This is a genomic window from Streptomyces sp. NPDC016845 (genome assembly GCF_044332585.1).
GTDB lineage: Bacteria > Actinomycetota > Actinomycetes > Streptomycetales > Streptomycetaceae > Streptomyces.
This window is the reverse complement of record NZ_JBIRPI010000020.1, coordinates 113,604-171,217: the sequence shown is the minus strand read 5'-3', so window position 1 is coordinate 171,217 and position 57,614 is coordinate 113,604. Positions and strand designations below refer to the sequence as shown.

Below are 57,614 nucleotides of genomic sequence, written 5' to 3'. Positions count from 1 at the left end.
ACAGCCCCGCCCTGACCGACTTCGTGTTCATGGTCCGCGAGACCTCGCAGATGTTCATCACCGGGCCGGACGTGGTCAAGGCGGTCACCGGCGAGGAGATCTCCCAGAACGGTCTGGGCGGCGCCGACGTGCACGCCGAGACCTCGGGTGTGGCGCACTTCGCGTACGACGACGAGGAGACCTGCATCCAGGAGGTCCGCTACCTGCTCGCGCTGCTTCCGCAGAACAACCGTGAGAACCCGCCCCGCGTCGACTCCTACGACCAGCCGGACCGGCGCAGCGACGCGCTCCTGGACCTGGTGCCGCTCGACGGCTCACGGCCGTACGACATGACCAAGGTCGTCGAGGAGCTCGTCGACGACGGCGACTACCTGGAGGTCCACGAGCGCTGGGCCCGCAACATCATCTGCGCCCTGGCACGCCTCGACGGCCACGCCGTCGGCATCGTCGCCAACCAGCCCCAGACCCTCGCGGGGGTCCTGGACATCGAGGCGTCGGAGAAGGCCGCGCGCTTCGTGCAGATGTGCGACGCCTTCAACATCCCCATCGTGACCCTGCTGGACGTGCCGGGCTTCCTGCCGGGCGTCGCCCAGGAGCACGGCGGCATCATCCGCCACGGCGCCAAGCTCCTGTACGCGTACTGCAACGCCACCGTGCCGCGCATCTCGCTCATCCTGCGCAAGGCCTACGGCGGCGCCTACATCGTCATGGACTCCCAGTCCATCGGCGCCGACCTCACCTACGCGTGGCCGACCAACGAGATCGCCGTGATGGGCGCGGAGGGCGCTGCCAACGTCATCTTCCGCCGCCAGATCGCCGACGCCGAGGACCCCGAGGCCATGCGCCAGAAGATGGTCAAGGAGTACAAGGCCGAGCTGATGCACCCCTACTACGCGGCCGAGCGCGGACTGGTCCACGACGTCATCGACCCCGCCGCCACCCGCGAGGTGCTCGTCCGCTCCCTCGCGATGCTGCGCACCAAACACGCCGACCTGCCGTCCCGCAAGCACGGCAACCCCCCGCAGTAAGGCACGAGTAAAAGAGCCCGTCCGGTTCATTTCTGACAGCAGAGAAGGCGAACGAAATCGGTTGTAAAGACCGCTTTTGTTCGCCTTTTCCGTGCGTAACGGCCTTGGTGGACGGATGGTGCGGCGGTAGAGGGGCCGTTGACAAACCGCTCGTGCTGTTTTTTAATCGAGGTGCTTGCTACAGAAAAACTCGGGAGGCGGCGTGGACATCGAGGTTCTGGGTGCGTTGGAGGTGCGCGAGAACGGGGTGTCCATCACCCCGACCGCGCCCAAGCCGCGCAAAGTCCTGGCGCTGCTCGCTCTGCACATCGATCAAGTGGTACCCCTCTCGGTGATCATCGAGGAGCTGTGGGGCGGCTCACCGCCGCGCAGCGCCCGGACGACACTGCAGACCTACGTCCTTCAGCTGCGGGACCTCATCGCCGAGGCCCTTCTGAAGGACGGCGCGGACACACCGCCGCGCACCCCCAAGGACGTACTCGTGACGGCGCCGGGGGGCTACATGCTGGTCGGCGGCGAAGGCGTCAACGACGTGCGGCAGTTCGAGCGCCTGGCGGGCACGGGCTACCGGGCCATGGACGCCGGCGACTTCCCCGAAGCCGCCTCCGCGCTGCGCGAGGCGCTCGACCTGTGGACCGGGACCGCGTTCGCGGGCGTACAGCTCGGCTCGCAGCTGTCCATGGAGGTCAGGCGGCTCGAGGAGAGCCGGCTGTGCGCCCTGGACCAGCGCATCAAGGTGGACCTGCGCCTCGGCCGCCACCGCGAGCTGCTCGCCGAACTGACGGTCCTGGTCAGCCGCTACCGCACCCACGAGAACCTGCACGCCCAGTTCATGATCGCCCTCTACCGCTCCGGGCGGCGCGGCGAGGCGCTGGGCATCTACCGGCAGCTGCGCACCACCCTGGTACAGGAGCTGGGTCTGGAGCCGTCGGCCCGGCTGATCCGGCTGCACAAGTCCCTGCTGGCCGCCTCCGGCGAGGGCATGCACCTGACGGCCGAGGAGCCGGCGCTGTCGCAGGCCGCCCTGAGCGCCGTGCCGATCGGCTGACGGCTCCCGGGAGGGGACACCTGTGACGACCAGTGATCCGCGCGGCCACGGGCAGGGCCTGCCCACCACGGAACCCGAGGCACTCGCCGCCTGTACGACGGTCCTGGCCGAGATGCTGGAGCTCGCGCCGGAGGCCGTCGATCCCGAACGGCCCTTCCGGGCGCTCGGGATCGACTCCATGCTGAACGTCGCGTTCACGTCCGCGCTCAACCAGCGCTACGGCACCCGGATCGGCCCGGCCGACCTGCTGGAGCACACGACGCTGCGGGCGCTCGCGCGGTACGTGGCGGGGGAGGGGCACGCGGCCGCGCCCGCGGCGTCCCGGTCGGGCTCCGCCGTGGGCCGCACCCTCGTCCTCGGCGAACTGCGGCGCCAGCTCGCCGGGTTGCTGCACCACAAGCCCGAGGAGATCGACACGGAACGGGCCTTCGCCGAGCTCGGCCTCGACTCGGTGCTCGCCACCGAGTTCATCGCGGGCCTCAACCACACCTACGGACTGGCCGAACCGGCCTCCGTCCTCCACGACCACCGAAGTCTGGCCGCCCTGGCCGCCCATCTCGCCACCCTGGTGCCCGTCTCCCCGCGGACGCCAGGGGACCTCGAGACGCTGCTCGACGCGGTACGCGACGACGTACTCAGCGTCGAGGAGGCAGTGGCGCTGCTGGGGGCCCGCACCTGACGGGACGGAATCCCAGCATCATGGACAACCGGCAGATCCTCACCCACTTCAAGGACGGCACGCTCGAGCGCGAACACGCGCTGACGCTGCTGCGCGGAGCGCTGCTCTCGCCGCCCGGGCCCGCGCACCTCGCCGACGTGGCCGGGCCGGACCCCCTCCCCGGGGCCGCCCCGGTCCGCTCCGCCGAGCCGGCCGCGGAGCAGGGCTGGGCGGTCATCGGTGTCGCCGGGCGCTACCCGGGCGTCGCGGACGTGGACTCCTTCTGGCACGGGGTGCTCCAGGCCAGGGACACCGCGTCGCCGGGCCCCGGCCACCTCGTCGGGGACATCGACGCGTTCGACCCACAGCTCTTCGGCCTCACCGAGGAGGAGGCCGCCGCGGCCGATCCCCGCGAGCGCCTGCTCATCGAGGCCGCCTGGGACGTCCTGGAGCGATGCGGCCACACCGGCGCACGGCTGCAGCGGCTGGAGGCGGCCGACGGCGCGGGGCGCAGCCTCGGCGTGTACGTCGCGGCCGGCCGGGGCCTTGCCGCCGCCGACGCGGCAGCGGTGTCCCCGGCCGCACCCGGCAGGCCCTGGCGGATGGCCGACCGGCTCCCCGAACTCCTCGACCTGCGGGGCCCCAGCTGCACCGTCGACACCGCCGAGTCCTCCTTCCTGACCGCCGTGCACCAGGCGCTGACCGCCCTCGCCACCGGCGAGTGCGCGGCCGCCCTCGTCGCAGCCGCCGACCTGGGGCCCCGCCCCGCACTGCGGCCGGGACACGGCGAGGCGGTCTGCGCCGTCCTGCTCAAACCGCTCGCCGCGGCACGCGCGGACGGGGACCTGGTGCACGCCGTCATCCGCGCCGGTGCCGTCGCCCAGCGCGGCCGAGGCGACCGTGCCGCGGTCGAGGACCGGCTGCTGCGCGCCGCCACCCACCGCACCGGCATCACCCTGGACGACATCACCCTGTGGGAGACCCCGCAGTCGGTGGCCCGCTGTGTCGGGGACGCCGGCGCGGCCACCGGTGGCGCCGCCCTCACCCGGGCCGTGCTCCAGCTGCACCACGCCACCCTCGCGCCGAACCTGCCGGGGTCCGAGGCGGTGCCCTGGGCGCCGAGCGGGCCCGACGGCGCCCCGGTGTGCCGCAGAGCCGCGGTCACCGTGCACGGCAGCGGCGGGGTGTGCGGGCAACTGGTCCTCGAGGAGCCCGGCGAGGGCGGTGAGGGCGGCGCCGCGCAGGGCCTGCCGCCGCGCGCCGAGGGCGAGCAACTGGTGCTGCTCTCCGCCCCCTCCCCGGAACATCTCACCGCGACGGCACGGCAGTTGGCCCGGTGGGCGGCGGCGCCGCAGGACGCGGGCGCGCCCGGACCGACCGCCGCCTCGGTCGCCGCGGAGCTGCGCACCGGCCGGGCCGCGGGCCCCTGCCGGCTCGCCGTGACCGTCCGGGACCTCGCCCAACTCGGCTCGCTGCTCGCAGAGTTCGGCCATGACGGCCCGGATGCCGCGGGGCCCGGCACGGTCCGCCGGGCCGATCTGCGCGAGCGCGAGGACCGGCCGCCTCTGCTCGACGACGTCCCCGAGACCCGCGCCTATGTGCGCGCCCTGTGGCAGTCGGGTCGCAACGAACAGCTGGCCCGGCTCTGGCTGGCCGGGGTCGACGTGGGAGCCGAGGCCCCGCCGCCCCCGCGCGTGGTGCGGCTGCCCGGCACGGCCGTGCTGCGCCGGCTGCTCGGCTCCGCGAACGCCGGGAGCGACCGGTGACAGGCCTGCCGCCCGACACGGGTCCCGGCGCCTCCTCCACGGTGAAGCTGTGGCTGTGCGCCAACGACGACCTGCCGGACGCGATCGCCGGGGTGCTCGCCACGCACTGGCTGGACGGACCGGAGAAGGAGACCGCGGAGCGGTTCATGTTCGAGCGCGACCGGCGGCAGTACGTGGTGGCGCACACCATGGTGCGCCGGGCGCTGGCCATGGAGGCCGGCCTCGTCGAACCCGAGCTGATGATCTGGCGCTCGCCCAGGGGCAGACCCTCGCTGCAGTATCCGGCGGCCGGACTGCCGCGCGGCGGTCCGGAGCTGGACTTCAACCTGTCGCACGCGAGCGGCTACAACCTGCTCGGAGTGGTGCGCCACCAGCGCATCGGTGTCGACGTCGAACGCCTGGACCGGGACGCCGGTTCGCTCGGGACCATCGCGCGCGCGTACTCGGCCGGGGAGCAGAGCTGGATCGGACGGACCCGGGTCGCCTCGGAGGCGTGGAAGCGCCGGGTGCTGCGGCTGTGGACGCTGAAAGAGGCCTACAGCAAGGCGCGCGGCCTCGGCCTCGGACTCGACTTCGACTCCTTCGCCTTCACGCTCGCGGACGAACAGGGCGTGCTCGGCTTCCAGGCGCCCGCTGACGACACCGCGGGCGCCTGGACCTTCGTCGAGCTGGAACCGCTGCCCGGCGTCCTGGTGGCCGTCGCGGTGCAGGCCGACGGGGGGCGGCTGCCGGGGCTCCAGCTGTTCCACGGCTTCCCCTGGAAGCGCACCGAGCCGCAACTGCTCTCCCTGCCCGAGCCGGTGCGCGACAGCGGCAACGGCCTGCTCATCTCCTGACTGATCGCCGGTGTCCGGAAGACCCCTGATAAATAGGCGGATGCATTCCGCAAAAGCCGAAGATCGATAAAATTAGAAGCCCGCTACAGATCCACTGGAGAAAAGTGATCCGTTGGTTAGTGGTCCGATAGTTTTCAATTCTGCTAAATAATTCGGGCCGCGCAAGTGGCGGATCGACGGGGAAGGTGTTCGCGTGAAGATCCAGCTCTTGGGCCCGTTGGGTGCTGAGGTTAACGGTGAATCGATCGTGCCGTCGGCGGGAAAGCCGCGGCAGATCCTGGCGCTGATGGCGCTCTCGCCCGGGCGGGTGATCCCGGTCTCGACCCTGATGGAAGAGATCTGGTCGGTGAGCCCTCCGCAGAGCGCGCTCACCACGTTGCAGACCTACATTCTGCAGCTGCGCCGGCGCATCGGGGTCGCCATGGGGCCGGACGGCGCGGGCAGCGTGAAGGAGGTGCTCGCCACTCGGCACGGCGGATACCTGCTGCAGACCCCCGCCGCCGATATCGACGTGCGCCAGTACGAGACGCTGGCGCGTGAGGGGCAGGTCGCCTTCGAGGCCGGCGACAATCAGGTCGCCGCCGACCGTTTCCGTACCGCGCTCGATCTGTGGCGGGGACGCACCATGGTCGACGTACGCCTCGGGCCGGTCCTCGAGATCGAGGCGATGCGGCTGGAGGCGAGCCGTCTGGTCACCGTGGAGCGGCGGATCGACGCCGACCTCCGCCTCGGGCGCCACGCCGAACTCATCGCCGAACTCGTCGAACTGACGGCCCGGCACCCCCGGCACGAGGGCCTGCACTCCCAGGTCATGGTCGCGCTGTACCGTTCCGGGCGGCAGAGCTCGGCCATGGACGTCTACCGCAGACTGCGGGGCCGTCTCATCGAGGAGCTGGGCGTCGAGCCCTCTCCGCAACTGCAGCGCCTGCACCAGGCGATGCTGGCGGTCGACCCGCTGCTCGACGTGCTGGCGGGGCCGCCGCGAAAGTCCACGTTCGACCTGTTCGCGGCCTAGGCACGCAGGTTCCGAGCCGTCCTGCGGGGGACGGAGGGCGGCTCGGGAACCTCGTGTCCGGCGGTTCGCCTCGCCGGAGCTCCATGATGACCGGTCGTCTTAGGGCGGCACTCGAGCGCGACAGCACGCGACCCCTGAGACAAATGCCCGGGGCGGCCGGCCGGTCCGTGACCGAGCGGTGTGGTGCCGCTTCCCCGGTGCGCCCGGCTTCCCCGGTGCGCCCGGCTTCACAGGCGCGCCCGTGCGGATCTCGAGCGTTTCTCGACCGGGGGCCGTGAAGGTGGGGGTGGCCGGCGGCTCCGCCCGCCTGCCGCAGGTGCCCGTGCCGATGACTTGAGAAGGGGGCACGCCCCATGAACCCGATGACCCTCACCGCCGCCGGCCTGCCCGGTGCGTACGCCGCCGAGGGCGGAGCGTCGCTGCTGCCGGTTCCCCTGCCCGAGGAGAACCTGCCGCTGACCGGGGACCGGGTGCCGTCGGCCCCGGACGTGGCGCGCCCCGTCCCGGCCGGGACGGGCGACGTGCCGGCCGCGGCCTGACGCCCGCGCGGGGCGCCACGCCGTGGCACGGAAGCAGGGGTGTACTCCGCAGAAATGCACAGAAGGGGTCGGCATGACGGGGTCGACGACATTCGACGGGGAGTGGATACGCCGCTTCCATCCCTCCGAAGAAAGCACATTCCGGCTTGTCTGCTTCCCGCACGCGGGCGGTTCGGCCAGCTATTACTACGCTTTGTCAAAAGCCCTGGCGCCGGGGCTGGACATGCTCGCGCTGCAGTATCCGGGACGCCAGGACCGGGCGGCGGAGGGCTGTATCACCCGCCTCTCCGATCTCGCCGACCACGTCTACGCGGCACTTCGCGACGCCGAGGACGGCCGCCCCTACGTGTTCTTCGGACACAGCATGGGATCGGTCCTCGCCTTCGAGGTGGCCCGCCGCTATCAGGACCGGACGGGTACGCCGCCCTCCTGGCTGCTCGCGTCCGGATACCCGGCGCCGTCCCGGCTGCGCGGCGGAACCGTTCACCGGCGCGACGCGGCCGGGATCCTGGACGAGCTGCGCACCGTGGGCGGCACCGACCCGGCCTGGCTGGAGGACGCCGAGCTGCTGGCCGCCATCCTGCCGCCGGTCCGCGCCGACTACACCGCCGTCGAGACCCATCCACGCTCCGACGCCCGGCTGACCTGCCCGATCACCACGCTCACCGGCGACAACGACCCGCACACCACGGTCACCGAGGCCGAGGCCTGGGCGGACCACACCACCGACGACTTCACCTGCCGGGTCTTCAGCGGCGGTCACTTCTTCATCGACCAGCACGTCCAGGAGATCACCTCGGTCATCTCCGACGCCGTGCGGGACCTCTCCGCGGCCGTCCCGGAACTGCTGTGACAGCGGATCCGCCGCGAGGTGCGGAGCCCGGCACACCGGCCCGCCCGCAGGACGCTCCCCGACGAACCACCGGGGCCCGGACCCCGAAGAATCCGTGGACGAACACAAGGAGGCCCCCATGCCAATGATGACCGCCGAACCCAACGCCCTGCTGATCGGCATGCCGTACCAGCCGCGCGAGAAGGAGATCGTCACGTTCGTCCGGGACCACCACGAGACCTTCAAGCTCCGGGTCGAGAACCGCTACGACCATTTCTCCCCCACCGAGGAGTTCGTCCGGCGGGGAGACAGCGAACTGCGCGTGTTCCGCTACGCCCAGCACACCTGGGTCGCGGAATAGCCGCGCCGTGACCGACTGTCCGGATCAAGACCCCGTGCGGGAGCAGGACTTCTGCACGGGGCCGTTCGAGGTCTAGGGTCTGATCTTATGCCGCACGGGAAAGACGCGACACTCTGGGCCGTGAGCGACCTGCACGTCGCCTTCCCGGACAACCGGTCGTTCGTAGAAGGGATGCGTCCGCGCTCGGAGGACGACTGGCTGATCGTCGCCGGCGACTGCGCGGAGACGACCCCTGACATCGAATGGACCCTGCGCACGCTCAGCAGCCGCTACGCCAAGGTGCTGTGGACTCCGGGCAACCACGAGCTGTGGACCCCGCGCGGGGACCCGGTCCAGCTGCGCGGCACGGAACGCTACGCGCACCTGGTCGACATGTGCCGCTCCCTCGGCGTGCTCACCCCGCAGGACCCCTACCCCGTATGGACGGGGGAGGGCGGTCCGGTCGTCGTGGCGCCGCTGTTCCTGCTGTACGACTACACGTTCCGGGTGCCCGAGGCCCGGACCAAGCAGGAGTCCCTGGACCGGGCCTACGAGTCCGGCATCGTGTGCAGCGACGAGTTCATGCTCCACCCCGACCCGTACCCCACGCGCGAGGCATGGTGCCTGGACCGCGTGAAGGAGACGGACGCCCGGCTGACCGAGCTCGACCCGCAGCTGCCGCTCGTCCTCGCCAACCACTATCCGCTGACCCGGCATCCCACGCGGATCCTGCGCCACCCGCAGTTCGCCCAGTGGTGCGGTACGGAGCTGACGGCCGACTGGCACGTCCGCTTCCCGGTACGCGCCATGGTCTACGGGCATCTGCACATTCCGCGCACCACCTGGTACGACGGGGTCCGCTTCGAGGAGGTCTCGGTGGGTTACCCGCGCGAGTGGAAGAGCCCCGGCCACCCGGCGGTGGGCCCCCGCCAGATCCTGCCGGTGCCGCGCTGAGCGCTCCGCGGGAAGCGCCGCGACGTACTTCGCGCGCCCCGCTCGGACCGTGCCGCTCACCGTCGGGGTGAGGGGGCCGGCGCACCGGCCGCGTCGTCCTCGGCCCGCAGGCCCTCGGCCGCATCGCGCAGGGCCCGCAGGCCCTCGGCAGCGTCGTGCGGCGTCCGTGGGTGTCGGCGCCAGGCCCCGGCGCGTGGGCCGCGACGGCCGGCAGGTGGCCGGCGACCTCCGCAGCCGGGCAGCCGTCGGCCCGCCGTCGCACGTTCGCTGAACCCGTCGACCGGACTGCCGCGTCCGCAGCCGCTGGGGCCCTCGGCCGGCAGGGTCCGGCAGAGCCCCGCGAGGACCCTGTCCAGGGCGCTGTCGACCTCGTGCCCCCCATGGACGGCATGACGTCCCCCGTCAGCGGCCTGCCCGGCCTTGGGCGCTCACAGGGTGCGGAAGGCGGCTGCGAGGGCGGTCGAGCAGGGCCGGCGCGGGTGGCTGCCGCCCGGCGGGGACGAGGGGTACGCCGGCGCCGGAGCCCCGGCTGTAGCGCACCTCGAACGGTCCTTGACCCGCGGGCCCGACCATGGGTCCGTCGGCGCCCGGGGCGGGCGCTGTGAGAACGGGAGGTCCGGTCATGGCCCAGACACCGCACGACGCCGTGAGTGAGACGCTGGCGTCCCTGCTCGCCGACCGGACCTTGCAGGAGCGCAACAAGGAACTGGCGCGTGCCATGGTCGCCGACGCCTATCACGCCCCGGTCTGCGAATCGGTGCTCGCCGAGGGCGACCGCGTGATGGTGCGGACCACGCTCACCACGGGACGGGTGTCCCGCAGTCTGATCGCGGAGTTCCGCTTCGACGCGGCGGGCGACGTGGCCGAGTACCGCGACTTCCTGATCCCCAAAGAGGCCCTCGCCCCGTCGCACGCCGCCGCCTGAACAGGTCCCGGCCCGCACGGATCCCGGCCCGCACGGACTTCTGCCACCGCCGTGTCAACACCGCGGCGTGCCCGCTGACATGATGCGCACCGCCAGATAGGCGCGCGCCCTGCGGGCGAGCCGTACCGGCACCGGCGTCCGTGCCCCTCTGCCATCTATGCCCCCTCTGGTCCTTCTGGCCCCGCTGGTCCTTGTGGTCTCTCTGGCCCCGCTCGCCCACACGGCCTCACTGACCGCGCTGCGGCGCGGCCACCCGATGTCGTCCTCGTCGGACCGGACCGTACTGGCGACCGGCTCCAGCCGTGCGCGGACGGGCCGTGCGGCGTCGGCCACCGGCATGTGCGTAGGCATCGGATGATTCACGGCGACTCCTGGATGAGGACGCGCGTCCGGCATGATCACTCGAGATCCTCCCTCGGATCTCTCAAGAACCGCTTGAGAAGTGTTAGGGGGCAGGGCGAGCGCGGACGGAGCCCGGCGAGCGGTCCGTGGCAAACGTTTGCCCGGCTGTTGCCAGAGCCCTACGCTCGGATCTCCGGTAGACAGGATCGTCGTCACTGCAACCACTCCCGTACCGGCACGCGTCCACCCGACCACCGCACTGCCCTCCTGGAAGTGGCCTGATGCTGCGTCAACCCGCGTTCGGAAGCCGACTGAAGAAGTTCCGCCTGGCCAGAGGCCTGTCGCAGACCGCCCTCGCCGGTGACGGCATGTCCACCGGCTACCTCTCCCGGCTGGAGTCCGGCAACCGGCAGCCCACCGAGCGGGCGGTCACCTACCTCGCCGAGCGCCTCGGCATCGAGACGGCCGAGTTCGAGGAGCCCGCGGCCGGCTCCCTCGCGCACGCGCTCACCCTCGCCGCCTCGACCGGTGCGGACAACGCGATCGAGACCCTGCGCGAGGCGTACGCCGCCGAGTCGCACGAGTCGCCCGTGCTGCGCTGGCAGGCGCTGTGGCTCCTCGCCCGCTCCTGCAAGCTGGAGGGCGACCACTTCGGTGAGCGCCGGCACCTGGAGGAGCTGGTCCGCCTCGGCGACGAGGTCGCGCTGCCCGAACTGCGGGTGCGCGGACTGACCAACCTGGCGCGCTGCCTGCGCTCCCTCGGTGAGATCCCGGCCGCGCTGGAGGCGAGCGAGACCGCGCACCGGCTCGCTTCGGAGGCCGGCCTCGGCGTGGAGGACCGGGCCGGGGTGCTGCTCGCGCTCGTGTCGGTGAAGACCGAGGCGGGCCGGCTGCCCGACGCGCGGGCGCACGCCGACGAGTTGACGGCACTGGTCGAGGGCCGCAGCGACACCCTGTGGGCGGAGGCGAACTGGACCGCGGCCGCCGTCCGCATGCGGCAGGGGGACCACGCGGGTGCGCAGAAACGACTCGAGCTGGCCCTGGAGGGGTTCTCCAGCGCGGAGGACCTGACGTTGTGGGTGCGGCTGCGGCTCGCGGCCGGACGCCTGCACCTGCAGAAGATCCCCGCGGACCCGGCGGCGGCCGAGGCGTGCGTCACGCAGGCCGCCGCCGCGCTGGTCTACGTCGAGACCACGACGCTGCGCCAGGAACTCACGGCGCTCAAGGCCGACCTGGCGTTCCTGGTGGGCCGTTACGAAGAGGCGCGCGAGCTGCTCGGCTCGCTCGACCGCGACGAGTTGCTGATGACGTACCGGGAGCGGGCCAGGCTCGACATCCTCTCCCACCAGCTGCGGGTCCTGGCCGGTGACGAGAGCGGCGTCCAGGGGCTGCGGGAGCTCGCCGAAGAGGCCCAGCGCAGTGCCAACGTCGACCTGGCCGCGGAGATCTGGCGCATCCTCGCCGAGGCGCTCGTCCAGCTCCGGGTGCCCGCGCCCGCGGCGGCTCACGAGGACCGCGCCGCCGACCGCGCCTGACCGGACGCCGGCCGCGGGTACGGCACGGCGGTCAGCGCCGCCACCAGGTCATCGGCCAGCTCGCCCATCCACTCCTGTGACACGGCGTCCAGCTGGTACGAGGCGAGAAGAGTGAGCCCCGCACTCCTGCCCGCGGTGTCGTGCCGTTCGGTCAGGGTCAGGGAGAGCGTCGCGTTCTGCGCGGCGTGGACCGGCTGCTGCGGGGTGATGGACAGGTCCCCGGCGTGCAGCGTCCCGGGCAGTTCCTGAAGGACGGTCAGGGCGATGCCGCCGGGCGTCGCGAGCGGCGCGTCGGGCGTCCGGTAGGCGGCCAGGTGGGCGGCCTTGGTCCGCGACAGGAGATCGGCGAAGTCGCGGTGGCCCGCGGTGTCGACGGTCAGCGCGAGGACGCGGCTGTGCGGGGCGACCGCGTCGCGCAGCGCCGCCTGGCGCCGGGCCGGCACCGGGGCGGCCACGGTGACCGGGCCGGGTGCGCCGCGCTCGGCGACGAGCCGGATCAGCGCGGTGTGCACGAGCATGGACACGGTCACGCCGTGGGCCGTCGCGCAGCGGGTCACGTGCTGGTGGGCCGGCGCGGGCAACTCGTGTGCCAGTACGCGCCGTTCCTCGTGCCGGTCGTGCGGGGTGCTGCCGGGCACGGGGGTGGGGGCCTGGTCGCCCTCGCGTACGTGGGGTGCGGTCTCGGGGGTGCAAGGGGCGCTGTGCGGGAGGCTGCCGGTGACCCGTGCCCGGTAGGCCCGGGCCAGTTCCGAGGCGAGCGGCCGGATCGACCAGGGGTCGATCATGTCGGCCGGCAGAGCCAGTTCCAGGAGCCGGTCGTCGGTGCCCAGCGTGCACAGCCGTGTCCCGGCGTTGCCGATGCGGCTGTTGCGCAGCGCCTCGTGACGGCGTCCCAGATCGGCCAGGGCGTGGTCGAGCGCTGTCATGTCGAGGGGGCCCTGCAGGCGCAGCGGGAGCAGGGTGCTGTGTCCCGGGCGCGTTCGCGGGCCGGTGGCGGCGGGGTCCGGGTCGCCGATCAGGGCGGCGAACCGTGCCGGTGTCGGTGCGGCGCTCAGCCCGTCGGGGCCCGGGGCGCCGCCGAACAGCCGGGCGACGTGCTCCAGGAGCCGGGCCGCGTCGGCGGGGGAGCCGCCCAGCCGGAAGAAGTCGCTGTCCGCGTCGACCGTGCCGCGCGGCACGTCGAGCGTCTGCGCGAACAGGTCCCGCACGATCTCCTGGACCGGGGTACCGGGCTGGGGCCCGAGGTGCGGCTCGACCGGAGTCGGGGTGTCCGTGGGGACGACCGGACCGACCGGGAGCGACGCGTGGTGGAGCGGGAGTCCTGAGGCCGGCGGCCGTGAGCCGGTGGCGGGGGCCAGGATCGGCGCGGCCTGGTGCGGAAAGAGCTCGAAGGGGGACATCAGCTGACTCCAAAGGTCGCGCTGGCTCGACTCGGACCGACCGACGATCAGACAGCGGCGGTGGCGGGGGCGGTCGGCCAGCCGATGTCGGTGGGGGTGACCGGGGTGACGGGGGCGGTCGGCCAGCCGATGTCGGCGGCGGAGGCCTGGGTGGCCTGAGTGGCCGGGGCGGACGGCCAGCCGATGCTGTCGTCGGTGGCGGAGGCCTGGGTGGCGGGGGCGGTCGGCCAGCCGATGTCGGTGGGGGTGACCGGGGTCGTGGGGGCGGTCGGCCAGCCGATGTCGGCGGCGGAGGCCTGGGCGGCCGGGGCGGACGGCCAGCCGATGTCGGCGGCGGAGCTGATCCCGCTGGTGGTGAGGAGAGCGGCGGCGGTGGCGGCGGTGACGACCAGGGCGCGGGCGAGAACCTTCATGACTGACTCCTCTGTGACAATTTTTGCCTTGTTGGCGAGCAACCTCTTGCCAAAAGATTGACCGACCGCCCTTGAGATGTGCTCGGAATGTGCTCAACATTCGCTGGAGGATGGCAAATTGAGCGGGCAATGACGGGCAACCAGGCGTCGATATTGCTGCTCTACGTCTCTGACCTGCACTTATTGCCCGGCCTCGGTGTTGCCTGATTTGGCAATACATGGCAACTCCCGCTGTGAGAGCACCCGCATCACTGGCAAATCCGAGGTCCAAGCCTCGCCGCTAGAGCGCCCCTGGAGCGCATGTTGCCAAGTTCCTCGATCCGTAGGCAATGTATTGCCAAGAAAGTTGGCAACGCTTGGCAAGGGAGATCGGCCGTGAAGCGTCCGACAGATAGCCGGCAGGACATGATCCACCTCAACACAGCAGGTCAGGGCCGCATGCCCAGCGCCGTCCGATCGGCGTTGACCGAGTACGTGCGCCTCGCGGACCGCTTCGGGCCGCATGAACTCGAGGAGCGCGTCGAGGACGTCGTGCGCACGGAGATCCACCAGCGGCTCTCCGGCCTGCTCAACGCCCCCTACGGACACACCGAGTTGTTCACCGCGGGAGCCACCGCGTTCGACGCGCTGGTCGGCGGTCTCGCCCTCGGCCGGCACGAACGCATCTGGACCACGCCCTACGAGAGCACCGCCCACCTGCTGACGCTGCAGTCCGTGCGCGACCGCACCCACTGCCGCCTGGAGGTCGTGCCGCTCAACCCCGACGGCGACCTGGACCTGGAGTGGATGGCCGGGCACATCGACAACGACGTGGCGCTGGTCTCCGTGGCCCACGTGCCCGCGACCCGCGGCATCGTCAACCCGGTCGAGGAGATCGGCCGCCTCCTCGCCCCGTACCGCGCCCTGTACGCCGTCGACGCCGCCTACTCGGTCGGCCAGCTGCCCGTGGACATCGCCCGGATCGGCTGCCATCTGCTGACCGGCGACGGCTGGCGGTTCCTGTGCGGCCCCCGCGAGGTCGGCTTCGCCTACGTCGCACCGCGCCTGCGCGACCGGCCGACGGAGTGGGCGGACACCGACCCGGCGCCCTACCCCTTCGATCCGGACCCGTTCCCCGCCACCGCGGCTGTCGCGGCACTCAACTCCGCCCTGGCCCAGCACGCACCGGACCGCCACGGACACGACCTCATGCCGGCGCTGCTCGCCGCCGTCGAGGCGGCCCCGGGGGCCCGTCCGGTCACCCCCGGGCGGCGGCAGTCGGCGATCCTCGCCTTCGACCACCCGCAGATGCCCGCGGGGCTCCTCCGGCACCGCCTCGCGGAGCAGGGCGTGGCGGTCGCCAAGACGGTCGCCCACCAGACCCCGCTGCTCGCTCCGGACGGTGCCGCCACCGCCTTGCGCGCCTCGCTGCACCCGGACACCTCGCAGGAGGGCATCGACCTGTTCGCCCAGGCCCTCGACGACGTGACCGGGCGCCGCTGCACCCGTCGCCTGTTCTCGGTGAGGGAGCGGCCGCTCTTCGTGCGGGCGTCCGGCGAGGCCGCACTGGTCGGCCGTGCCTCCACCGGTCAGCGCGGATCGCGGGAGACCGGCCGCTGGGCCGGCTGACGCGCCGTCACAGGTGCGAGCGCTTCTGTGCCGCTTCCCTAGCGCGGCGCGCTGTACTACGCGTCTCAGGAGCCGTCGCACCGAAAGAGGTGGCCATGTCAGCAACAGCATCCGCCGCGCCCGCGCGGGACAGGATCGACGCCGTCTACGCGGAGGTCGTGCGGCGCAGTCCCGCGGAGCAGGAGTTCCACCAGGCCGCGAGGGAAGTGCTCGACTCGCTGGCACCGGTACTGGCCGCCCGGCCCGAACTGGCCGAGGCAGCCCTGGTCGAGCGGGTCTGCGAACCCGAGCGACAGGTGCTCTTCCGGGTGCCGTGGCAGGACGACGCCGGGCGCACGCACGTCAACCGCGGCTTCCGCGTCGAATTCAACAGCGCGCTCGGCCCGTACAAGGGAGGCCTGCGGTTCCACCCGTCGGTCAGCCTGAGCGTCGTCAAGTTCCTGGGCTTCGAGCAGATCTTCAAGAACGCTCTGACGGGCCTCGGCATCGGCGGCGGCAAGGGCGGCAGCGACTTCGACCCGCACGGCAGGTCGGACGCCGAAGTGATGCGGTTCTGCCAGTCGTTCATGACGGAGCTGTACCGGCACATCGGCGAGAGCACCGACGTGCCCGCCGGTGACATCGGCGTCGGCGGCCGCGAGATCGGCTACCTGTTCGGCCAGTACCGCCGGATCACCAACCGCTGGGAAGCCGGAGTGCTCACCGGAAAGGGCCTGTCCTGGGGCGGCTCGGCCGGCCGCACGGAGGCCACCGGCTACGGCAACGTCCTGTTCGCCGCCGAGATGCTGCGCGTACGCGGTGAGGACCTGCCGGGCCAGCAGGTGGTGGTGTCCGGCTCGGGCAACGTGGCCTTGTACACCGTCGAGAAGCTCCACGAGCTGGGCGCGCGGGCGCTGACCGTCTCCGACTCGGGCGGCTACGTCGTCGACGACAAGGGCATCGACCTCGACCTGCTCAAACAGATCAAGGAGGTCGAGCGGGGCCGGGTCAAGGACTACGCGGAGCGCCGCGGCACGTCGGCCACGTATGTGGCGGGCGGCAACGTGTGGGAGGTGCCGGCCGATGTCGCGCTGCCGTCAGCGACGCAGAACGAACTGGACATCGCCGATGCGCTGGCGCTGGTGCGCGGAGGCGTCAAGGCCGTCTCGGAGGGGGCGAACATGCCGGTGACCCCGTCCGCGGTCAAGGTGTTCCAGGACGCGGGCGTCGCCTTCGGCCCCGGCAAGGCGGCCAACGCGGGCGGCGTCGCGGTCAGCGCCCTGGAGATGCGGCAGAACAGCGGGCGCGACTCCTGGCCGCGCGAGCGCGTGGAGAGCGAACTGGCCGCCGTCATGCGGGACATCCACGAGGTGTGCCGGAACACCGCCGAGCGGTACGGGGCGCCGGGCGACTACGTCATGGGCGCCAACATCGCCGGCTTCGAACGCGTCGCCGAGGCGATGCTGGCCCAGGGCGTCGTCTGAGGGCCCCCTCGCCCGCGGCGCGGCGACGGTCCCCGCGCACGGCGCCGCCGGGGAGGACGGCAGGATCCGCAGGTGCCGGAGGTGAACGGCCAGGGGCGTGGACGCGCCGAGGCGTGACCCCGGGGACGGAACCGCCCGGGCCGGGGCGGGCCGGGCCCGCCGGGACGCAGACGGCGCAGACGGCGCGGACGCCGGGCGTCGGCCCCGGCAGGCCCCGGCCCCTGCGGTGAGGCCCGCTCCGCGTACGCGTACGCGGATCCGCGAGCCTCACGAGGCCGTGGCCCGGCAGTTCTTCGCGGCCCCCGGCCAGGACCGCGCGGCGAGCGCCCGGTCCCGCAGCACGCCGACGGCCCGGCGCGGCACGCGCGGGCAGCCGGTGCCGACACGGTCGCGCTCAGCACGGTGCGGTGGCCGGCCACCGGTAGAGGCGCATCGCCTCCCGGCACGGTGCCGCCCGAGCGGGACGTCGCCGGGAGCGCTCGGCCGCCACCGAGGTGCGAGCGCCCCCGGCCGCGGATACGTGGCCGCCCCGACCGGCCGCGGCCGGGCGTGAGCCAGCCGGTCCGGGCCACCGGCGCCGCACCGCGGGGCCGAAGGTGTCGGCGACCCCGCCCGGCGGACAGGACTCCCGCACGCTTCGCGGAGGCAGCCCCGCCCGAGCTGCTGGTTCCGGCAGGGCATCCGGCCCCGATCGAGGGTGCGGACGCCCTGGGCGGTCCGGAAGTCCTCCTCGACGCGCCGGCCGCCCCTGACACCACTGCCGGTGCGCAGGCGCATCCAGTCCTTCCCCGGGAGGCGGGCGGCCCTCGCCGGCGCAACTGCCGAAACACTCCACGCCCGGCAGGGAATCGCTCGTCCTTCGCTGGAGAACGGACAGATTCACTGTCTGTTTCTGGTCAACGGGGCGCTGACGGGCTGCCGGAAAGAACTCCCCGATCTTTACTTCCCTGTGATCTTCCGCCTCGCTCATTGGATCTCCGCAGCTCCATCTGACCAGCAGTGCCTCAAGGTCAGAAATTCTCTTCGGCGCCTCGGCCGTGCCCCGGTCCGGGCCGCCGCGCCCAAGGGGCAGGCGGTGAACCGGGGGCGCGGCGGGGGTGGGGCAGGCCGAATCCAGGTGCCAAGGTGAGGCCGAATCACCCCGCTCCGACCGGGCGGGCGAATGCGCTCCAGAAGGAAGCGAGGCCATTTCAGCTCCCGGTGTCGAGCAAGGTTCGTGGTAGCTGGTCAGGGCGGCGGCCCGGCCGAGGAGGGGGAGAAAGTGGGGATCTTTTCGCTCGCATCGGGCGGTGAGGCGGCGGTGGCCGAAGAGGCTCCTTCGGCATCGTGGCAGGCGCACTCCGTCCGCGGGGGTGCATCGGTACGGCACGTGGTGCAGCGCCCCACATCCCCTGAGGAGTTCTACCTCGGGGCGACAGTGCTCGGCGATCACCGGTTCGTGCTCTCCGAGGAACTCTCCACCGCGCGGAACGCGTGCGGGGAAGAAGGAGACCTGACCGGTGATCTCCGCTTCCTGGCGGAGACGATGGAGAGTGTGGTGCCGCTCGTGACGCGCCACCACCGCACCGGCACGCCGGACGGACGTATGACGGTGTCCCGCAGATCGGTCGACATCACGGATGTCGATCTCTGGCTGCTCGGCGGCCGGGAGCGGGCACAGGTCGTCGTCGACCTCCGGATCCGGCCGGTCGTCGGTGCCGCGGGGGCACTGACCGGACTGGAGTGCGAGGGCGAGGCCCGTATCAACGGCATGCGATGCGGGGCGGTCAGCGCTCGGCTGGCCGTGGCGCAGCCCGCGCGGCGCCCCGAGGGCCCGGGAGCCAGGCCGTCGCACCCGGCCGCCGACGTCCCCCGGTCGTGGCCGGTGCCTCGCGGACGGGCCGGCCTGCGCGACGCGACGGTCCGCGGTCCCCACGTGGTGCACGGCAGGCGCCTGCTGATGGACGTCGTCGCCGGCCACGAGGGCCACGAGGCCGGGTACAGAGCCGCCCGCTCCACCCGCCGGGACGACCTCGCGGACACCGCACTGCTTCTCGAAGCATCCGGGCAGGCGGCGATCCACGCGGTCGCCGAGTTGCGCAACTTCACGACCGCGCACTGCCTGCCCACCCGGTGGTCCTCCCTGCGCGACGCTCCGTTCGATCCCTCGCTCCCGGTTCAGTGGGTCGCGGAGCCCGGAGCGGTGCACCGGGACGCCATGGACCGGCCCATGGTTCCCGTCGCCATCGAACTCGCCCAGGGAGAACGCCGTATCAGCACGTCCACCATGTCCGTGCTGCAGGACTGCTGATCCGAGGTCTCATGCGCTTTCACCTTCTCGGCCCTCTGCAGGTCGAACCGCAGACCCCGTCCGCGGCCAAGCTGCGCACCGCCCTCGCCACCTTGCTGGTCGGCGCCAATACCGTCGTCTCCACCGACAGCCTGGTGGACGAGCTGTGGGGCGCCGCTCCACCGCGTACGGTGACGACCACGTTGCAGGTGTACATCTCACAGTTGCGCAAGCTGCTCGGCGCAGGCGCCGACGACGGCAGCGGACGGGCCTTCATCGAGACCCGCCCGCCGGGCTACGTGTTCCATGCGGACCCGGCCGATCTGGATCTGCACGCTTTCGAGGACCAGCGCGCACGGGGCGAAGCGGCCTACAGCCACGGGCAGTTCGCGGCCGCGGGGAAGGCCTTGCACGCGGCGCTCGGGTTGTGGCGTGGTCCCGCCCTGACGGGTGTGGTGCAGGGGCAGCGCCTTGAGGCGGCCGCCTCGCATCTCCAGCTGCTGCGGATGGAGACCCTGGAGCAGCGGATCGCCGTCGACGGCTGGCTCGGCCGGCATCGCCGGCTGACCGGTGAACTGACCGGCCTGGTGGGGGAGTACCCGCTGCGGGAGACGCTCCACGCCCACCTCATCGTGGCCCTGTACCGGTCGAACCGGCAGTCCGAAGCACTGGCGGTGTACGAGCGGATCAGGCGTGCGCTCGCGGAGGAGATGGGCGTCGATCCGGGACACGCCCTGCGTGAACTGCACCAGCGCGTGCTGCGCTCCGAACCGATCGCCCACTTCGACGAATGCCTGGACGGCAGGGCCGTGGTCGAGGTGCGCTCCGTCCCCGCGCCGGTCGTGCGACTGCCGCGGCCGACCCCGCAGTTGACGGGCCGTGCCGGGCAACTCGACGCGGCAGTCGCGGAGTTGAGGGGCGACGACGGAGCGGATCCGGTCCACGTCCTCGGCATCACGGGGGCGGCAGGCGTCGGGAAGACCGCGTTCGCCGTGGAACTGGCCCGTCGCACCGCCGACCGCCACCCTGACGGACAGGTGTTCGTCAGCCTGCGCGGGGCGGACGGCGAGCCCCTGAGCGCCCGTGCCGTGCTGCTGCGGCTGCTGAGGCTGCTGCGCACCGGGCCGGAGTGCCCCTCGCCCGATCCGGCCGCGGGCATCGACGAACTGTCCGACCTGCTGCAGGTGACCGTGGCCGGGAGACTGCTGCTGCTCGTCCTCGACGACGCGAGCCGCGCCGCGCAGATCGAGCCCGTCACGTCGGCGGCCACCGCGAGTACGGTCGTGGTCACCAGCCGCAGACCCGTCACCGGCCTCGACGGCACCCGCGCCTTCCCCTTGCCGCCGCTCACCGAAGACGCGGCGGTGGAACTGCTGCGTGCGCGGGCCGGAGTACCGGTCGAGGTCGACTCGGCCACGCACATCGCTCGGCTGTGCGGCTGTTCGCCCCTGGCGCTGCGGAGCGCGGCCACGGCTCTCGCCCGCCGCCCCCGCTGGTCGGGCGCGGTGCTGCGGACCCGGCTCGCGGACGAGCGGGCGCGACTCGACGTACTGGGCCTCGGCGACCAGGACGTCCGTGGCCGTCTGCTCACGGGCTACCGCGAACTCGACGGCGTCGAGCGGCACGCCTTCAGGATGCTGGCTCTCGCGCCCCGGCCCGACTTCGCTCCGTGGTGTGCGGCTGCTCTCCTCGACACCACGCCGGACCGCGCCGAGTGGGCATTGGAGGGGCTCGTGCGCGCGGGCCTGCTCACCACCCGGCCGTCGGGCGGCGGGCAGATGCGCTACGCGAGCGACGAACTGTCCCGTGCGCTGGCGGCCGAACTGCTCGCGCAGCGGGACCCGCAGGAGAGCCGGCGGGCCACGGACCGGCTGTGCAGCGGTTACCGGGCGCTCGCCCGGTACGCGGACGGCCTTCTGTCACCCGGGGCGCTAGAGTCCGGGGGCACCGAGGCCGGTGAGCGGGGCCGGCCCGGCCGGCTCGTCCCCCGGCAGGCCGTCGGAGCCTCGCCGTTGCGCTGGTTCTCCGAGGAGCGGGCCGGTATCGCGGAAACGCTGCGCCGGGCTCATGACGCGGGCCTGTGGCGGTCGACCTGGACCTTGGCCGAGCCCTTCCTGCGCTACCTGGAGGCAGGCGGCGAGTGGGAGGAGTGGGACGGCCTGGCACGACTGGCCCTGACCGCGGCCCGCCGTGCGGGAGATCCGTCCGCCGAGGCGTCGATCCTGTGCTCTCAGGGGGCTCTGGCCTGGCAACGCCGTCAGTTCGTCCTCGCCGGCACCCACTACGAGGCGGCCAGGTGCCGCGCCCTCGACGCATCCGCCCCCCGCGCCGAGGCGAGGGCGCTCGTCGGCATGGCGGATGTGGCGCTGGGCCTGAACGGGTCCGTCAAAGCCCAGCGCATCTACGCCAGGGCGGCACTGCTCTGCCGTGGCGAGGGCGATCTGCGCGGCCTGGTCGACGCGGAGCGTGGTCTGGCGTTCGCCGCCTTGCGGTGCGGAGACCTGGCGGTCGCGCTCCAGAACCTCGCGGAGTGTGAGCGGGCGGCCGGCGAGCTGGGTGACAGGCGGTGGCACGCGTACGCCCGCCGGACAGCGGCCGCCCTCGGACCGGGCAGGGCCCCGGGCGATCCGCTGGAACTACGGCCGGGCGTCTGGGAGATCACCGAGCCCCTGGTCCGGAGCGCATCCTGACCGTGCGGCGCACGGCGTCGGCGGCCGCCGCCGCGTCGCCCGCGTGCTCCCGTCGGCCTCGCTCAGGACTCGGCCAGCCGGCCGATGAGCATGAGCAGCGCCGAGCAGGCGAACAGCGTGTAGGGGAGAAGCGCGGATCCGCGGTCGCCGTGCGTGAGCTGCCGGAACAGGATCCATCCGCACAGCGCCGCGAACCACACCCCGGCCGCTACGGCGGCCTGCGGCTTCCAGAACCCCACGATCGCGCCCGCCACACCGATCAGGTCGAGCAGGCCGATCACGGAGACGGCGCGCGGGGACGGTGGGACGTGCGCCACTTGGGAGAACCTCTCCACCGCGACCTGTAAAGCGGGTGTCCAGGTGACTGCGGCCAGTCCGAACTCGAAGATGACCAGGGCGGATGCTGCCGCGGCGACGATACGCATGGCGATGGGGGTTCCTCACGGGGGATGAGAAGGGAGGCGGACGACGTGGGAACGGCAGAGTGGCGCGTGCCCCGTCGACGGTGATCGACAGGGCATGCGCCACACCGTACGTCAGTTGGTGGCGGCGGGAACCGCGGTCTCGTGCTCGTTCCTGGTCTTGCCCGTGGACGGCGTGTTCGTGGCGACCGGCTCGGTCGGAGCCTGGCCCGGCTTCATGCCGCGGAATCCGAGGAAACCGACGGCGAGGCTGATCCCCACCCAGACGAACAGGACGGCGAATCCGGTGTGCAGCGCCTTGTTGAGGGCGTCCAGGGGGTCGGCGCCCTGCGCGATGAAGTGGGCGGTCCGGGACTGCACCACGGTCGCCGCGACGGCCAGACCGAACGCTCCACCGATCTCGGTCGCGGAATTGAGCAGCGCGGACGTCGTCCCCGCGTCCTCTTCCGTGGCCTGCGCCGTACCCACCTGCGGGGTCGGGATCAGGCAGCAGAGCAGACCGATGCCGAGCAGCGCGGTGACGGGCATCATCAGGGCCCAGTAGCTCGTGTGGATCGGGCTGCCGAGCATGAGGATGATCATGACGGCGAGCAGCAGCGTGCCCGTGACGTAGAGGGCCATCGGGCCCACCTTGGGGATGAGCTTGGAGATGACGGGCGCGAAGAAGATCATCGCGAGCGTGGTCGGGATGTACGCGAGACCCGTCTGCATGGGGGTGTAGTCGAGCACGGACTGCATGTAGAGCGGCAGCATGAAGAAGCAGGGGAGCATGATGCCGGCCGTGACGAGCTGGCCCAGGCTGCCGGCGACCACGCCCCGCTGCCGGAACAGCCGCAGCGGTACCAGCGGTGCCGCGTTGCGGCTCTCGATGCGGATGAAGAGGACGAGCAGGAGGACCGCTCCGGCGAAGGAGCCGAGGGTGATCGGGTCGGCCCAGCCGCGGCTGCTCGTGGCGACCGTTCCGTAGACGAGCAGAAGCAGGCCGAGCGTGGACGTCACGGCACCGAGGAAGTCGGACTTGGGCCGCGGACCGGCCGGCGAACCGCCGGGGATCAGCGCGATCGCGGCCAGGATCAGCACCACGCCGATGGGAACGTTGATGTAGAACGCCCAGCGCCAGCCGACGTCGATGATCGCTCCGCCGAGCAGCGTTCCGCAGGCGGCGCCGATGCCGATGATCGACCCCCAGATACCGAAGGCCTTCGTGCGCTCCTTGGCGTCGGGGAAGCTGGTGACGACGGTGGAGAGAGCGGCGGGCGAGACACCCGCGGCGCCGATGCCCTGCAGCGCGCGTGCCCACAGCAGTTGGGTCTCGCTGTCGGCGACACCCGCGAGGAGCGAGCCGACGGTGAACAGGGCGATGCCGCCCAGCAGGATCTTGCGCCGGCCGAGAACGTCGGTGAGCCGGCCGCCCAGCAGCATGAGGCCGCCGAACAGGAGCACGTAGATGCTCATGACCCACTGGAGGTTCGCGGTCGACATGCCGAAGGCCGACTGGAGCGTCGGCGTCATGACGTTGACGACGGTCGCGTCGAGCCCGACCATGAACTGGGCCAGCGAGACCACGATGAGTACCCACCACCGCCGACTGTCCGCGGGAGGGTTGCCCGACGAGCCCGACGCACCCTCTTCGGGTACGGCCTTGGTGTTAACACTCACGTTTGCTCCTCAGAAATTCTCGCGCAGAAGTGACGTACCGGCTGCCTAGCGCAGCCTGCCGAGCACCCCTAGTGCTGCGCTCAAAGCCCGCTCGAGCGGGGCCTGGCCGCGACCGTTCCCGGCCCGTGCGACCGGCCCTTGAGTCCCGTACAAGTGCGGCGGCCTACCTTCCACGGGTCGGACAACGCTGAGCTTGGGGAGACCGCAGCATGACCATCCCGAACGAGACGGACGTCCTTGTCGTCGGCGGTGGGCCGGCCGGTGCTCTGCTCGGCTGTCTGCTGGCCCGTCGCGGTATCGACGTCGTCGTCGCCGAGAAGCAGGCACACCTCGACCGTGAGTTCCGCGGGGAGACGCTGGCGGCGCCCTCGGTCGTCACGCTCCGCAAGCTGGGCTTCGGCCCGGCGCTGGAGCGGCACGGCTATCTGGAGACGACCGCCGTGACGATGCGCATGGAGGGCCGGCGCGTCTTCTCCCTGGACTACGGGCGCTTCGGCATACCCACCAAGCCGACCGACATCCCGCAGCCCGCGCTGATCAAGATCTTCAACGATGCGGCGGCCGATCTGCCGAGCCACACCTACCTCTCAGGTGTCGGCTGCACCGAGCTGCTGCAGGAGAACGGTGTCGTGCGGGGTGCCGTGCTCAAGTCCAAGGACGGTGAGCGCGTCGAGGTCCGCGCCCGTCTCGTGGTCGGGGCCGACGGACGGTTCTCCAAGGTGCGCAAGGAGGCCGGGATCGCCGCCCGGATCCAGCCCGCGGGCCGCGACTTCCTCTCGTTCAAGCTGCCCCGCCCCGCCGACTGGGGCACCGAGGCGGAACTCATCGTGGAGCGCAACAAGCACCTGGTGGTGCTGCCGACGTTCCCCGACTTCCTGCGGGTCAGCAACAACCTCCCGAAGCGTGGGATGGGGGAGCTGCGCAAGGAGGGGTTCGCGTCCTTCCGCGCCGGCATCGCGGCCATCGACCCTCGTCTGAAGCCGCTGCTCGACGAGCACCTGACCTCGTGGAAGGACACCAGCTTCCTGGAGATCTTCACCGCCGAGGTCGACGAGTGGGCCCGTGACGGGCTGGTGCTGATCGGGGACGCCTCGCACACCTGCACCCCGATCCTGGGCCAGGGCGTGAACCTGGCCATCCAGGACACCGTCTGCATCGCCCCGGTGATCGCCCGCTCGCTGGAGCGGGGGAAGCCGGGCTCGCAGGTGCCGGCCGCGGATCTGGCCGAGTTCGTCGCCGTCCGCCGTAAGCACAAGAGCACGGTGACGGGGTTCCAGCGCCGGCAGGAGACCGCGCTCGAGCAGCACACCCCGCTCGGCACGGCGCTGCGGCGGGCGCGGTTCCAGGTGCTCGACCGGCTGCCGATGAAGTACTCGCTGTTCGGCAAGGTACTCGCCGCACCGCACCCGATCGATCCGGTGGACCTCAGGACGCCGCAGACAGTCGGCGCCTGACGGCAGCAAGGGAGACAGCCATGACCTACACCATCGCCCAGCCCTGCGTGGACGTGAAAGACAAGGCGTGCGTGGACGAGTGTCCCGTGGACTGCATCTACGAGGGTCCGAGGATGCTGTACATACAGCCCGACGAATGTGTCGACTGCGGCGCCTGCGAGCCGGTCTGCCCCGTGGAGGCCATTTACTACGAGGACGCCCTGCCGGAGGACTGGCAGCACTACAACCAGGCGACCCGGGACGTCTTCGCCGAACTCGGTTCACCGGGGGGCGCTGCCGGTACGGGCGTCCTGCCGGTACCCGCGGACCACCCCTCGGTCGCGGCGTAGCCGTCCGCGGGCACCTGGCCCCGACCCGGCCGCCGGACCGGCGCTGCCGCTCGCTCCCCAGGTCGCCTGGGTCCCCGCACGGCCTCTCGGCCGGCCGTCACCCGGTGTGCTCCGCGGCCTGTTTCAGTCTCGCCATCTGCTCCGACAGCGTGGTGCGGAGCTTGCGTTCACTGAAAATGAGACGGAGCAGCGGGGAGGCCATCGACTCCTCGGTCCGGGCGAGTACACGGCCGTCGGGCAGCTCTTGGAGAATGTGCCGGTGAATTCCCTTGATGCCCATGCTGACCCCGGTCCAGGTGAGTTCACGGAGCGGGTCGACGACGGCGAATTTCGAGCGCATTCTGGCCCGTTTGCTCACCCAGGTGAACGTGGCGTCCACCGTTACGTCGGAGTCGAGGCGGACCGAGGTGACGTCGGGGTTCCATAAGGTCCATCTGTCCACGGTGGACAACAGCTCCCAGACCCTTGCCAGCGGGGCGTCGATCTCCACTTCCACAGCGCTGCGAACGGGCGCGTCGACGTCGATGGTGTACTTCTTCGCGAATTCATCGTGAAGTCGCTGGAGTGGCGGGCCATTGTAGAAACGGTTTGTCATGTACTCAAATCCATGATGTCAGAGCTGTTTTCCATTGCCTGAGGATGCGGCACCCTCGTCCGTGCACGAGGTTGCCGCACTCAAGACCGCGGGCGCAAGCACGCAATTGAGACGGCAGCGCAAGCGGCTGTCTCGAAAAGAGCTCGGTCAACTGATGGATTCTTTCTCCAGGGCAAGGCCCCCCTTCAGCCACTTGCTCGATTCCACGGCCGCGCACAGCGCCCGGTCGCCGTCCCGCAACAACGGGAGCAAACGGCCCAGTTGCAGGAACGGAAGCGCGTTTCCGTTGTTTCCGGTGGTGTCGACGCAGCTCACCTCCGTCGCCGGGACGCCGATGCGGTCGACGATCAGTCCGGTCATCCGGCCCGACAGCTGAGGCGGCAGCAAGTAGTCGATCTTGTCGAGATCCCAGCCGAGGTCGTCGGCCAGTTCGCACACAACCTCTTCCGCCAGACGGGGGACGTTGTTCTCGATGGCCTTGTAGTCCTCCTTCGCGGCGGGCCTGCCCTGGTCACGGTCGGCGAGCCCGAACCACTCGATGACCTGTCCCGGGCTCTGCCCCAGGCCGACGAAGCGGTTGAGAACGCGGCGTATCGCCGTGCGGTGCCCGAGAGGTTCCCTCGACACCACGACGGCGCCGGCCCCGTCACCGAACAGCATGTAGTTGACCAGCTCGCCGGGTGCCAGCCGGGAGAAGTCCCGGTCGAGCAGCAGGTGTTTGTTGCAGATGTCCGCGCCGATGACGAGCCCGGTGGCGCCGGAGCGGTCCGTCTCGGGGTCGCGCAGGACGCGGCATGCCAGGTCCAGGGCCTGGACGGCGCCGACGCACCCCGACTGGAGCTGGTACGTCGGCACGTGACCGATGCCCAGCAGGTCCGCCACCAGATTGACCGTCGCGGGCATCAGATGGTCGGGCGTCGCGGTGCCCAGCACGACGAAGCCGATGTCGGAGGCGTCGAGCCGCGCGTCGGCGAGCGCGGCCTCCGCTGCCTCGTGGCACAGGTCCGCCAGCTTGTGCGTCGGAGCGCCGGTCGACAGGTCCGACGCGAAGTGGCGGGTCTTCGTACCGGTGAAGTCGTCGATCCACGCCGCGCTGGCTCCGATGAGCCCGGCGAGCCGCTCGTTGTCGACCGGATCGCCGGGCAGCGCCGAGCCCGTACCGACCAGGTAGGGGACCGGGGCCGCCGGGCCGGGCGACATCACGAGGCCTGCTTGGCGCGCGCCCAGTCGGCGCGTGCCTGCTGGGCGATCGGATCGCCGTTCGACCCCGAGCGCAGGACGCGCGGGTCGTTCACGTCGATGTCCTGTCCGGCCTTCCGGACCGTCCGTGCCGCCTTGTAGCGCACCAGCATCGGCAGGTAGAGCGCCGCCACCAGCTTGCCCGGGTACACCAGCCGGCGCCTGCCCTTCTCGATGGCGCGTACGGCGGCCACGGCGAGCGCGTCCGTCGTGCCGATGGGCAGGTTGCGCAGGATGTGTCCGGCGCCCGGCGCCTGCGCGGACTCGGAGAGGAACTGTGTGTCGACCGGACCGGGCAGCAGTTCCATGACGTCGATGTCGCTGCTCTGCAACTCCAGCCGCAGGGTCTCGGTGACGGCGGCCAGGGCCGACTTCGACGAGGCGTAGTACCCGAGACCGGGCCAGGTGCGCAGTTGCATCAACGAGGAGACGTTGACCACGAGGCCGGTGCCCCGCTCGCGCATGTGCGGCACGAGCGAACGCACCAGGGCGAGCGGGCTCCAGAAGTTGGTCTCGTACACCTCGCGCGCCTCCTCGCCGTCGCCGACGTTCCACTGGAAGCCGAAGCAGCCCACACCGGCGTTGTTGATGAGGACGTCCACGCGGCCGAGTTCGGCCAGCGCCCGCTGCGCGAGTTGCTCGGCGTTGCCGCGCAGCGACAGGTCGGTGACCAGGATCACGGGCCGGCGGCCGCCCGCACCGGTGATCTCGTCCGCGAGCTCGTGCAGCGCGGTCTCCGTGCGGGCGGCCACCGCCAGGTGCGCTCCCTTGAGGGCGAGGGCCTTGGCCAGTGCCCGTCCGATTCCGCTGGACGCACCCGTGATGAGGATGCGCTGCTCAGCAAGGTTCCTGTACATGATGGGGCCTCACAGAAGTGTCGGGTGGCAGGACATGGGTCGGCGTCGCTCAGCGGGCCGACAGCGTGTAGTAGACGCGCCGCCAGATACGGCGCTTGAGCCAGTCGTTGGAGTCGATCAGGGTGTAGAGGCCCTGGCGTACCCGCACGGCCGGGGCGCTGGACGCGGAGAAGGCGCGCTCCTGGGCCAGCTGCACCTTCCGGGCCTGTTCGACATGTGGACCGCGCAGGTGCTGGAAGCGCTGCGTGGCGGCGTCGAGCAGGCCGTCGCGGGCGGCGGGGCGCAGAGCCCGCACCACGAGCGGAGCAAGGGTGACGGCGTCGATGACGGCGTGGTTGACCCCTTGCCCGAGCACGGGGGAGAGGGTGTGCGCGGCGTCGCCGATCAGGACGAGACCCGGTCGGGACCACCGCGGGACCGATGTCGTGAAGATGTCCAGGAGCATCAGGCTGTTCCAGCCGGTGATGTGCTCCTGCGCGGCCGGTGCCAGCTCGGGCACGAGCGAGGACAGCCGTGCCCGCAGGGCGTCGATGCCGAGGCCGCGGAGTTCCTTCAGCCCGCCCTTGGGGATGTTGAGGCCGACCCGGACCAGGCCGGGATGGGTGGGCAGGCACAACGCGTGCTGGTCCCCGTCGATGCGCACCCGGACCGTGCTCCTGTCCCACGTGCCGGGGAAGGGCAGGGTGCACCACAGCACGTCGCGGTCGAGCGGCGTCTTCTTGTGGGCGAGACCGCTCTGGCGCAGTACCCGGCTGAACCGGCCGTCGGCGCCGACCGTGAGAGCGGCACGGATCTCCGTGTCACCGTCCCGCTCGCCGCCGCAGCGCACACCCGCCACCCGACCGCCGTCCTCGACCAGTCCGGTGACGCTGCTGCCGCGCAGCAAGGTGAAGCCGGGGTGGCGGGCGGCCGCGTCGGCCAGCACTTCGAGGAGTATCTGCTGGGGAAGCTCGATCGGCAGGTATCCCGTGGGACTCAGGTCGCGGAAGTCGACCTCCAGCACCCGCTTGCCCCCGTCCGAGATCTCGAAGCGCCGCGTCTCCTCGAAGTCCAGCCGTGCGCTGATCTCCTTGAGCAGGCCGCGCTGGTCGAGCAGGCGCACCGAGTCGGGCGAGACCGACTCGCCCCGGAAGTGCCGGGTGAACTTCGTGGTCTGCTCCACGACGACCACTTCACAACCGCGCCGCGCCAGTTCGAGGCCGAGCATCAGTCCGCCGGGGCCGCCGCCCACGACGCAGACCTGGGTGTCGATGTGCGTCGTCATGCGCGTACCCCGCTGTTCTGCTTCGCCAACGGTCCGTCGAGGCGCTCCTCGACCCAGGCGACGAGGTCACGTACGCGCAGGCCGGCCGCGGTCGGCGCCGTCGTCGGGTCGGACCCGGCCAGCTGGGGGAAGCAGTCCTGGAGCTTGCGCCCCACCAGGAGCAGGGTGAGGGAGTCGTATCCGAGGTCGTCGTAGAGAATCGTGTCCGGCAGGATCTCGGTGGGGGAGTAGCCGCCCACCTCCGCGACCACGGAGGCGACCGTCGTCCGCACCAGGTCGTCGGGGAGTTCGACGGGCCCGGGGCGCTCGGGGGGCTCGGCCTTCGGCAGCTCGGTCGCGGCCGGTACCGCCGGATCCGGGCCCGGCGCCATCGGCCGCACGGGGACGACGGTGGTGTCGAAGCGCCTGGTCGGGGAGAAGACGTACGGTGCCAGCCGGTGCGGGGCCCCGGCCCGCGTGGTGAGCGGGGCCTCAGGGGCGAGGTCGAGGCCCGCCCGGTACAGGGCGGCCACCACCTCGAGCAGGTCGTCGGCCGTGGCGTTCCTGGCGGAGCAGGTGGCGAGCCGGCGCAGGCCGGGCGGCGGTTGCAGCGCGGAGACGAGCGACTTCAGCACCGGGCGCGGCCCGACCTCCACCAGGTGTGTCGGTTCCAGGGCGAACGCCGCGCGTGCCGCGTCCGCGAAGCGGACGGGCGCGGTGATGTGCCGCGCCCAGTAGGCGGCGTCCAGCGGGGCGCCGTCCAGCGGGCCGCCCAGCACCGTCGACAGCAGGGGAGCGCTGGGTGTCCCGGGGGACACCGACGCGGCCGCGGCAGCGAACTCGTCGACGACGGGCGCCATCAGCGGTGAGTGGAAGGCGTGCGAGACCTCCAGCCGGCGCGACCGCACACCGCGGGCCGCCAAGGTTTCGTTGACCCGCGACAGCGCCTCGCCGTCCCCGGACACGACCACGTTGCGCGGTCCGTTGATCGCGGCCACGCCCAGCAGGGGCTCGTCGGCCACCAGGCCGAGCACGTCGTCCGGCGACGCGAGCACCGCGAGCATGCCGCCGCCCGCGGGCAGCCGCTGCATCAAAGCGCCGCGCAGGCACACCAGCCGTGCCGCGTCATCCAGGGACAGCGCGTCGGTCAGACAGGCCGCCGCGAACTCACCGATGCTGTGGCCCAGCACGAACGCGGGCTCGACACCGTACGACAGCAGGGTGCGGCCGAGCGCGTGCTCCACGGCGAAGAGCATCGGCTGGGCACAGGCCGGCTCCTGCCCGCGGGGGTCCTCGTCGAGCAGCAGCCGGACGACGGAGTGCCCGAGGTGGGGGCCGAGGGCCTCGTCGGCCTCCGTGAGGAAGCGGCGGTATACGGCGGACCGGCGGTAGACGTCCGCCGTCATCCCGGGGTACTGCGAGCCCTGCCCGGTGAAGAGCAGACCCACCCTGGGCACGGCCGCCCGGCCGGTGTGCCGGGCGAACACCTCGTCGTTGCGCGCGGCAAGCCCGAGCACCCCGGCCAGGTCGTCGCGGCTGTCGACCGTCGCCGAGAAGCGGTGCCTGAGACCGGCCTTCACCCGCTGCGAGGCCCGGCACATGGCCGGCAGGTCGGCCTCGCGCTGCTGCGCGACATGGGCGGCCTGCCGGGCGAGATTGCGGCGCAGGGACTCCGGGTCGGGGGCGGACAGCGTGAACAGCCGGGGTTCGCGTTCCGCGGCGTCCGATGCGGCGGCCCCGGATTCCCCGGCCCCTCGTCGCAGGGCCGACGGGGCACCGGAGAGCAGCAGATGGGCGTTGGTGCCGCCGAGCCCGAAACTGCTCACGGAGCCGAACGTGTCTCCCGACGGCAGCCGGAGAGGCGCTTTGACCAGCCGCAGTCCTCGCTCGGGCAGCCGCAGAGCCGCGTTCTCGTGCCGGCTGTGCAGGCTCGCGGGCAGTACGCCGTGGTGCAGCGCGAGCGCGGCCTTGATGAGCGCGGCCGTGCCGGCGGCGCCTTCCGTGTGTCCGAGGTTGCCCTTGACCGAACCGACCGCGCAGGGGCGTTCCCGCTCCACGGCATGCACATCTCCCAGGGCGGCCGTCTCGATCATGTCGCCGAGGACGGTGCCGGTGCCGTGGGCCTCGACGAAGCGGACGTCGGCCGACCTGACGCCCGCCTCGGCGTAGGCCGCGGTGATGACCTCCCGCTGGCTGATCCGGTTCGGGGCGGCGAAGCCGTTGCTGCGCCCGCCGTGGTTCACGGCGCCGCCGCGGATCACGGCGTACACCCGGTCGCCCGCGGCCACGGCGTCGTCGAGCCGGCGCAGCACGACGACGGCCGCTCCCTCCCCCCGGCCGATGCCGTCGGCACGGGAGCTGAAGGGCTTGCACCGGCCGTCAGGCGCCGAGAGACCGGCCTGTGTGTAGAAGATCCCGAGCGCCGGCGTGAGGATCACGTTCACCCCGCAGACGAGCGCGTGGTCGCACTCGCCACGCGCCAGTGCCGTACGGGCCATGTCGACGGCGACGAGGGAGGATGAGCACGCCGTGTCGACGGAGACACTGGGGCCGCGCAGATTGAACTGGTACGAGAGTCGGTTGGCCATCATCCCGTGCCCGGTACCCGACCCCAGGTGCGGGGTGATGGTGTCGAAGCAGCCCATGCGCAGGGCCCATTCGTTGCCCATCGCGCCGACGAAGACCCCGGTCCTGCTGCCCCCCAGGGCATGCGGGCCGGTGCCCGAGTCCTCGATGGCACGCCATGCGCACTGGAGGAGCAGCCGCAGTTGCGGGTCCATGGCGGCCGCCTCGCGCGGGGGGATGCCGAAGAAGTCGTTGTCGAAGAGGTCGATGTCGTCCAGATAGCCGCCGAGCCGCGTGTTCATGGTGCCGGGGAGGACGTCGGGCCCCGGCGCGACGACGCGCTCCGTGTCCCAGCGGGCCTTTGGAACGCCGCGCATGGCGTCGCCGCCGCGCATCAGCAGGTCCCACAGGGCGTCCTTGTCCCCGACCCCGGGAAACACGCACTCGATGCCGGTGATCGCGACCGGGGCGCGGGCGACGCCGGCGCGTTCCCCGCCGCTCACCGGAGGGCGATCGCGTCGTGGAGGTACTCCGCCATCGCGGCGATCGTGGGGTGGTCCCAGGCGAGCGTGGGTTCCACCGGGATGCCGAGCGTGTCCTCGATGTCCGCGCACACACTGACGGCGTAGACGGAGTCGAGCCCCGCCTCGGCGAGCGGCCGGTGCGGATCGAGGGACGCGGGATCGGCGTCCACGTAGTCGGCGATCAGAGCGGTGAGCCAGACGCTGAGTTCCGTCTTGGAACGGAGCGCGGTGGGGGGCGTGGTGGCCATGGGTTCTCCGTGGTCTCGTAGTGGTCCCGTGGTTTCGTGGTGGTCCCGTGGTTTCGTGGTGGTCCCGTGGTCTCGTGGTGATCCCGCGCAGGGGCCGTGCCGGTCGTGGGCTATGCGTACGGGCGGTCGTCCAGGTCGAAGCTGGTGTTCGCCTCGTGACGCACGAGGAGCTCGGCGAAGACGAGGTCGTCCGTCTCCTGCGACAGCGGCCTCGGCGCGTGTCCGAGCCGCACGGCGATCCGGTGCAGCGCCGCCGTCAGCCAGGCCGGATCGCGCAGGAAGGGCAGCGCGGTGTCCGGGCTGTGGAGCCAGACCTGCGCGCAGGAAGACGCGGCGAGCAGCAGGGCGTAGCGTTCCGCCAGTTGGAAGCTGCGGGGGCCCGAGACGACGGTGCGTTCGCGCGGGCGCAGGGCCGCGCAGCGCGTCGCCAGGTCGTGGAACTCCTCGCGCAGGACCAGGGCCAGGGCCGTGAGCGGGCCCGCCGGGCCCCCGGACTCCTTGATCACGGCGTCGAGGGACGCGAGGACGCCGCCGCCCAGCGCGTCCCGGCCGCCGGTGCCGATGGAGAGGCGGTCGTATCGCATGGCCGGCACCGGTTCGCCGGGCCTGAAGAGCGCGGGGGGCGCCTCCTCGCCCAGGAGCCAGGAGCGCCGGGCCAGCTGGTGGAGCTGGGGGACCAACGTGGCCAGACAGGTGGTGGACCCGGCGTGACCCAGGCTGAGCACCGGCAGGTCGCGCAGATGCTTCTGGAAGATCGCGAACTCGCCCTCGCGGAGGTAGTGGCGTGCGCCGAGGACGACGGACAGGTCGGCACAGGCCCCCAGCAGCAGTTGCGGCACCAGGTACTTGGTCGCGGCGGCGACCGGACCGCACTGCTCGGGCAGCAGGTGCAGCGCCCGGGTGGCCGTCGTCGCCAGGCAGTCGGCGATCAGCAGATCGACGAAGGCGCCGGCCAGGAGCCCGCGTGCGTGCGGGAGTTCGGCGACCCTGGTGCCGTACAGCTTCCGGTGCAGGGCGAACCGCAGGGTGACGCGCAACTGCGTGTCCAGCGTGCCCAGCGCCATGCTCGGCAGCGCGGCCCGCGTCACCTGGAACGAGCGCAGCGCGGTCTCCAGGCCGGTACCGGACGCACCGACCGTGCTGTCCGCGGGGGCGGGGCAGTCGGTGAACTCCAGCCCGCTCAGCCGGCAGCCGCGTACACCGACGGTCGGGTAGCGCGGCAGCGAGCGGACCCGGGCGCCGGGCAGGTGCGGCCGGTCGAGGAGGAGCAGCGAGTGGCTGCGGCTGCCGGGACCCTGCCCGGTCCGGGCGAACAGCACCAGGGCCTCGGCACGGTCCGCGTTGTTCACCACTTCCTTGCGGCCGTTCAGGAGGAAACCGCCGGTCCCCGGATCGGCCCGGAACTCCTGGCGGGACAGGTCGTTCCCGTGCGCGAGCTCATGGAAACAGACGGCCGCCTTGCCGCCGCGGCCGAGGACCCCGGCGAGCCGGCGCCGCTGTTCCGGGCTGCCGGACGTCCACACGTTGACGGCCGCCATGAACGATGTCACGCCGTGCCCGAGCCCCAGCGCTCCGTCACGGCGGAAGACGGACCGCAGGGAGCGCGCCAGCCGCGGGATGTCGTGCAGCCGGCCGCCGAGTTCGGCCGGTACGAATTCTTCGCCGAGACCGTAGCGGTCGAGGAGCCGCTCCCCGCCGTGTGGCAGCCGGCCGTCCTCGTCGGCGGCCACGATCGCCTCGAAACCCAGGGGGTTGTCGCCGTCCCAGGGGTCTCCCAGCAGCTCCTCCAGATCGGGGGCGGTGCTCACGATGCCTCCTCGTCGGGTACGCGGGCGGGGGCGGGCAGCAGCGAGAGCGGCGGGCCGACGCGATCGCCCGCGGACTCCGTGGCCAAGGTGACCAGCCGGTCGAACGCCTCGTCGGAGTCCGGATCGCCGCGGAACCCCTGCTCCCGGCCCGGACGGATCCTGGCCAGGAGCAGACGCAGACAGGCGTCGAGCCACAGACCGTCGCGCCACAGTGCCGCGTCCCGCGGGGCCGCGGCGGCCGCCACCCAGCGGTGGTTGTGCGACCACAGCCGCAACGCGGCGGCGGCCGCGTAGCAGGCCGCGTAGCGTTCGGCGAGGGCGAAGGCCTGGGGGGACACGGCGAGCGAGGTGGGCCGGTGGGCGGCGAGTTCGTCGTGCAGTTCGTGGGTCGCGCTCAGCACCTCGGCCGCGAGCGCGGCGGTGGGCGGCGGCAGCGCGCTCACCTTCAGCATCGACGTCACCCCCGCCACCAGGCCGGATCCCTTCGTGGGGGCCAGCGACAGACGGCCCGGGTCGAAGGCGGGCAGCGGCTCGGTCAGGGTGGCCGCGACGGCCGGGCCGGCCTCGTCCGCGAGCCCGCGCCGGTATCCGCGGGCAAGCAGGCCGAACTGGTTCACCAGGGCGTGCAGATTCACCACGGTGCTCCCGTCGAAGAGGCCGACGATGCGGTGATCGCGCTCCACCTTCTGGAACAGCGCCTGTGCGTGCGTCCCCTTGAGGTAGGCCCGCGCGCCCAGCAGCCGGCCGATGCCCGCGATGCTCTCCCCGACGAGCGTGGGCACCAGGTACTTGGTGACGGCCGAGGACGTGGCCAGCTCGCCGGCGCACGTGTGGATCGCCCGGCCGGCCACGACACCGACGGCCTCGGCGGCCAGCAGACCGGCGATCGCCCTGCCCATGGTCTGGCGGGCCTGGGGCAGCTGGGCCAGCGTGCGTCCGTAGAGACCGCGGCTGTTCAGGAAGTCCAGACCGAGGCGCACCGCGTGGTCACCGGCGCCCAGCGACAGCGAGGCGCACAGGGTCCGGGTCAGCTGAAGACCCTTCAGCACGATCTCCAGGCCGCTGCCGGGGGCGCCGATCGTGGCGCTCGCCGGCACCTCGGCCTCGTCGAACGCGATGCCGCTGATGTCCGCGCCCCGGATCCCGTGGGTGAGCACCTTGGGCAGGGTGCGGTAGCCGCCGGCGCCGCGCCCGGTGCGGTGTTTGTCGACGAGGAGGAGGGTGAAGCCGCGCGGCCCGCCGGCCGGGTCCGTGCGGGCGAGAGCGCAGACGCGGTCCGCTCGGGTCGCGTTGTTGATCAGCCACTTCTCGCCGCTGAGGACATAACCGGCCGCTGTGGGGCGGGCGGTGACCTCCCCCGCGAGCAGATCACTGCCGTGGTCGCGCTCGGTGAGCCCCCAGGAGACGACACCGCCGCGCAGGATCAGCCCGGCCAGCTCTTTCGCCTGGACGGGGTCCGCGCCCACCCAGGCGCAGACCGCGCCGAGGTAGGTCTTGCCGTGGGCGACGGCGACCGTGAGGTCCCGCCGGGCCACGGTGCGCATGATGGCCAACGCCTCGTCGTAGTCCGCCAGTTCTCCCCCGTACCGGGTCGGTACGTAGGCCGCGGGCAGACCCGCCGCGTCCAGCGCGGCACACATGTCGGCGGGGAACTCCTCACGTTCGTCGAGTTCGGCGCACCGCGCGGCGGAGAAGACGTTGTCCGGGTCGTCCGGGTCGCCGAGGACCCGCTCCCACCGCTCGGCGAGCAGCCGGGCACGGAAGCCCGCGTCACCGCGTGTGGCGGTCATGACGTGCTCACGGCCCGTGCGGTGTCGCCGACGGCGGCGATCTCGTCGGCGAGGTACAGCTCCCGCATGGCGGACCGCTGGACCTTGCCGCTGGTCGTGCGCCGGACGACGCCCGGCCTGACCAGCAGCACGCGCGTGCCGCCGACCCCGTACTGGCGGCCCAGGTGCTGGGAGACCGCACGCGCGATCTCGTCCAGCTCCCCGGGGCCCAGCCGCCCCGCTCTGACCTCCTGGACGACGACCACCCGCTGGTCGTCGCCGAACGCGGCGGCCGTTCCCCCGGCGAGCGCGGGGTGCACGGACTTCGAGTCGGACTCGATGTCCTGCGGGTGCAGGTTGCGCCCGTGCACGATGAGAAGGTCCTTGATCCGGCCGGTGACGAAGAGTTCGCCGTCGTGGACCGCGCCCAGGTCGCCCGTGCGCAGGTATCCGGTCTCACCGGCGGCCGTGGTCGCCCGGAAGGTCGCCCGGCTCTCGTCCTCCCGGCCCCAGTAGCCGAGTCCGACATTGCCGGCGCGCACCCAGATCTCCCCGACCCGGCCGGGCGGCAGCGGCTGTGCCGTGTCCGGGTCGACGATCGTGACGTCGAGGCCGGTGACGACACCGCTGCTGACGAACGCGCGCACGGCGGGGGCCCCGGGGTGCGTCTGTGGGGATGACGCCGACGGGACGAACCGCCCCTGTTCCAGGTCGGCGGCGAGTACGTCCAGGGTGAGGGGCGGCCGCCAGGGGCGGTCACCGCACACGATCAGGGTGGCCTCGGCCAGTCCGTAGCAGGGGAACATGGTCTCGGCGCGCAGCCCCGCGGGCTGAAGCCGCCGATGGAAGGTGGCGACGGACCGGGCCGTGACGGGCTCGGCGCCGTTGACCGCGACGAGCCACCGGGACAGGTCGATCCGGCTGATCTGCTCGTCGGTGAGCCGTCGCGCGCACAGCTCGTAGGCGAAGTCGGGGCCGCCGCTCATCTGGATGCCGTGCCGGTCGATCATGTCCAGCCACAGATGAGGCCGCTTGAGGAAGCTCATCGGCGACATGAAGACCGAGCTGCCGCCGTGGAACAGGGGTTGCAGCAGCATCCCCATGAGACCGAGGTCGTGGTAGTGCGGGAGCCAGCCGCCGAAGCGGGTCTCGGAGGTGCTGCCGAGCGCCCGGCCGATCGACTCCGCGTTGTGCACGAGGTTGGCGTGGCTGATCATGACGCCCTTGGGATCGCTCGTCGACCCCGAGGTGTACTGGAGCAGCGCGAGGTCGTCCGGCCGCGGCGAGCGGAGACGCCGGCCGGGATCGCCGAGCTCCTCCGAGTCGGTGGCCGCGCAGTGCACGTCCAGCCCCTCGTCGGCCGCCCACTTCGCCACTTCGGCACGGCTTGCGGCGTCGGTGAGCACGAACGCGGCGCCGGTGTCGCGGGCGATGGAGGTCACCCGGCGGCGGTGCTGGGGCCGGGTCCCGGGCAGCGGCGAGGGCACGGCGACCGCGCCCGCGTACGCGCAGGCCACCAGCCCCTTGGCGAACTCGAGTCCCGGCGGGTGCAGGAGAAGGACCCGCTCGCCCCTGGCGCCCCGCTCGGTGAGCCAGGAACCGATACGGCGGGCGTCGTGGTCGAGTTGTGCGTAGGTGAGGGACTCCCCGAGGTTTTCCGAGGGGTCGCTCAGAAAGGTCAGCGCGACCCGGTCGCCCAGCGCGTCGGCGTGCGCGCCGACGATCTGGGCCAGGGAGGAAGGCTCCGTTCGAAGGCCTGTCACGGTGCTGCACTCCTGTCAGAACAGTTTGACCGGTACGGAGGCGAAACGGCGCAGTGCCAGGCCGGGCTCGCGCACCGGCGCCGCGGCGAGCCGCAGGCCGGGAAAGCGCTGGTACAGGCGGCCCAGGATCTCTTCGAGCTCCATGCGCGCCAGGGCCGCGCCCAGGCAGTAGTGCGCTCCCAGACCGAAGCTCAGCGGCCGGGTGCCGGAGCGCCCGATGTCGAGCCGGTCGGGGTCGGTGAAGTGCAGCGGGTCCCGGTTGGCGGCGCCGATGAGGGCCACGACGGAGGTTCCGGCCGGTATCGGGATGCCGCCGAGCACGACGTCGGTCAGCGCGATGCGCCGGGTCATCTGGATCGAACCGTCGAACCTGGCCAGCTCCTCCGTCGCGGCGGCGAGCTGCGAGGAGCTCTCGCGGAAGGGCGCCAGCTGATCCGGGGCGTCGCCCAGCGCGACCACCGAGTTGCCGACCATGCCCGCCGTCGTCTCGAACCCCGCGGCGAACAGGAAGCCGAGGGTGTCGAGCAGCTCCTCCTCGGTGAGCCGGTCCCCGTCGGAGTCGACGACGTCGATGAGGGCCGAGGTGAGGTCGTCACGCGGAGCGGAGCGGCGCTCGGCGACCAGGCCCTTGAAGTACTTCCGGATGCTCGAGTACGCGGCGTCGCCCGCGGCCAGTTCCTCGGGGGTGACGGCGATCTCGAACATCACACCGCACTTGCGCACCCAGGACTGGAAGGGGGGCAGGTCCTCGTCCGGCACACCGAGCAGCTTGGCCATGACCCGGATCGGCACCGGCAGACCGATGGCCTCCTGAAGGTCGACGACGCCGTCGTCCGCGCGCTCGGCCATGTCGTCGAGCAGCCGGTCGGTGAGGTCGGCCACGAAGGGACGCAGCTCCTCGATGCGACGGGCGTTGAAGGCGTGCGACACCAGCCGGCGGAGCCGGGTGTGGTCGGGCGGGTTGTTCCCGATCATGGTCGAGTACACGTGGAACATCAGCGGGTGGCTGCGCCAGTCCGGCTCGTTCGCGTCGAACCAGTCGGCGTCGGCGACCCCGTAGCGGTCGCTGAACACCACCTCCTTGCAGGCTTCGTAACCCGAGACGAAGCAGGCGCCGAGCACGCTGGGAAAGACCGGAGCCGCTTCCCTGAGCCGGGCGTAGGCCGGGAACGGATTCTCCTTGCCCTCGGGGGTGATGAGGTCGAGCAGCGCGGCCTCCGCGGCGGCGGTCGCCTCCTCGGTGAGGGCGCCCGGCTCGGCGGCGGCCGCGGCGGTGGACGAAGAGTGGCTCATGAGATGCTCCAGATTTCCTAGGCGGTGGGAAACGGGGACCGGGGGATCCAGGCGGGGGTGGGCTCCTCGTTGTTGCGGCCCTTCTCGACGAACACGAGGTTGTGGTAGTGGTGCACGCCCACCGTGTGGTCGGCGGCGTACGAGCGGGGGCCGGAGCCGTCGTCCGCGTACTCCCGGTGGTGCATCAGGTCCACCAGCGACGTCATGAGCCCGAGGGTGGTGCCGTCGCCGGCGGCAGCGGCGTCAGGGGTGCCGCCGTACCCCGGCCAGTAGGACGTCTGCACGTCCTCGATGACGTACAGGCCGCCCTCCCGTACGTACGGGAAGAGGGTGTCGAAGGACGTCCGCACGTGCTCGTTCACATGGCTGCCGTCGTCGATCACGATGTCGAACGGACCGTGCTCCTTCGCCAGGGCGTTCAGCTGCCCGGGGTCGTTCTGGTCCCCCTGGAGCGTCCTGATGCGGGGGCCGAGGACCTCGGGCTTGCGGAACAGGTCGAGTCCGAGGACCAGCCCCCGCCTGAAGTACTGCTGCCACATGCGCAGGGAGGCGCCGCCCGCCCCGTTGTCGGAGTAGCCGCCGACACCGATCTCGAGGACCCGCACCGGGGCGTCGCGCAGCGCGCGCATGTGCCGTTCGTAGTGCCGGGTGTACCAGTGCACCCCGCCCCACTTGTCGGAGCCGAAGCGGACCGCGAGCCGGCCGAGATCGGTTTCGGCGGGCGAACAGGCCGCCAGCAGAGCGTCGAGGCCCTGCACCACGGGGTGCATGCGCTGCGCCAGCTCGGGGATGGACGTCTGCGGCCAGGTGAACTCCACCTTCGGGGGCGCCGGCCGGGCGTCCGCACCCGGCCCGAACAACTGCGCGAGCAGCTCCCGCAGTTCGTAGGTGACGGTGACGGACGCGTCGCCCGGGCCACCGGCCGTGGCCACCATCTCGCGCCGGTCGATCCGCAGCGTGTGGTCGGTGAACCGGCCGTCATGGTGCAGACGCAGGTGCACCTGGACCGGGTCCCAGGGGCCGTCCGCTCCGTAGCGGGCGAGCACTTCGCCGATGGCGACGGCCGAGGCCTGCTCGATCCCGACCCCGGCGATCGCCGCCAGTAGCTCTTCGTCCCGGGCGCCTACTGCCAGGAGAAGGGGTTCGACGGCTCCCCAGTGGCTGGACTTGACCATGCTCGGCACTCCTCGGCTCTGTGGGCAGGCGGAGACAACGTGCCGAGGGTGGGCCAGGGGGCTTAAGAACCTCTAGGAGACGTCGTCGACCGCGCCTTTAGCCCTCCCCTAGGACCGGTTCGTAAGTTCGCGGTTGTCAGATCCCGCGACGGGAGGGCACCTCCGACGGAGCTGACTCCTGACTGCTACTCATTAAGGAACTTGACGCCGTGAGACTCATTGCCCTCAGCGAGGTACTGCCGGGTGTCCCGGTGACGAACCGAGACATGGCGCAGCGGTTTGGTCTGCACGAGAAGTGGCTCGACCGGATGACCGGCAACCGCAACCGGCACTTCTGCGATCCGTCCAGTTCCGACGGGGTGCCGAAGAACACCGGTGATCTGGCGACCGTCGCCGGCGAGCGCGCGCTCGCCGCGGCCGGTGTGGACGCGTCGACGCTGGACTTCATCATCCTGACCACCGGCTCGCCCGACCACCTGATGCCGGCGACCGTCAACACCGTCGCGGACCGGCTCGGCCTGAACGACCTTCCGACCTTCCAGCTGACCTCCGGCTGTGCCGGGGCGCTCACCGGCCTCTACACCGCCCGGGCGCTGCTCGCCGGCGGCCTGCGCCGCGGTCTGGTGATCGGTGCCGACTCGGTGGTGAAACTCTGGCCCGCCGACCGCGACATCAAGCGGATCAAGTCGGCGGAGCTGGCCAACTTCGCCCTGTTCGGTGACGGCGCCGGCGCGGCCGTCGTCGACGCCGACGACGACGGCCCCGGCCTGGTCGTCGACCACATGGTGCTGCGCACCGTCGGAAAGGGCCGCCCGCCGGCCCAACTGGTGCGCTGGTACGGCGCGGACGGCGCGCCCATGGTGCCCGGGCCGGACGGCACCGAGGTCCGCGAGTCCATGGGCGAAGAGGACTACAAGGCCATCGAGCAGAACGTGCCCGGTCTGGCCTGCACCGTCCTGGAGGAGCTGACCGCCGCCGTCGGCTGCGACACCAGTGAGGTCGACCACGTGCTCCCGCCCCAGCTCAACGGCGTCATGGCGGAGAAGATCCGGCAGCGCATGGGCGTGACGCCGGAGCAGGCCGTCTCCTGCGTCGCGGACACCGGGAACAACGGCAACGCCCTCCCCTTCATCCAGCTCAACCGGACGATGCAGCGCATCCAGGCCGGTACGGGCGTCGGCGGCCGCGTGCTGGTCACCACCATCGAATCCTCGAAGTGGATCATTTCGGGGATGGCGCTGCGGCACCAGCCGGGCGGGGCGGTCACCGATGCAGCCTGACAGCCCGGCCATCGCCGCACCCCTCATGAACGGCCCCGGGGCCCTTCCCCCTGGCCCCGGGGCATCACCCCTGCAGCAACTGCGCACGCTCGCCCGCTCAGGTTTCGGTGACGGCGCGTCCGCGGTCGCGGGACTGCTCGCGCAGCTCGACGACGTACTCGACCTGGAGGCGGCGGGCTCCCTCCTGTCGGGCACACGGCGGCGTGCGCAGCTCGCCGACACCGGGCTGTTCACGGCCCAGCCGATCGCGCTGCTCGGCAGCTGCACCCTGGACACGCTGCCGCCCCTGTTGACCGCGACCATGCTCCAGGCGGGCATACAGCCGGAGATCCGGCTCGCCGGATTCAACCAATGGCGCTTCGAGGTGCTCTCCGGCGCACCGGACCTCAAGGACCTCCAGCCCCGCGTCGTCGCCTGCCTCCTGGACGACGGCGCCGTCTTCGGGGAGATCGCGGACCCCCTCGACATCGAGGCCGTCGAGGCCCGGTGCGCCGCCTTCCCCGCCGAACTGCGGCAGTGGACGCAGGCGGCCCAGGACGTGCTCGGCGGACTCGTCGTGCTGTGCACCCTGCCCCTGAGCCCGCTGCGCAGGGACCGTCTCGTCGACTACCGGAGCAAGGCCCGGCTCGAAGCGTCCTGGCAGCGGATGAACGCGGCCGTTCTCGACCTGGCCACGGAGCTGGCCGGCACCGTCGTCCTGTCCGACGCGGCCCTCGCGGCCCGGGCCGGCACGGTCTTCGGCAGCCACCGGATGCGGCACGCCGCGGCGCACAGCTACGCCCCGGAGTTCCTGCGTGCCTATGCGCAGGAGCTGACGCGGGTCGCCCGCGCCGACCTGGGCCGCGCCGCCAAGTGCCTCGTCCTGGACCTCGACAACACCCTGTGGGGCGGTGTCGTCGGTGACGACGGCATCGGCGGGCTGCGCCTCGGCGGTGCCTACCCCGGCTCGGCGTACCAGGAGCTCCAGACACTCGCCCGCGACCTGGAGAAGCAGGGGGTGATGCTCGCTGTCGCGTCGAAGAACGACGACGACATCGCCCGGGAGGCCATCGCCACGCACCCGGACATGGTCCTGCGGCCCGGCTCGTTCCTGGCCGTGCGGGCCAACTGGCAGCCCAAGCCGGACAACGTCCGCGAACTCGCGGCCGAGCTCAACATCGGTGCGGACGCGATGGTCTTCGTGGACGACAACCCGGTCGAGCGCGGTCTGATGCGGGAGATGCTGCCGCAGGTCGCCACGGTCGAACTGCCGGCCGACCCCGCGGGATACGCCTCCTGCCTCGCCGAGCAGGGCCACTTCAACCTGCTGAAGCTGACCGGTGAGGACCGGGAGCGCACCAAGCTGTATCGGGAACGCAGCCGTCGGGCCGAGCTGCAGAGCACGTCCGGCAGCCTGGAGGAGTACCTCGCGGCGCTGGACTCGCGGCTGACGATCGAGCCCGCCGACGCGCTGAACACGCCCCGCATCGCGCAGCTCTTCGGAAAGACCAACCAGTTCAACCTCACCGGTGTCCGGTACCCCGAGGAGGACATCGCACAGCGCATCGCCGACGGCACAGGCACCTTCTTCGCCGCCCGGCTCACCGACCGGTTCGGTGACAACGGGCTGATCGCCGCGATCGCGCTCGGCGCGGCCGCGGACGGCGCCTGGTCGATCGACAACTTCGTCCTCAGCTGCCGTGTCTTCTCACGCAACGTCGAGGACGCGATCGTCGGCCTGATCCTGCGTTCCGCCAGGGAACACTCCGCGGCGGCCGTGACGGCCCGCTACACACGGACGGCGAAGAACGCGAAGTTCGCCGGCTTCTACCCGGCCCAGGGCTTCGTGCCCGGGGCCGCCGATGACGACGGAACGTCCACCGGCTTCCGTCACGACCTGACGAACATGTCCGACCTGCCCGGTTGGATCCGGGTCGTCAACGACGAGGGAGCCTTCCATGTCCGCTGACCGGACCGTCCTCGAAGTCGTCGAGCAGCTGCTCGACCTCGAGCCCGGGGAACTGAACGTCGGCACCGCGCTGACCGAGATCGAGGGCTGGGACTCGGTGAACCAGATGCGCGTCCTCGTCTACCTGGAGCGGGAGCTCGGGGCCTCTCTCGACTACGACCGCTTCATGAAGGCGGAGTCGCTGGCGGACGTGTCGACCCTCGTCGGCGAGGCGCGCGGGGACGGCGGGCAGAAATGAGCGCCCTGATCCCGGCCGTCCGGCCGTTGTCCCAGGCCCGCCGAGGCACCTGGACCTTCCTGCACGGAGGGGCGCGCAAGACGTGCCACGTCTATCTGATGGCGGACGTGGACGCCACCCGGCTGAAGGAGGCGCGCGCCGCGAGCGGCGGCAAGCTCAGCTACGTCAGCCTTCTCGTCAAGGCGGCGGCCGACGTCGTGGCCGCCTTCCCCGAGGCCCGGTCGATGCTCCAGGGCAGCACCCTGCGGCCGAGGTTCGCCGTTCTCGACGACGTCGACGTGAAGGTGCTCTTCGACAAGACGGTCGCCGGTGAGCGTTGTGTCGTCGCCGGTACGGTGCACGCCGCGCAGAACCTGGCGGTGCTCGACGTACAGAACGCGATCGACGTGTACAAGGACGCCGAGGTGGCCGACACCGGCCCCTTCAGCCAGGTCAAGAAGGTCCAGCGGCTGCCGCTGACCCTCTCGCGGATCGCCTACCGCGCCGCCATGGCCAACGCGGCCCGCCGCGCGGACATCCAGGGCACCTTCTCCGTCACCTCGGTGGGACAGGAGCCGGTGCGGGCCATCTTCCCGATGATCTCGGGAACGCTCGGCTTCGGCATCGGCCGCATCGCGGACGCGACCGTGGTCCGTGACGGGCAGGTGCACATCGCGCCCCAGTTCACGCTCTCCCTCGCGTTCGACCACCGCGTCATCGACGGCGCCCTCGCCTCGGAAGTACTGGCCCAGGTCAAGGGCCGGCTCGAAACCTGGGAGGTGTCGTGATGCTGGCCGAAGCCAAGCAGTTCGTCGGGCTCCACGCGCGGTTCATGGGCCTCGACCCGAAAGAGGTCGACCGGGTGCTCGGCCGGATCGGCACCCTGGACGGTGAGGGCAGGGGCAGCTGGGTCGGCGAGTGGTCGGCCGTGGCCGACCGCCACGTCCGCGCGGGCAAGCCGCGGGCCGCGTCCAACCTGTACAACCTCGCACGCTTCCCCCGGGCCGACTCGCCGGCCAGGCGCGAGGCCGGCGAGCTGGCCGCGCAGAGCCTGCACAGCTGGCTCCTCAGGTCCGGAGCGGGGGAGCGCCGGACGGCCACCGTCGACGGTCACGAGGTGCCCTTCCTCTACCAGGCCGGGCCCCGGCCCGACTCGCCCCTCGTGATCATGATGGGCGGCATCGTCTCGCTCAAGGAGCAGTGGGGCGGATTCCTGCAAGCGGTCCCCCGCACCGGATCCGCCGTGGCCATCATCGACTTCCCCGGCGTCGGGGAGAACGGCGTGCCGTACTCCCGCGCGGCGGGGAAGGTGTTCACCGCCGTCATGGACTCCGTCGCCGACACCTGCGCGGCGGACCGCACACTCGCCGTCGCGCTCAGCTTCAGCGGCCACCTGGCGCTGGTCCAGAGCCAGGCCGACCGGCGTATCCGCAAGGTCGTCACCGTCTGCGCCCCCCTCGGCACCTCGTTCACCGAGCCGGCGTCGCTGGCCGCGATGCCCCGCATCACTCGAGCCGCGCTGAGCCACACCTCCGGCGTGACGACCGAGGATCTGGACCAGCACCTGAGTGCACTCGCGCTCCGGCCGGAGGAGATCAGGGAGCTGAGGATCCCGGTGCGTTACGTGGCCAGCCTGCGTGACGAGATCATCCCGCAGGACGACTGGCGCGAGGCGGCACGTCTGCACGACGGATTCCACGTGAACGCCTTCGACGACGTCCACGGCTCGCCTCACCACCTGCGCGAGACGCGGGTGATCATCCTCGGCGAACTGCTCCGGCACGGCGGCCGTACCGGGCTCGCCCGGCTCGTCGAGCAGCTCGGCCGCAAGGTACTGCGCATCGCCCAAGTTCCCATAGCCAGCTCTCATCACCCGAGGTAGCCATGCAAGCGGATCACGTGAACCCGGATCCCCACCAGGCCATCGCAGTCGTCGGTATGGCAGGCCGCTTCCCCGGCGCCCCGGACGTCGAGGGGCTGTGGGACCTGATGATGCGCCGCGGCCACGCCATCGGCCCGGTACCGCCCGAGCGCTGGGACGCGTCGGCCCAACTCGACCCGGAGAAGAGGATCCAGGCGGTCGGGGGATTCATCGACGAGGTCGACCAGTTCGACCCGACCTTCTTCGGCATCTCACCGCGCGAGGTCGAGGACATCGACCCGCAGCAGCGGCTCCTCCTCGAAGCAGGGTGGAGCGCCCTGGAGGACGCCGGCCTGCGCGCTGCGGACCTCAGGGGTTCACGGACCGGTGTCTACGTCGGAGCCCTGTGGCACGACTACGAACTGCTGCGCAAGAACAGCGGCGGCAGAGCGACCCAGCGCAGCGCCGTCGGCCAGGCCATCGACGTCATCGCCGCCCGCGTCTCCTACTTCCTGGAGTTCAACGGGCCGAGCCTGACCGTGGCCACCGGCTGCTCGTCCTCCCTCGTGGCACTCCACCTGGCTGCCCAGGCGCTGCGGCAGGGTGAGGTGGAGGCCGCACTGGTGGGCGGCGTCAACCTGATCCTCGCACCCGATGTGTCCATCGGGCTCACCCACTTCGGGGGGCTCTCCCCCGACGGCCGCTGCGCCGCGTTCGCCGCGTCCGCCAACGGCTTCGTCCGCGGCGAGGGAGTCGCCGCGGTCTATGTGAAGACTCTCGCCCGGGCGCTGGAGGACGGCGATCGCATCCACGCCGTCATCCTCAACACCGCCGTGAACAACGACGGTGGTGGTGACAGCCTGGTCACCCCCAGCTCGGCCGCGCAGGAAGACCTGCTGCGCCGGGCATACACCGATTCAGGTGTTCCCCTGGACCGGCTCGCGTACATAGAAGCGCACGGCACCGGCACCCGTCGCGGAGACCCCGTGGAAGCGGGTGCCATCGGTCGTGCCATCGGGCAGCAGCGCCACAGCGCAGGCCCGATTCCGGTCGGCTCGGTAAAAACCAACATCGGCCATCTGGAGGCGGCCTCGGGTTTGGCGGGTTTGTTCAAGGCAGTTCTGTCGCTGGAACACCGCATCGTCCCGCCGAGCCTGCATGCCGAAGAGCTCAGCCCGAACATCCCCTGGGACGAGCTCAACGTGCGCGTCACCCGCGAGCCGCTGCCCCTCCCGGAGGAGGGACCCCTCTACGCAGGGGTCAACTCCTTCGGGTGGGGCGGTACCAACGCCCATGTCGTCCTGATGAGTTCACCGCTCGTCGACGGGACGGAGCAGACGCCCGAAGAGGACCCCGCGACGGGCGACCCCGTGCTGGTCCCGCTCTCCGGGCACACCGACGAAGCACTGCGCCGGCGCGCCGAGGACCTGCGGGAGCCGGCCCGGCGCGGCGACGTGTCCCTCGCGTCGCTCGCCGGCACCCTCGCCTGGAAGCGCGACAGCTTCCCCATGCGGGCGGCGCTGATCGCGCACGACGCCGCGGAACTCGGCACCCGCCTGGACCAGTTCATCGCCGGCGACGCGGAGTCGTCCGGCATCGTCACGGGCCGGGCGCGCACCCGCGGCCGTACCGCGTTCGTCTTCCCGGGCCAGGGCTCCCAGTGGGCCGCGATGGGCAAGGAGCTGTACGCGCGCAGCGACACCTTCGCCGCGGTCGTGCGGCGCTGCGCCAAGGCGCTGGAACCGCACGTCGACTGGGACCTGACCGACGTCGTGTCGGGCAAGGCCGGCGACGAGTGGCTCGGCCGGATCGACGTCGTGCAGCCGACCCTGTGGGCCGTGTCCGTGGGCATCGCCGAGCTGTGGCGCGAGGCCGGGGTCGAGCCCGACGTCGTGATCGGCCACAGCCAGGGCGAAGTCACCGCCGCGACGGTGGCGGGCATCCTGTCGTACGAGGACGCCGCACTGGTCATCGCCCGCCGCAGCGCGATCATCCGCCGGGTCACGGGCCGCGGCGGCATGCTCGCGGTCGACCTGAGCAGGGAGGCCGCGCGAGAGGCCCTCGACGGTTTCGAGGAACTGGTCTCGATCGCCGTCAACAACGGCCCCAACTCCTGCGTCCTGTCGGGAGACACCGACTCGCTCGAGGTGCTCAAGGAGATCCTCGAGGCGGACGGCACCTACTGCCGCCTCGTCAACGTCGACTACGCCTCCCACAGCCCGCAGATGGACGAGCTCAGGGACGACCTGTCCGTGGCGCTCGCACCCGTCGCGCCGCGCGAGGGCGCCATCCCGCTGATGTCGACCCTGCGGGTGACGGACATCCAGGGGCCGGAGATGGACGGGTCCTACTGGATCGACAACCTGCGCAACCCCGTGCTGTTCGCCGACGCCATGAGCAAGCTGTTCGACGACGGCGTCACCCACGTCGTGGAGATCAGCCCGCATCCGGTACTGGCACCGGCGCTGGAGCAGCTGGCCGAGCTGCACGACGAACAGCCCGCGGTCCTCACCTCCCTGCGCCGCGACGAGGGCGGCCTGCACGACCTCACCCGGGCGTTCGCCCGCTCCTTCGTCGCCGGTCTCGAACCCTTCGGGAAGCTGCCGCGCGACGCGTCCGCCCCGGTGCCCGGCTACCCCTGGCAGCGCACCACCTACTGGCTGGACACCGGCAAGCGGCGTCCGGGCCTGCGCGAGGGCCTGGACTTCGAGCTGGTGCCGTCCGCCGCGGAGCAGGACGCCTGGCAGGGCAACCTCGAAGTGGCGGTGGACAGCGCGCCGTGGCTGACGGACCACAGGATCGACGATGCCGTCGTGCTGCCGGGCGCCGCCATGCTGGCGTTCGCTCTCGACGCGGCGCGCAACCGCCACGGAGCCCTGCCCGCCTCGCTCGTCGACGTCGCCTTCCACCGGGACCTGACGCTCGGCGACGACCCCACCCGGCTCTCCGTCCTGTGGCGCGACGACGTCACCGAAGGAGGCAGCTTCGCCCTGCTCTCCCTGGCCGAGGGCAGCAGCGACTGGACCGAGCACGCCACCGCGCGCGTTCTGCAGCGGCCGGCGAAGCCCGCGCAGAGCGTGGACTTCCCGACCGCACTGCAGGGCACATGGGACGAGGGGACGGACGGCTCCGACACGTTCTACGCGGCCTGCGACGCGCGCGGCCTGCGCTACGGACCGGCGTTCCAGGGCGTCCAGCGCCTGCGCGTCCAGGACGACCGCGCCCTGGCGGAGGTCCGGCTGAGCGAACGCAGCCGGGCCGGAGCCCGCCCGCACGGCCTGCACCCCGCGCTGTGGGACGGCGCGCTGCAGACCGTCCTCGCGCTGTGCGAGGAAGGCGTCACCGTCGTGCCCACGGCGGTCGACGGCGTGCACTGGCACACGGACCCCGGCGAGCCCGTGCTCGCGGTGTGGTCCTACGCCGTACGCCGCTCCGCCTACCGGTTCGACCTGCACGTCTTCACCGAGGACCACAGGCCGCTGCTGGTCATGGAGGGCCTGCGGATGGAGCCGCTGGCCGTGGAGACGGACACCCGCGACGACACCGAGCGCGAGCACCGCCTGGTGTTCGGCGAGGAGCCGCGCCCGGAGGCGAAGGCCGCCGCACCGCAGGCCTGGTTCGTCTGCGGAGGGCCGACGGCCGCGCAGCACGTGGCCGATGCCCTGGGCGCCGCCGGAGCCGCTGTCACCCTGGCCGCGCCCGGCGGCGACGCCGACGCCTGGGCCGCGGAGCTGTCGGCGGCCGACCCGGTCACCGGAGTGGTCTTCGCCGCCCCGGACGCCGAGGCCGGTCTCCCGGAGCAGCGACGCGCCCTGGCCGGTCTGCCCGCTCTGGTACGCGGCTGCGTGGGACGCAACGTCCTGCCGCGGCTCGTCGTGGTCACCGCCTCCGCCCAGGCCCTGACCGCCACGGACCGGCCCGACCCCGGAGCGGCGCTGTACTGGGGCTTCACCCGGGTACTGCGCCGCGAGCACCCCGAACTCCGGCCGCTGCTCGTCGATGTGGCCCCGGGCGACGGGGACTGGGCCGCCGACTGCGCCGCCGAGATCCTCGTCGACGACGGCGAGGACCAGGTCGGTCTGCGTCAGGGACGCAGGCTGGTGGGCCGGCTGGTGCGCGGCGAGGCGGAGCCCGGCGACGGGACGCCGGCACCCTGGCGCGCCTCGCAGCGCCCGTTCCGCCTCAACGCCGACAAGCCCGGCTTCTGGGACTCGCTGGTCTACCGTCCGCTCACCAGGCGGGCGCCCGGCCCGGGCGAGATCGAGCTGGAAACCACCGCGGCCGGGCTCAACTTCATCGACGTGATGAAGGCCATGGGCACCTACCCCGACCACTCGGGCGGCGCGGCGCTGCTCGGCGGGGAGTGCGCGGGACGCGTCAGCGCCGTCGGCCCGGATGTCACGGGCTTCACCGTCGGCGACCGGGTCGTGGCCTGCGCCATGGGCTCGATGGCATCCCATCTCACGGTCCGGGCCGACCACGCCCAGATCGTGCCGGACGGCATGACCGACACCGACGCCGCGGGTCTGCCGCTGGCGATGGGCACGGCCTGGTACGGCCTCGCCGACCTCGCGCGGCTGGCACCGGGCGAGACGGTGCTCGTCCACTCGGCCGCGGGCGGACTCGGCCTCGCGGCGGTCCAGGTCGCCCGGGCGCTGGGGGCGGAGGTCATCGCCACGGCCGGGACCGAGGACAAGCGGCAGTACCTGCGCGACATCGGCATCGAGCACGTATTCGACTCACGCGATCTGGCGTGGGCCGCCGCGGTACGCGAGGCCACCGGCGGCCGAGGGGTGGACGTCGTCCTCAACTCGCTCACCGGTGCGGCCATCTCCCTCGGCCTCGACGTCCTGGCCGAGGACGGACGCTTCATCGAGGTCGGCAAGAAGGACATCTACAGCGCCAGGAACGTCGGGCTCTCCGCCTTCCGCAAGAGCATCACGTTCGCGTCGGTGGACCTGGCGGGCCTGCTCGACCGGCGCCCGGAGCGCTTCGCCTCGGTCTTCGCGGCGGTGTGGCGCGAGGTGTCCGCCGGCCGGATCGAGCCGCTGCCCGTCTCCGTGCACACCTTCGCCGACGCGGCGGAGGCGCTGCGCGAGATGTCGCGCGGCCGGCACACCGGCAAGCTGGTCCTCGCCGACCCGGGCACGGTGTCGGCCGTCGTACCGGAACCGATGCCCCAGGGACGCTTCCGCACGGACGCCACCTACCTGATCACCGGCGGTCTCGGCGGCCTCGGCCTGTCGCTCGCCGAGTTCCTGGCCGACCACGGCGCGGGCGCGCTCGCGCTGCTCGGCCGCTCCGGGCCCGGACAGGCGGCAGTCGAGCGGATCGAACAGCTGCGCAAGGGCGGTGTACGCGTACAGACCTACGCCTGCGACGTGGCCGACCGGTCCGCACTCGAGACGACGCTCGGCCGGCTCAGGTCCGAACTGCCGCCGCTGCGCGGCGTGTTCCACGCGGCCGGCCTGCTCGACGACGCCACGGTCCTGAACATGCGGCCCGAGCAGCTGGAGAGGGTGCTGGCACCCAAGGTCGACGGTGCGCGCCACCTCGACGAGGCGACCGCCGAGGACACGCTCGACCTCTTCGTGATGTTCTCCTCGGTCGCCTCGCTCATCGGCAACGTCGGACAGGCCGGCTACGCGGCCGGCAACGCGTTCATGGACACCCTCGCCACCGCACGCCGCTCCCGCGGAGTGCCGGGCCTGGCCGTGCAGTGGGGCCCGTTCGCCGACATCGGCCTCGCCGCCGCGGACGACGTGCGAGGCGCGCGGCTGGGGGACCGGGGCATGAGCAGCTTCCCCGCCGAGGAGGCCTGGGGCGCACTGGCCCGATTCCTCGGCCAGGACCAGCAGGTCGTCGGGTACATGCCGCTCAACGCACGGCAGTGGTTCGACGCCTACCCGGAAACCGCTGCCCAGAAGACGTGGGAGGTCCTGCGCCGGTCCGCGCAGGAAGGCGGTGCCGCCACCACGGGCCACCAGTTCCGCTCGCTCTTCCTGGCCGCCGACGAGAACTCGCGTCAGGAGCTCGTCGAGAACAAGGTGCAGCAGATCGCCGGCCATGTGCTCCGCCTCGAACCCACCGTGATCGACCGCACCACTCCGTTCAAGGCACTCGGCCTGGACTCACTGATGAGCCTGGAGATGCGCAACCGACTGGAATCCGCCTTCGGCCTGAAGCTCTCACCGACGCTGCTGTGGACCTACGGCAGTTCACGTGCTCTGGCGGGAGTGCTCAGTGAGCGACTGCTCCAGCCCGCGGACTCCGCCTCCTGACCCCATCCGCCCGGTGACCTCAACGAGGACTGCGTGACCATGACTTCGAGCAGTAGCAAGAAACCAGCAACGACTCCGCTCACCCGTGCGCTGGAGACCATCAAGTCCCTGAGGGCCCAGCTCGACGAGCAGAGCGGGCACCAGCCGCTCGCGGTGATCGGCGTGGGGATGCGGTTCCCGGGCGGCATCCACGATCTCGACTCGTACTGGGACGTGCTGCAAGGCGGCACCGACCTGATCCGCGAGCGGCCGGCCTCGCGCATGGAGCCCTTCGCCGACGAGTGGGCCACACTGCCGCGCCGCGGCAGCTTCCTCGACGAGGTGCTCGACTTCGACGCCGGGTTCTTCGGCATCAGCCCCCGCGAGGCCCGCGCGATCGACCCGCAGCACCGCCTGCTGCTCGAAGTCGCCGTGGAGGCGCTGGAGGACGCGGCGCTGCCGCCCGCCCGGCTCGGGGACGCGAAGGTCGGCACCTACGTCGGCATCACCGGGCGGCACGACTACTGGGACTGGCTGAACGGCGAGATGGACGCCCACTGGACGACGGGCAACGGCCACAGCTTCGCCGCCGGCCGTATCGCCTACACCATGGGGTTCACCGGCCCCGCGGTGGCCATCGACGCCGCCTGCGCGTCGTCGCTCGTCTCCGTGCACCAGGCCTCCCAGGCCCTGCGGCGCGGCGAGTGCGACGTCGCACTCGCCGGTGGCGTCAACCTCGTGGTGTCGCCCGGCTCCACCCGCGTCATCAGCCAGACGGGCGCGCTCGCCCCCGACGGGCTGTGCAAGACCTTCGACGCCCGCGCCAACGGCTACGTACGCGGCGAGGGCTGCGGCTTCGTCGTGCTCAAGCGACTCGACCACGCCCGCCGCGACGGCGACCGCGTCCACGCGGTCATCCAGGGCTCGGCCATCAACCAGGACGGCCGGTCCTCCGGCTTCACCGCGCCCAACGTGCTCTCGCAGATCGCGCTCATCGAGACCGCGCTCCAGGACGCCGGGCTGACGCCGGACGACATCGGCCTCATCGAGGCCCATGGCACCGGCACGTCCCTCGGCGACCCGATCGAGGTGGACGCCCTCGTCGCCGCGCTCCGGCCGAACGGCGGCAGCGCCCCCCTCCACATCGGATCGGTGAAGACCAACATCGGTCACCTGGAGGCGGCCTCGGGCATCGCGGGGCTGATCAAGAGCATCCTGTGCCTCCAGCGCAGGACCGTTCCGCCGCTGGTGCACTTCCAGACCCTGAACCCGCGGATCGACGTCGACGGGACCGGGCTCGTCTTCTCCAACACCGAACGGCAGTGGGACACCGACGAGAGCGGCAGTTACGTCGGCATCAGCTCGTTCGGCATCGTCGGCACCAACGCGCACGTCATCGTCGGGGCGGCCGACGCGGACTTCGACGAGGCGCGGACGGGACAGGACACCGCCTCACCGGCCACCGTGCAGGGCTTCGACATCTCGGCGAAGTCGCAGGCGGCGCTGCGCGAGCTCGCCGGCCTGTACGCCGCCCGGCTCGCCACCCTCGGGGACGAGGAGTACCCCGCCTTCGCCTACTCCGCGACCTCCCGCGCCCAGTACACCGTCCGGGCCCACGTGGACGCGGCCGGCAAGGACGCCGCCGTGGCGGCGCTGACCGCGCTCGCGAACGGCGACGCCTCGTCCGCCGTCACCCTCACCGAGGCCGCGGCGGAAGGCCGCGACGCCGCCGGACGACCGGAACTGCCGCGCCGGGTGACCACTCTGCCGCACTACCCGTGGCAGCGCCGTCGGCACGCCCCGGAAGCGGTGTCCGCTCCGAGCCCGGCCGCGGCGCCCCGGCAGGAACCGCCCGAGACGGAGGCGGCGCCGGAACCGGGCCCCGCCGTGCTGTACGGCCTCGACTGGCAGCCCGTCGCGCTGCCGGAGACGACCGGCGGCAGGGATGTCGTCCTGGCCGGCGACGACCCCGAACTCCTCGAACTCCTCCTGGATGAGGCCCGTGCCCGCGGTCTGCGCGGGGCCGTCCTCGGCCCTGTGGAGCCGTCCGCGGACACCGGCTTCGACACGGGTGACCTGCCCGCCGACGACACCGCCTGGGGGAGCTTCTGGGCCTCCCGCGCGGACACCGGACCCACCGCCCTCGTCCTGGCCATGAAGGCCACTCAGCTGCCGGCGTCCCTGGACGAGCCCGTCGACTTCGGTGCCCGGAGCGGGGCCCTGTGCGCCGCCGTCACGACAGCCGTGCGCACCCTGCACTCGGCCGGCCACGGAGGCCGGGCCTTCGCCGTCACGCGTGGTGCCCGGCAGATATCCGGGCAGGACCGGCCGGTGGCCGGCGACCACGGCCTGCTGCAAGGGCTCGCGCCCGTCCTCGGCCTGGAGTTCAACGACAGCTGGGGCGGGGTCGTCGACCTGCCGGCGACACCCCTGCCCGACGACGCCGGGGCGCTGTGGCGGCTGGTCTGCGCGGACAGCGACGAGGACCTGAGCGCGGTGCGCGACGGAGAGGTGCTGGCCGGGCGGCTGCGCACGGCCCCCGCCGACTTCACGCCGGTCCTCCCCGTCACGGACGACGCCACCTACCTGATCACCGGCGGACTCGGCGGCATCGGCCGGGCCATGGCCACGGACCTGGTGCGCCGCGGCGCACGTCATCTGCTGCTCCTCGGGCGGACCCGCCCCGCGGACCTCGGCGAGGCGGCCACCGCCCTGCTCGACGAGGTCCGGGAGGCAGGCGCAGAGGCGGTCTATCTCAGCGCCGACTGCGACAGCCTCGCCGCCCTCACCGAGGCCTGCCAGGTGCTCGACGGGATGCCGGCCGTACGCGGGATCGTGCACGGCGCGGGAACCCTGCCCGAAGCGCTGCTCACCGACGCGGGGCCGGAGGACTTCGAGGCCGGGCTCCGCGGCAAGTTCACCGGCGCCTGGTGGCTGCACCTGCTCAGCCGTGACTGGCCGCTGGACTTCTTCGTGCAGACCTCCTCGGCCTCGGCGCTGTGGGGCAACGAGGGCCGCGGCGCCTACGCGGCGGCCAACGGCGGCATCGACACCCTCGCCGAGCACCGGCTCGCCCTGGGGCTGAAGGCCACCACCATCGCCTACGGGTCGTGGGGCCTCGACGGCATGGCCGACGCGGACAAGCGCCGTGACCTCGCGCGGATGGGCATCGTGGAGATGACCGCCGCCGAGGGCTGCGCGACGCTGGCCGCCGCGGCGCCCGGCCCCGGCGCCCTGCTGGTCGCCTGCCCCATGGACTGGCAGCGCTTCACCGAGGTCATGTCGACCGTGCGCCGCCGCCCGCTGTTCGACGCGCTGCTCGCCGACGGCACCGCCGAGACCGCGGCGCGGCAGGACGGGACGACCGGCACCGCCGACGCCCCCGCGGCCGGCCTCCCGGACGAGGAGGTCCCACCGGCCCGTGCCGAGGTGCTGGCCGCGCCCGAGAGCGCGCGGCCCGCCGTCGCCCAAGGCCATACCGCTCGCGTCATGGCGGCCACGCTGGGCCATGACGACGCGTCGGACATCCCGCCGGACACCGGCTTCTTCGACGTCGGCCTGGACTCGATCATGGCCGTGGACCTGGCGCGCGACCTGTCACTGGCCTTCGGCGTCAGGATCAAGGTCGCCGACATCTTCAACCATCCGACGATCACGGAACTGTCGCAGTACATCGCCGAGCGGGTGGCCGACCCGGCCGCTGCCACCCCGGCGCCGGCCCGCCGCCGCACCCCGGTGACCGCCGCGCCCGCACCCGCCGGGACGGTCCCGGCGCCCGCGCCCGCGGGTACGCCGGACGAGGCCCGCGTCCAGGAGCCCGTCGCGATCGTCGGCATGGCGGGACGCTTCCCGGGCGCCGACTCCGTCGACGAACTGTGGGAACTGCTCCGCGAAGGCCGTGACACGGTCGGCCGGGTCCCCGCCGACCGGTGGAGCTCCGCGGACCTGCACGACACGGACCCGCTCAAGTCCGGAAAGATCACCAGCGACCAGGGCGGATTCCTCTCCGACATCGCACGGTTCGACGCGGCGTTCTTCGGCGTACCGGCCCGTGAGGCGGAGAGCCTCGACCCTCAGCAGCGGCTGCTCCTCGAAGCCTCCTGGCACGCCCTCGAGGACGGCGGCATCGACCCGAAGAGCCTCAAGGGCACCCGCACCGGCGTGTTCGTGGGCATCACCAACTCCGACTACGCCCGGCTCCTCGAAGGCGCCGGCCTGGAAGGTCTCGACGCGTACTTCGTCAGCGGCACGGCGCTCAACGCCGCGGCCGGCCGCATCGCCTACACCCTGGGTCTCAACGGCCCGACCATGGCCGTCGACACCGCGTGCTCGTCCTCGCTCAGCGCGGTCCATCTCGCCGTCCAGTCGCTGCGCCGGCACGAGAGCGACCAGGTGCTGGCCGGCGGCGTCAACCTCATCACGGCACCGTCCTGCTCGGTCGCGGTGAGCCGGGCCCACATGCTCTCCCCCGACGGGCGGTGCAAGACGTTCTCGGCCGACGCGAACGGTTTCGTGCGCGCCGAAGGGTGCGGCGTGCTGGTCCTCAAACGGCTCAGCGACGCCCGCCGGGACGGCGACCGGGTGCTGGCCGTCATCCACGGCAGCGCCGTCAACCAGGACGGCGCGTCGTCCGGGCTCACGGTGCCCAGCGGCACCGCGCAGGAAGCCGTCATCGCGGCGGCGATCGCCGACGCGGGCGTCGCGCCGGAGGACATCTCCTACCTGGAGGCACACGGCACGGGCACCTCGCTCGGCGACCCGATCGAGCTGAACGCCGCCTGGAGCGTGCTGGGGCAGGACCGCAAGTCCGGCAACCCCCTCCACATCGGATCGATCAAGAGCAACATCGGACACTGCGAGTCCGCGTCGGGCATCGCCGGCATCTTCAAGACGGTTCTCGCGCTGCGCAACGGAAAGCTCCCGGCGAGCCTGCACTGCGACACGCTCAACCCGCATGTGCCCTGGGACGACATGAACCTGCGCGTCGTCGACGCGCTGACCCCGTGGCGGGTGCGGGACGGACAGCGCCTGGCCGGGGTGTCCAGCTTCGGGTTCAGCGGCACCAACGCGCACGTGGTCCTCGGCGAGGCGCCCGCGCCCGACCTGCCCCCCGTGCTGCCGGAGGAGGGACCGCTCCTGATGGCGCTGTCCGCCCCCGACGCCGCCGGGTTCGAACGCGTCGCCCGCGCCTGGCAGGACCGCGCCGCGACGGTCACCGACTACGCCGGGACCGCCGCGCTCGCCACCACCTCGGGAGCGGGCCGCGCCCACTTCCCCCTGCGGCGCGCGCTGTTCGCCGAGACCGGCGCCGCACTGCTCGAACAGCTCAGTGGCGTCACCGGCGCGCCGGAGCGCGCTCCGGGCCGGCCCAGAGTCGCCTTCCTGTTCTCCGGCGCGGGCAGCCAGTACTTCGGCATGGGGCAGGAGCTCTACGAGACCGAGCC

General features: G+C 72.1%; 41 protein-coding genes (1 of these 41 only partly in view). 26 read left to right on the top strand and 15 right to left on the bottom strand.

All coding sequences use genetic code 11. The annotated features are described in order from the left end of the window. The 13 genes from ACH4RC_RS33300 to ACH4RC_RS33240 form a co-directional block, all read left to right on the top strand. On the top strand, nt 1-1,028 hold a 1,028-nt coding region (locus ACH4RC_RS33300), incomplete at its 5' end, for an acyl-CoA carboxylase subunit beta (RefSeq protein ID WP_398207519.1). 202 nt (nt 1,029-1,230) lie between these two features. Beyond that, nucleotides 1,231-2,076 (top strand): BTAD domain-containing putative transcriptional regulator, encoded by an 846-nt coding sequence (locus tag ACH4RC_RS33295; RefSeq protein WP_398207518.1) that lies wholly within the window; start codon nt 1,231-1,233, stop codon nt 2,074-2,076. Between the two features lie 22 nt (nt 2,077-2,098). Then, on the top strand, nt 2,099-2,755 hold the full coding sequence (locus ACH4RC_RS33290; protein WP_398207517.1) for a phosphopantetheine-binding protein: 657 nt from the start codon (nt 2,099-2,101) through the stop codon (nt 2,753-2,755). A gap of 20 nt (nt 2,756-2,775) precedes the next feature. Next, nucleotides 2,776-4,500 carry a polyketide synthase gene (locus ACH4RC_RS33285; RefSeq protein WP_398207516.1) on the top strand — a complete coding sequence of 575 codons (1,725 nt, stop codon included), beginning with the start codon at nt 2,776-2,778 and terminating at the stop codon, nt 4,498-4,500. Then, nucleotides 4,497-5,336, top strand: coding sequence for a 4'-phosphopantetheinyl transferase family protein (locus ACH4RC_RS33280; RefSeq protein ID WP_398207515.1), 840 nt, complete (start codon nt 4,497-4,499; stop codon nt 5,334-5,336). Before ACH4RC_RS33285 ends, ACH4RC_RS33280 begins: the two co-directional genes overlap by 4 nt. 193 nt (nt 5,337-5,529) lie before the next feature. Next, nucleotides 5,530-6,351 carry a BTAD domain-containing putative transcriptional regulator gene (locus tag ACH4RC_RS33275; RefSeq protein WP_398207514.1) on the top strand — a complete coding sequence of 274 codons (822 nt, stop codon included), beginning with the start codon at nt 5,530-5,532 and terminating at the stop codon, nt 6,349-6,351. A 353-nt stretch (nt 6,352-6,704) separates the two neighbouring features. Beyond that, the gene (locus tag ACH4RC_RS33270) at nt 6,705-6,890 is read left to right on the top strand and encodes a hypothetical protein (protein ID WP_398207513.1); all 186 of its coding nucleotides are present in this window, start codon (nt 6,705-6,707) and stop codon (nt 6,888-6,890) included. 73 nt (nt 6,891-6,963) lie between these two features. Beyond that, nucleotides 6,964-7,743: a thioesterase II family protein gene (locus tag ACH4RC_RS33265; protein ID WP_398207512.1), complete on the top strand. Its 780-nt coding sequence runs from the start codon at nt 6,964-6,966 to the stop codon at nt 7,741-7,743. A gap of 118 nt (nt 7,744-7,861) precedes the next feature. Further along, nucleotides 7,862-8,083, top strand: a complete 222-nt coding sequence (locus tag ACH4RC_RS33260; RefSeq protein ID WP_398207511.1) for a DUF5988 family protein — start codon at nt 7,862-7,864, stop codon at nt 8,081-8,083. An 87-nt stretch (nt 8,084-8,170) separates the two neighbouring features. Further along, the gene (locus tag ACH4RC_RS33255; RefSeq protein WP_398207510.1) at nt 8,171-9,016 is read left to right on the top strand and encodes a metallophosphoesterase family protein; all 846 of its coding nucleotides are present in this window, start codon (nt 8,171-8,173) and stop codon (nt 9,014-9,016) included. A gap of 622 nt (nt 9,017-9,638) precedes the next feature. After that, entirely contained in the window at nt 9,639-9,941 is a 303-nt protein-coding gene (locus ACH4RC_RS33250; protein ID WP_398207509.1) for a hypothetical protein, read from the top strand. Between the two features lie 157 nt (nt 9,942-10,098). Further along, complete coding sequence (locus ACH4RC_RS33245) at nt 10,099-10,299, top strand: hypothetical protein (protein ID WP_398207508.1); 201 nt, start codon at nt 10,099-10,101, stop codon at nt 10,297-10,299. Between the two features lie 265 nt (nt 10,300-10,564). Continuing rightward, complete coding sequence (locus ACH4RC_RS33240; protein ID WP_398207507.1) at nt 10,565-11,818, top strand: helix-turn-helix domain-containing protein; 1,254 nt, start codon at nt 10,565-10,567, stop codon at nt 11,816-11,818. Here ACH4RC_RS33240 and ACH4RC_RS33235 read toward each other — a convergent pair. Both ACH4RC_RS33235 and ACH4RC_RS33230 read right to left on the bottom strand, forming a co-directional pair. Next, complete coding sequence (locus tag ACH4RC_RS33235; RefSeq protein ID WP_398207506.1) at nt 11,788-13,218, bottom strand: phosphopantetheine-binding protein; 1,431 nt, start codon at nt 13,216-13,218, stop codon at nt 11,788-11,790. The two genes, ACH4RC_RS33240 and ACH4RC_RS33235, sit on opposite strands and share 31 nt — an antisense overlap. A gap of 47 nt (nt 13,219-13,265) precedes the next feature. Continuing rightward, nucleotides 13,266-13,631, bottom strand: a complete 366-nt coding sequence (locus ACH4RC_RS33230; RefSeq protein WP_398207505.1) for a hypothetical protein — start codon at nt 13,629-13,631, stop codon at nt 13,266-13,268. 438 nt (nt 13,632-14,069) lie between these two features. Between ACH4RC_RS33230 and ACH4RC_RS33225 the strand changes: the two genes are divergently transcribed. From ACH4RC_RS33225 to ACH4RC_RS33210, 4 genes are all read left to right on the top strand, one after another. Continuing rightward, a complete protein-coding gene (locus ACH4RC_RS33225; RefSeq protein ID WP_398207504.1) occupies nt 14,070-15,239 on the top strand; it encodes an aminotransferase class V-fold PLP-dependent enzyme in 1,170 nt (389 codons plus the stop codon). 95 nt (nt 15,240-15,334) lie between these two features. Next, nucleotides 15,335-16,702, top strand: a complete 1,368-nt coding sequence (gene gdhA / locus ACH4RC_RS33220; RefSeq protein WP_398207503.1) for an NADP-specific glutamate dehydrogenase — start codon at nt 15,335-15,337, stop codon at nt 16,700-16,702. Nucleotides 16,703-18,071: 1,369 nt separating this feature from the next. Then, a complete protein-coding gene (locus ACH4RC_RS33215) occupies nt 18,072-18,992 on the top strand; it encodes a hypothetical protein (RefSeq protein WP_398207502.1) in 921 nt (306 codons plus the stop codon). Nucleotides 18,993-19,003: 11 nt separating this feature from the next. Then, nucleotides 19,004-21,661, top strand: a complete 2,658-nt coding sequence (locus ACH4RC_RS33210; protein WP_398207501.1) for a BTAD domain-containing putative transcriptional regulator — start codon at nt 19,004-19,006, stop codon at nt 21,659-21,661. Nucleotides 21,662-21,723: 62 nt separating this feature from the next. Here ACH4RC_RS33210 and ACH4RC_RS33205 read toward each other — a convergent pair whose 3' ends face one another. Continuing rightward, nucleotides 21,724-22,086, bottom strand: coding sequence for a DoxX family protein (locus ACH4RC_RS33205; RefSeq protein ID WP_398207500.1), 363 nt, complete (start codon nt 22,084-22,086; stop codon nt 21,724-21,726). A gap of 111 nt (nt 22,087-22,197) precedes the next feature. Further along, nucleotides 22,198-23,742, bottom strand: a complete 1,545-nt coding sequence (locus tag ACH4RC_RS33200; protein WP_398207498.1) for a DHA2 family efflux MFS transporter permease subunit — start codon at nt 23,740-23,742, stop codon at nt 22,198-22,200. Between the two features lie 209 nt (nt 23,743-23,951). Between ACH4RC_RS33200 and ACH4RC_RS33195 the strand changes: the two genes are divergently transcribed. Next, the gene (locus tag ACH4RC_RS33195) at nt 23,952-25,196 is read left to right on the top strand and encodes an FAD-dependent monooxygenase (RefSeq protein ID WP_398207496.1); all 1,245 of its coding nucleotides are present in this window, start codon (nt 23,952-23,954) and stop codon (nt 25,194-25,196) included. Between the two features lie 20 nt (nt 25,197-25,216). Then, on the top strand, nt 25,217-25,525 hold the full coding sequence (fdxA, locus tag ACH4RC_RS33190) for a ferredoxin (protein ID WP_398207494.1): 309 nt from the start codon (nt 25,217-25,219) through the stop codon (nt 25,523-25,525). 97 nt (nt 25,526-25,622) lie between these two features. Here fdxA and ACH4RC_RS33185 read toward each other — a convergent pair whose 3' ends face one another. The 11 genes from ACH4RC_RS33185 to ACH4RC_RS33135 all read right to left on the bottom strand — a co-directional run bounded on the left by ACH4RC_RS33185 (nt 25,623) and on the right by ACH4RC_RS33135 (nt 40,604). Then, nucleotides 25,623-26,120, bottom strand: coding sequence for an SRPBCC family protein (locus tag ACH4RC_RS33185; RefSeq protein WP_398207492.1), 498 nt, complete (start codon nt 26,118-26,120; stop codon nt 25,623-25,625). 147 nt (nt 26,121-26,267) lie between these two features. After that, entirely contained in the window at nt 26,268-27,320 is a 1,053-nt protein-coding gene (locus ACH4RC_RS33180; RefSeq protein ID WP_398207490.1) for a 3-oxoacyl-ACP synthase, read from the bottom strand. After that, a complete protein-coding gene (locus ACH4RC_RS33175; RefSeq protein WP_398207488.1) occupies nt 27,320-28,216 on the bottom strand; it encodes an SDR family NAD(P)-dependent oxidoreductase in 897 nt (298 codons plus the stop codon). Before ACH4RC_RS33175 ends, ACH4RC_RS33180 begins: the two co-directional genes overlap by 1 nt. 49 nt (nt 28,217-28,265) lie before the next feature. Then, nucleotides 28,266-29,480: an FAD-dependent monooxygenase gene (locus ACH4RC_RS33170; protein WP_398207486.1), complete on the bottom strand. Its 1,215-nt coding sequence runs from the start codon at nt 29,478-29,480 to the stop codon at nt 28,266-28,268. After that, complete coding sequence (locus ACH4RC_RS33165; RefSeq protein ID WP_398207485.1) at nt 29,477-32,527, bottom strand: type I polyketide synthase; 3,051 nt, start codon at nt 32,525-32,527, stop codon at nt 29,477-29,479. The genes ACH4RC_RS33170 and ACH4RC_RS33165 overlap by 4 nt, the downstream gene beginning before the upstream one ends. After that, nucleotides 32,524-32,796: an acyl carrier protein gene (locus ACH4RC_RS33160; protein WP_398207483.1), complete on the bottom strand. Its 273-nt coding sequence runs from the start codon at nt 32,794-32,796 to the stop codon at nt 32,524-32,526. The genes ACH4RC_RS33165 and ACH4RC_RS33160 overlap by 4 nt, the downstream gene beginning before the upstream one ends. Before the next feature lie 110 nt (nt 32,797-32,906). Next, entirely contained in the window at nt 32,907-34,604 is a 1,698-nt protein-coding gene (locus ACH4RC_RS33155) for an acyl-CoA dehydrogenase (RefSeq protein WP_398207481.1), read from the bottom strand. After that, complete coding sequence (locus ACH4RC_RS33150) at nt 34,601-36,394, bottom strand: acyl-CoA dehydrogenase family protein (protein ID WP_398207479.1); 1,794 nt, start codon at nt 36,392-36,394, stop codon at nt 34,601-34,603. Before ACH4RC_RS33150 ends, ACH4RC_RS33155 begins: the two co-directional genes overlap by 4 nt. Continuing rightward, nucleotides 36,391-38,136 carry a fatty acyl-AMP ligase gene (locus tag ACH4RC_RS33145; RefSeq protein WP_398207477.1) on the bottom strand — a complete coding sequence of 582 codons (1,746 nt, stop codon included), beginning with the start codon at nt 38,134-38,136 and terminating at the stop codon, nt 36,391-36,393. Before ACH4RC_RS33145 ends, ACH4RC_RS33150 begins: the two co-directional genes overlap by 4 nt. A 15-nt stretch (nt 38,137-38,151) precedes the next feature. Next, the gene (locus tag ACH4RC_RS33140) at nt 38,152-39,429 is read right to left on the bottom strand and encodes a cytochrome P450 (protein WP_398207475.1); all 1,278 of its coding nucleotides are present in this window, start codon (nt 39,427-39,429) and stop codon (nt 38,152-38,154) included. Between the two features lie 17 nt (nt 39,430-39,446). Continuing rightward, nucleotides 39,447-40,604 carry a hypothetical protein gene (locus ACH4RC_RS33135; protein ID WP_398207473.1) on the bottom strand — a complete coding sequence of 386 codons (1,158 nt, stop codon included), beginning with the start codon at nt 40,602-40,604 and terminating at the stop codon, nt 39,447-39,449. A 209-nt stretch (nt 40,605-40,813) separates the two neighbouring features. Here ACH4RC_RS33135 and ACH4RC_RS33130 point away from each other — a divergent pair, with 209 nt between their 5' ends. The 7 genes in view from ACH4RC_RS33130 to ACH4RC_RS33100 are tightly spaced (at most 39 nt apart) and all read left to right on the top strand, a layout consistent with a single transcriptional unit that may run on beyond the window. After that, nucleotides 40,814-41,884: a 3-oxoacyl-ACP synthase III family protein gene (locus ACH4RC_RS33130; protein WP_398207471.1), complete on the top strand. Its 1,071-nt coding sequence runs from the start codon at nt 40,814-40,816 to the stop codon at nt 41,882-41,884. Beyond that, nucleotides 41,874-43,832 (top strand): HAD-IIIC family phosphatase, encoded by a 1,959-nt coding sequence (locus tag ACH4RC_RS33125; RefSeq protein WP_398207469.1) that lies wholly within the window; start codon nt 41,874-41,876, stop codon nt 43,830-43,832. The genes ACH4RC_RS33130 and ACH4RC_RS33125 overlap by 11 nt, the downstream gene beginning before the upstream one ends. After that, nucleotides 43,822-44,070 (top strand): acyl carrier protein, encoded by a 249-nt coding sequence (locus ACH4RC_RS33120; RefSeq protein ID WP_398207468.1) that lies wholly within the window; start codon nt 43,822-43,824, stop codon nt 44,068-44,070. The genes ACH4RC_RS33125 and ACH4RC_RS33120 overlap by 11 nt, the downstream gene beginning before the upstream one ends. Further along, nucleotides 44,067-44,837: a 2-oxo acid dehydrogenase subunit E2 gene (locus ACH4RC_RS33115; protein ID WP_398207467.1), complete on the top strand. Its 771-nt coding sequence runs from the start codon at nt 44,067-44,069 to the stop codon at nt 44,835-44,837. Before ACH4RC_RS33120 ends, ACH4RC_RS33115 begins: the two co-directional genes overlap by 4 nt. Then, complete coding sequence (locus ACH4RC_RS33110; protein WP_398207465.1) at nt 44,837-45,931, top strand: alpha/beta hydrolase; 1,095 nt, start codon at nt 44,837-44,839, stop codon at nt 45,929-45,931. Before ACH4RC_RS33115 ends, ACH4RC_RS33110 begins: the two co-directional genes overlap by 1 nt. A 2-nt stretch (nt 45,932-45,933) precedes the next feature. Further along, nucleotides 45,934-52,191, top strand: a complete 6,258-nt coding sequence (locus ACH4RC_RS33105) for an SDR family NAD(P)-dependent oxidoreductase (protein WP_398207463.1) — start codon at nt 45,934-45,936, stop codon at nt 52,189-52,191. A 39-nt stretch (nt 52,192-52,230) separates the two neighbouring features. After that, nucleotides 52,231-57,614 carry the 5' portion of an SDR family NAD(P)-dependent oxidoreductase gene (locus ACH4RC_RS33100; RefSeq protein ID WP_398207461.1) on the top strand. It continues 3,694 nt past the right edge of the window, so 5,384 of the gene's 9,078 nt are visible here — the first part of the coding sequence; it begins with the start codon at nt 52,231-52,233; its stop codon lies beyond the right edge, outside the window.

Coding starts and splice junctions, on each gene's coding strand:
- ACH4RC_RS33105 (WP_398207463.1), top strand. CDS start 45,934: ATGCAAGCGGATCACGTGAACCCGGATCCCCACCAGGCCATCGCAGTC.
- ACH4RC_RS33225 (WP_398207504.1), top strand. CDS start 14,070: ATGCCCAGCGCCGTCCGATCGGCGTTGACCGAGTACGTGCGCCTCGCG.
- ACH4RC_RS33260 (WP_398207511.1), top strand. CDS start 7,862: ATGCCAATGATGACCGCCGAACCCAACGCCCTGCTGATCGGCATGCCG.
- ACH4RC_RS33160 (WP_398207483.1), bottom strand. CDS start 32,796: ATGGCCACCACGCCCCCCACCGCGCTCCGTTCCAAGACGGAACTCAGC.
- ACH4RC_RS33245 (WP_398207508.1), top strand. CDS start 10,099: ATGCCCCCTCTGGTCCTTCTGGCCCCGCTGGTCCTTGTGGTCTCTCTG.
- ACH4RC_RS33170 (WP_398207486.1), bottom strand. CDS start 29,480: ATGACGACGCACATCGACACCCAGGTCTGCGTCGTGGGCGGCGGCCCC.
- ACH4RC_RS33140 (WP_398207475.1), bottom strand. CDS start 39,429: ATGAGCCACTCTTCGTCCACCGCCGCGGCCGCCGCCGAGCCGGGCGCC.
- gdhA (WP_398207503.1), top strand. CDS start 15,335: ATGTCAGCAACAGCATCCGCCGCGCCCGCGCGGGACAGGATCGACGCC.
- ACH4RC_RS33135 (WP_398207473.1), bottom strand. CDS start 40,604: ATGGTCAAGTCCAGCCACTGGGGAGCCGTCGAACCCCTTCTCCTGGCA.
- ACH4RC_RS33285 (WP_398207516.1), top strand. CDS start 2,776: ATGGACAACCGGCAGATCCTCACCCACTTCAAGGACGGCACGCTCGAG.
- ACH4RC_RS33115 (WP_398207467.1), top strand. CDS start 44,067: ATGAGCGCCCTGATCCCGGCCGTCCGGCCGTTGTCCCAGGCCCGCCGA.
- ACH4RC_RS33185 (WP_398207492.1), bottom strand. CDS start 26,120: ATGACAAACCGTTTCTACAATGGCCCGCCACTCCAGCGACTTCACGAT.
- ACH4RC_RS33205 (WP_398207500.1), bottom strand. CDS start 22,086: ATGCGTATCGTCGCCGCGGCAGCATCCGCCCTGGTCATCTTCGAGTTC.
- ACH4RC_RS33255 (WP_398207510.1), top strand. CDS start 8,171: ATGCCGCACGGGAAAGACGCGACACTCTGGGCCGTGAGCGACCTGCAC.
- ACH4RC_RS33175 (WP_398207488.1), bottom strand. CDS start 28,216: ATGTACAGGAACCTTGCTGAGCAGCGCATCCTCATCACGGGTGCGTCC.
- ACH4RC_RS33110 (WP_398207465.1), top strand. CDS start 44,837: ATGCTGGCCGAAGCCAAGCAGTTCGTCGGGCTCCACGCGCGGTTCATG.
- ACH4RC_RS33235 (WP_398207506.1), bottom strand. CDS start 13,218: ATGTCCCCCTTCGAGCTCTTTCCGCACCAGGCCGCGCCGATCCTGGCC.
- ACH4RC_RS33150 (WP_398207479.1), bottom strand. CDS start 36,394: ATGACCGCCACACGCGGTGACGCGGGCTTCCGTGCCCGGCTGCTCGCC.
- ACH4RC_RS33240 (WP_398207507.1), top strand. CDS start 10,565: ATGCTGCGTCAACCCGCGTTCGGAAGCCGACTGAAGAAGTTCCGCCTG.
- ACH4RC_RS33270 (WP_398207513.1), top strand. CDS start 6,705: ATGAACCCGATGACCCTCACCGCCGCCGGCCTGCCCGGTGCGTACGCC.
- fdxA (WP_398207494.1), top strand. CDS start 25,217: ATGACCTACACCATCGCCCAGCCCTGCGTGGACGTGAAAGACAAGGCG.
- ACH4RC_RS33180 (WP_398207490.1), bottom strand. CDS start 27,320: ATGTCGCCCGGCCCGGCGGCCCCGGTCCCCTACCTGGTCGGTACGGGC.
- ACH4RC_RS33210 (WP_398207501.1), top strand. CDS start 19,004: ATGCGCTTTCACCTTCTCGGCCCTCTGCAGGTCGAACCGCAGACCCCG.
- ACH4RC_RS33265 (WP_398207512.1), top strand. CDS start 6,964: ATGACGGGGTCGACGACATTCGACGGGGAGTGGATACGCCGCTTCCAT.
- ACH4RC_RS33120 (WP_398207468.1), top strand. CDS start 43,822: ATGTCCGCTGACCGGACCGTCCTCGAAGTCGTCGAGCAGCTGCTCGAC.
- ACH4RC_RS33230 (WP_398207505.1), bottom strand. CDS start 13,631: ATGAAGGTTCTCGCCCGCGCCCTGGTCGTCACCGCCGCCACCGCCGCC.
- ACH4RC_RS33195 (WP_398207496.1), top strand. CDS start 23,952: ATGACCATCCCGAACGAGACGGACGTCCTTGTCGTCGGCGGTGGGCCG.
- ACH4RC_RS33125 (WP_398207469.1), top strand. CDS start 41,874: ATGCAGCCTGACAGCCCGGCCATCGCCGCACCCCTCATGAACGGCCCC.
- ACH4RC_RS33250 (WP_398207509.1), top strand. CDS start 9,639: ATGGCCCAGACACCGCACGACGCCGTGAGTGAGACGCTGGCGTCCCTG.